Raw genomic sequence first — 57,671 nt, 5'->3', positions numbered from 1 at the left:
GATGCCAGCGACGATGGCGGGAAGCATGAGCGTGTTGCAAATAGTGCATTGTCAACACTAGGGCTGTTGACGCATCACCACGGGCTATCCCTTCGATGACTCTGCAAGTATCAGCTAACCCCCACCCTTGTCCACCTAATTCACGGGGAATAGTTATGCTAAGTAGTCCAGCTTCATGTAGTGCTGTAAAATTCTCGAAAGGAAAAGAAGCTTCTTTGTCATGTATTGCTGCACGGGTGGCAAAATCTTTAGCAAGAGCATCAACTCGCTCAAAAATAGTAGTGCTTTCCCGTTCTTTACTAGTTAGGGTATTTGCTGCTAACTGTTCTAAAGGTGTCATTTTTTTAATTCAAAATGCAAAATTCGGGCATTCAAAATTAATGTCCTAATTGCTTCATTGATGGCGGATATTTGTTGTGGTTTTGGGTTGACTTTGTACTCGTAGACAAACAGGTTTGATACTAGTATTAGTGGTATCAAATATTATGATAACATCAAGACGGAGAATTTATTCTTCAAGCGCCTTACCCCATAGATGAATCTAGGGGCTTGTGTCGCATTGGTTATCGGTCATCAGGAGCATCGAAATTTATTCGGCACACCATTTGCTATTTTTATTTTTGGGGACAAGAGAAATCTTGTCCTTTATTTTTAGGAAGGTTTTTGTAGTCAAAATCACATTTTTTTCAGCGCCATCACTAATTTTTCATATCCTCTTGTATTTTTTCTTAATCTGTGCAAATCTGATATTTATATAATACGGTAAGTTGATAGACTTAATGTAATATATAGATATTTTAAGAGGAGTGTTTCTAATCCAGAACTTACGCAACTGGCACTTGGGGTAGGGTGCGTCAGATGTGGAAAATCCTTGATTGTGTATGAAATTATTAGGACTGACGCAGCCTAGAGTTAGTTTGATTATGACATTTATGTAAGTCCTAGAATCTTGTCCGTCATAAATTGTTAAATCAGATATCAGTGCTGACGGCCTATGGTGGGGGATTTAAACCCCCCACCAACACTTTCCACCAATTGTTGTGGTGTTTCACCAACGTATTTAAGTACGGGCGGGTTTAACGAACATATTTGTTTTTACCATGAATTACTCAATGAACCCGCCCCTACAACTGTTGACTGTTAAAAAATGTCTAGTAATAACATAATTTAATCGACGATTAGACGATAGAGATGCTCAGTTTGTTAGTCAGCCAATCATATGCCTACATGAGTAGACTTACTCAAGGCGTAAAAGTGAAAGTTATTGGTAATTACTACTAGTAGTTTAAATATAGAAAAGCCATCAAATGCGAAAGCTAAAGAAAAGAGAATTTTTGTTTAAGAAAGCAGGATAAATCCTTATTTGACAGGATACTGAAAAGTTAAATATATATATTGCATAAGTAGCCAGATCAATACATTTTTAAGAGGAAAGAATCCTATAAAAGCTCATACATTTGTAGTACAGGAGATGGCAATTATGTTTTTTGGATACATTGAAAGAGAACTATTATGGATAGAAAATGCTGCAAGTTGGCAGAATACACAATTACCAGAAAATTTACATTTACACAACGATAAAGGACAAAGGAAAGCAGATATTTGGGAATGCCATTGTGAAGAGATACAGGAAGCAGTTAAGAAACAAAGTGAGAAAAAGCTGAAATAGAAAGCTTTGTTATTTGCTAATTGTAAATTGCGTAATTGGTATTAGGGCGCATCATAATGAACTCCCAAGAGCAAACAGCTCTGACTACTGGCAACCAAAGCTTGAGTAAGCGTAGTACAGTTTTAATGTTAGCGATCGCTAATGTTGACTACAACCAACCACTACTGGGAAACATCGGACGTAGCTTAGAAATTCCCGTCAAACAAGTAGGATTTATTCCTTTTTTGACTCAAATTGGCTATGCAACAAGCTTACTTTTGCTAGTTCCTTTAGACGATAGAATGGAACGCCGCAATTTAATTACTACCATGCTAGGTTTGCTGTCATGGGCTTTAGTTGCCGAAGCTGTATCTCCCAATTTGATTTGGTTATCTATAGCTAGCTTGGCTTTAGGTGTTTGTAGCATTGTGGCGCATTTATTGCTGCCCTTAGTTGCATACATGACAGCCTCAGCCGAAAGGGGGAAAGTGATTGGCACATTAGTTAGTGGCATGATTTTGATTGTGCTATTAGCGAGGACTGTCAGTGGTGCAATTGGCGAACATTTTGGTTGGCGGTGGATGCGATCGCCGCAGGTTTGATGTTAATCTTAGCTTTAATAGTTAGAATACCAATGACACACTTATTTGAACCATTGAGGATTCGTGAAGTAACTTTTCGCAACCGCATCGCCGTGTCACCGATGTGTCAATATTCTAGTACCAATGGCTTGGCCAATGATTGGCACTTGGTTCATTTAGCTTCTCGTGCTGTGGGTGGGGCGGGTTTAGTCATCACAGAGGCGGCGGCTGTGGAACCGCGCGGGCGTATTAGTCCCCAAGATTTGGGAATTTGGTCAGATGCACATATAGAAGCTTTGGCGAAAACTGTGGGCTTGATTCATAACTTTGGTGCAGTAGCGGGTATTCAATTAGCCCATGCAGGGAGAAAAGCTAGCACCGCCAAACCTAGTAAGGGGGGAAAAGTTTTAGATGAGTCTCAGGAAGGTTGGCGACCTGTAGTTTCCAGTAGTGCGATCGCCTTTGGTAAAGAAAGCCCAGTACCCGAAGCACTGAGTATCGAAGGTATCCAGCAAGTTGTGCAAGCCTTCGTAGAAGCCGCCAAGCGATCGCTACAAGCTGGTTTCAAAGTTGTAGAAATTCACGCAGCCCACGGTTACTTATTACATCAGTTTCTCTCACCCCTAGTTAACCAACGTCAAGATGATTACGGCGGTAGCTTGGAAAACCGTACCCGCATCCTACGAGAAGTCGTTGAGGGAGTGCGTGAAGTTTGGCCTGAGTCTTATCCCTTATTTGTGCGCCTCTCTGCTACCGACTGGATAGATAAAGGATGGGATATTGAACAAAGTATTGCCATCAGCGACAAACTCAAATCATTAGGCGTAGATTTAATAGACTGTTCCTCTGGTGGGGCGATACCGGGTATTAATATCCCTGTGAAACCAGGATATCAAACGCAGTTTGCTGAACGCATTCGTCAAGAAGCTAATATTGCTACAGGTGCAGTAGGTTTAATTACCACCCCGGAACAGGCTGACCAAATTATTCGTAATGGCGTAGCTGATATAGTTCTGTTAGGGCGCGAACTCCTCCGCAATCCTTACTGGCCTCATTTGGCAGCTAAACAATTAGGACATGAGAAACACTGGCCAGTTCAGTATGATAGGGCTTGGTTGTAATTGGTAATTGGTAATTGGTAATTGGTAATTGGTAATTGGTAATTGGTAATTGTAAGTCATGAGTGCTGATTCAGGATACTCAGCACTCATGACTCAGCACTCAGGACTTATGAATATGCTTCCATTGGTAGACAAGAACAGACAAAATTCCTGTCCCCAAAAGCGGCATCAATTCTGCCGACAGTCGGCCAGAATTTATACTCCCTTGTCCAAGGTGCGGGGTAGGCGGCTTGTTCACGGGAATAAGGATGATGCCATTCGGCGCTAAGAAGGCTTTCCACGGTGTGCGGTGCGTTTTTCAAGGCATTATCTTGAATATCTACCTTACCTGCTTCAATTTCGGCAATTTCTTGACGAATAGCAATTAAGGCATCACAGAAACGGTCTAATTCGACCTGAGATTCGCTTTCTGTGGGTTCTACCATGATTGTACCCGCTACAGGCCAGGAGACAGTCGGGGCATGGAAACCGTAGTCCATGAGACGCTTGGCGACATCATCGATTTCGATGTTGGCGGATTTTTTGAGCGATCGCAAATCTAAAATACATTCATGGGCAACCAAACCATTCTGCCCTTTGTACAACACCGGATAGTAAGACTCTAATTTCTTAGCGATGTAATTAGCATTGAGAATTGCCACTTTGGTAGCTTGGGTTAACCCATCCGCCCCCATCATGGCAATATACATCCAAGAAATCACCAAAATACTAGCACTTCCCCAAGGCGCAGCTGCGATCGCCCCAAGATTTTGGGAATCTTCCCCAGTCACGCCAGTTCGCTCAACGGAGGGAACCTCCGCACGCGACTGGCTCCCCAACACCGGATGTCCAGGTAAAAATGGTACAAGATGGGAAGCCACACCAATTGGCCCCATACCAGGGCCACCGCCACCGTGAGGAATACAGAAAGTTTTGTGCAAATTCAAATGACAAACATCCGCGCCAATATCCCCTGGACGGCAAATACCCACTTGGGCATTCATATTTGCCCCATCCATGTAAACTTGACCGCCGTGGCTGTGAATAACCGCACAAATTTCTTGAATTGCTTCCTCAAACACACCGTGAGTTGAAGGATAAGTCACCATCAACGCCCCAAGTTCATGGCTGTGTTTTTCCGCCTTAGCTTTGAGGTCATCAACATCAATATTACCTTCACTATCACAGGCAACAGCCACAACCTTCATCCCACACATTACTGCACTCGCTGGGTTTGTCCCATGTGCAGAAGTGGGAATTAAACACACATTGCGGTGTGCTTCTCCCCGGCTTTCATGATATTGACGAATTACCAACAGCCCCGCATATTCCCCTTGAGAACCAGCATTAGGTTGTAGCGAAATCCCAGCAAAGCCAGTAATTTCCGCCAGCCAAGCCTCAAGTTGCTGGAACAGAATTTGATAACCCCGCGTTTGGGTAGGTGGTGCAAAAGGATGTATTCTGCCAAATTCTTCCCAACTTACCGGAATCATTTCCGATGTAGCGTTTAACTTCATCGTACAGGAACCCAAAGGAATCATCGATGTAGTTAAAGACAAATCCTTAGTTTCCAGCTTGTGCAGATAGCGCAGTAACTCCGTTTCCGAGTGATAACGGTTGAAGACCGGATGCGTCAGATAACTGCTTTGACGACTAAAGCGTTCATCTTTTAAAGATGATTGCTGAATTATCCAGTCAACCTCTTGTACATTTAAAACAAATGGCAACTCATCCGTTCCCGCAAATATCCGGCATATATCCTTAACATCTTCGACTGTTGTAGTTTCGTCTAAGGATATTCCCACCGTCGATGTATCAACAATCCTCAGATTAATTCGGTAAGCTTCAGCCGCTTCTAGAATTTCTGGGAGGGGTTTTTCCCCCAACTGCACCTGCAATGTATCAAAGAAAGATTGGGAAGTAATTGTATAACCTAGTCGCTGCAACCACTCTCCTAAAACCAGAGTCAAGTGATGTATCCTCTCAGCAATTTGCTTGAGTCCCTCCGGCCCGTGATATACAGCGTACATACTCGCCATCACCGCCAGCAATACCTGGGCTGTACAAATATTACTCGTAGCTTTTTCGCGGCGAATATGTTGTTCACGGGTTTGCAAAGCTAGACGCAGTGCTGTTTTCCCGTTGACATCCTTGGATACGCCGACAATACGCCCTGGAACTTGCCGCTTGTATTCTTCCTTGGTAGCAAAGTATGCCGCATGAGGCCCACCAAAGCCCAAGGGAATACCGAAGCGTTGAGTACTCCCCACGGCAATATCAGCACCAAATTCACCGGGAGGGGTGAGTAAAGTTAAGCTTAAGGGGTCTGCGGCTACTGTTACCAATGCGCCTTGGGCGTGGGCTTTTTCGATGAAAGCCCGGTAGTCGTAGACTGTGCCATCAGTGGCGGGGTATTGTAAGACAGCACCAAAAATTGGTTGAGCAAAATCAAACTTCTGATGATCCCCGATAATAATTTCAATCCCCAAGGGTTTAGCCCTGGTTTGTAAAACGTCAATCGTTTGGGGATGACAAGCATGAGAGACAAAATAAGCATTTGCCTTATTTTTGCTGACCCCGTAACTCATACTCATAGCTTCGGCGGCGGCTGTCGCTTCATCAAGTAGGGAAGCATTAGCAATTTCCAACCCCGTTAAGTCGATAATCATGGTTTGGAAATTTAGCAGCGCTTCTAGCCGCCCTTGGGCAATTTCTGGCTGATAGGGAGTATAGGCTGTGTACCACCCTGGATTTTCCAAAATATTACGCCCAATCACTGCTGGGGTGATGGTATCGTAATATCCCATACCAATGTATGAGCGAAATACCTGATTTTTCGAGGCAATTTGTTTTAACTTTGCCAATGCTGCATACTCAGTTTGCGCCTCTGGTAACTGTAGCTTTTTATCCAGCCGAATTACTGACGGTACTGTTTTATTAATCAGGTCATCTAGACTTGAAAATCCCAATACATCAAGCATTTGTTGAACATCTGCCGATGACGGGCCTATATGTCTTTGTATAAAAGTATTTAAAACTTGTTTCCCTTGGTCTAGCTGTTGGCGTTGGTTTTCATGAACACGACCTTCATCGCTAGACTGAGGAATAGGGGCATACGATACCACTAAATTAAACTCCAGAAGTAACTATTTCATATTCTGCAACAAATCCCCAGAGAACGTAGGGATAATTTGTCAAGTTTCAATAAACAAGGCAGTTATCAGTTATCAGTTATCAGTTATCAGTTGACAGGTGACAGGTGACAGGTGACAGGTGACAGGTGACAGGTGACAGGTGACAGGTGACAGGTGACAGGTGACAAAGCAAAGACTTCTTCCTTTCCCCCTTCCCCCTTCCCCCTTCCCCAGTCCCCAGTCCCCAGTCCCCTACTACTCGCCTTCTACCTCAGCACGATATTCATCTGCCGTTAAAGCGTCGTTTACTTCATCAGGGTCATTGACACGTAGTTTTAAGAACCATCCTTCACCGTAAGGATCATCGGCTACTGCTTCGGGAGATTCAATCAAAGCCTCATTCCGTTCTATGACTGTGCCGGTTACTGGTGCATTCAAATCTTCCACAGCTTTGACTGACTCAATTGAACCAAAAGTATCTCCTTTAGTCAGTAAGTCACCAATTTCTGGCAGTTCTAAAAACACTACATCACCCAACTGATCAACAGCAAATTCTGTAATGCCAATAGTGGCAATTTCACCATCTAGCCTCACATACTCATGAGTATCCAAATATCGCAAATCTTGAGGGTATTCAAACGACGACATCTCTTTTCCTCTTTAATCTCAAACAATTAGCGTCCCAAAGGTAATTACAGCAGGGAACAGGTGATAGGGGACTCTTGACAGGGTGGAAATTCTACTTCTATATAAGTTTTTACAGAAAATTTGTACTTTATTCACCTGCAATCTGCTGTAAGACCATATTGAAATAATCACCATACCGTGATTGAGTATCTTACAACACATTTAATAGGTCAACAGTTAACAGTCAACTATTCCCTATATAGCAGTTGCTACATAGGTTAGGGCATGGAAGATCATCAAATTTTGATAGCCAGCAGCTTCAGCACTTCCTGTCCCCTATCACCTGTTACTTGAACGATAAAAGGGACGTTTAACTACAACTGCTGGGTATGCTTTACCCCGTATTTCTACTTCTAGCTGCTGACCAACTTTCGCTAGTTTGGCTCCGACGTAGGCTAAAGCCACGGGATAACCAAGTGTGGGAGATAAAGTCCCACTTGTAACTTCGCCTACTACTTTACCCTCTGACAGGACTTGGTAGCCGTGGCGGGCAATGTTCCTTCCTTGGGTTTGCAAACCTATGAGTCGGCGCTTTACTCCTGTGGCTTTTTGTTGTTCTAAAACTGACCGCCCGATAAAATCACCTTTGGTATCTAAATGAACTAGCCACCCTAAACCAGCTTCTAGGGGGGTGGTTGTATCGTCGATGTCTTGTCCGTAAAGTGCCATCGCTGCTTCTAGCCTTAAGGTGTCTCTCGCACCTAAGCCGCAAGGAATGACACCAGCATCGTATAAATTACGCCACAATTCTACGCCCACTTCTGGGTCTACTAGAACTTCAAACCCATCTTCCCCGGTATAACCTGTGCGGGCGATAAAAGCAGGTTTATCTAGTATTGTTGTCTCTAGATGACCAAAGGCTTTAATTGGTTGTAAGTCTTCTTTGACCAAGGGTTGGAGATAGTCTATAGCTTTTGGCCCTTGGAGGGCAATTAAAACTTTTGTTGCGGAAAGGTCTTGGAATTGCACCTGATTTTGGTCTAGGTGTTGCAATATCCATGCTTTGTCTTTATTGGTGGTAGCTGCGTTAACGATAATAAACGCCTGTTGTGTGCCTGTGCTGTCTTCGCCTTGATAGTAGATGATAATATCGTCAATGATTCCCCCTTGCGGATTTAACAACACTGTGTATTGGGCTTGACCTGGTTGCAACCGACTCAAGTCTGAAGGTACTAAAGCCTGTAGTTGAGAAATGAGGTTTTTACCTTGGAGGGTAAATTTGCCCATGTGAGAAATGTCAAACATCCCCGCAGCAGTTCTCACGGCTTCGTGTTCACGGGTAATACCGCTAAATTGTACCGGCATTTCCCAGCCACCAAAGCTGGTTAAGCGTGCTTTGAGTTCTACACCCAGTTGATACAAAGGGGTTCTTGCTAAGATTTCGGCAGTGTCTTGTTGATTAGCCACAGATAGTTTTGCTTATGCGATCGCATTTCAACATCTAATATCCTACGTAAACCACCTACGCTCCCGCAAGCGGTGAGCGTAGGCTTTTAAGTAGCCCTGAACTATCTGTACTGAGTTCACAACACAAACAGTTCGAGCCTCCAGGCTGGTTTACCCTTGTGGGTTCGCCACTTCCTTTAACGGGGGAAACCCCCGCAACGGAGTGGCTCACAAAAACAGCCCCAATAGTAGCAATGTTTTTTGCTCCATTAAAATCAGCGTCGCCACTCCAACAACAAGCCTCATTAATACATTTGAAACGCTTGTCAGAACGCATTCCAATATGTAGGCATTGATGGCAAGTAAGACTAGTCCAAGCTGGAGGAACAGCAATTATTTCTACTCCAAATTGGACACCTTTGTATTCCAAGAAAGAACGCAATTGGAAAAAAGACCAAGAGTTAGAACGTCTACGTTCTGTCTTATTTCTTGGCTTTTGATTGGTTCTTTCACGAATACCCGTTAAATCTTCAATTGCCACTGCTGCATTATTTTTTAATGCGGACTGAATTATAGACTTGCTGATGTTATGGTTTAGCCATTGTTGAAATCTTCTCTCCTTGCCTGACAGCCGTTTCAAAATCTGCCTTGCCCTACGACGAGTAGACCTTGTGCCTTTCGTGGCAGTATGCTGGAGAGATGCTCTCACTCTAGAAAACTTGTCTCTAACATCATTGATTTTCTTTCCATCCCACTTATCCCCATTGCTAGTTACAGCAATGTCACGACGACCAAAATCAACACCAATTACTTTATTAGATTTGATTGGTGTTGGGGAATCGTCTTTAATTTGAATGTGGATATAGTAGTTACCATCACGATGTTTACATAACTGTGCTGATGTCGGTTTTCTACCTTTTAATTTACCTCTTTGATAATTACCAGCATCAATCTTGATGTGTTCCCTACCGTTCATTAAAGTCAAACTAACAGTCCAGTCTTTCTCTCTAAATGAGAAAATCCTGGCATCATAATCAGCCGATGTTGGCGCTATAGTTTTAACTGGTTTGTCTTTAAGTTTTGCAGTTTTGCGATTAGCGCCAACTCTGGCGCAAGCACGAACAGCTAAATTTGCACTCAATCCAAACAAAGCACGAAGCTCGTGATAGACCATGTTTTGAATAGTGGTCTTACTGGTTATCTGAGGTTTAACTTTCTTGTTAGCGTAATTACACGCATTACTCCAAGCCTTCAGTACCAGTTCGATTTCTTCTGCTTGTTTTTTAGAGGGGTTGAGTTTGCAAACTAGCGTCAATACTTGTTCCATGACGCGCGACCTAATCACGGGTGACTATAATACACCAAAACAGTCGTGTTGTATCAAAGATTTATTTGTTAAAAACTCAACTCCCTCCACTCTTTCAAAAACCTGCGGTTGTTATTATTTGGGAGGCGTTACCCTTCGGGAAGCAAGCTACGTTTTTAACCCGCAATTCCTCTCACCGCTTCTCTTCCCTTCGGGACGCTACGCGAACGAGTAAGCGGGAGCCTCCTTGCGGGAATAGGTGATGGTTTCCATTTATAGGGAGTGGGGAGTGGGGAAGGAAAAAATTTCTTAGGGGACTGGAGACTGAGGACAGGTGACAGGTGACAGGTGACAGGTGACAGTGAGAGGGAATAATTTCTTACTCTCTAGTTACTACTCATTACTCAAAGTGATGTTTAATAATGGAGTAATGTTGAGATTTATTAAGAAAGCGTTATGAATTATTGGCGAGTAGTAGCTAGTCTCGTTTTGGCTGTGGTTTTATTTCTGTTCCCTGGGTCGGCGCAAGCTGCGAGTTCTTCCAGTATCACCCGTTCGGCTGGGGATGCAGTGCAAGCAAAGGATTTTGCTGGTAAAAGTTTAGTTGGTGAGGAATTTACCAACGTGGATTTAGAAAATGCCAACTTCAGCGATGCTGATTTACGCGGTGGCGTGTTTAACGGTACTGTGTTGGAAGGAGTAAACTGGCATGGTGTAGATTTTAGTAACGGCATAGCTTATCTGGCAAGATTTAAAAATGCTGATTTAAGTGATGCTGTTTTCACCGATGCTATGATGCTGCGTTCTACTTTTGATAATGTAGATGTTACTGGTGCGGATTTCACTAATGCAGTTTTGGACGGAGTACAGGTGAAAAAACTCTGTGCCAAAGCTAGTGGAGTCAATTCCAAAACTGGGGTTGATACCCGTGAGTCTTTGGGTTGTAAGTAACTAGGTTCAAGGGAATGTCAACAATTTCTGATTCCCTTATTACAATTCATTAATATAGCAGGGGACAGGTGACAGGTGACAGGTGATAGGCTGAAAAGCCTCTTGGCATAAAGATTTTATGATTCATCCTTGTCTTAACCTATGCTTCGACTGCTATACATTTCAAAATAGCGCCATAAAAAGTAGCGCTGGCTACTTTTTGTCTGAATTTATTAGAAAATTCAAGCCTGCATATCAGCACATTCAATCACCAAGGGGTTGCTGAAACCTTCACATTTTGTTACAAAGTTACAAAGAACTTCTAGAGACCCACAAGCAAATGTTCGGCGGACTTACTGGTTTCCAAGATCCTAAAGGCACTGATTGGGGCGAAAGAATGCTCAATACAGTAGCCAGCCAAACGATTCGCCACTTGTTTACCCAAAGCGAGTCAGTAGAAGTCTTTGTGCGTTGCTTTCCCTCCAGCAAGCTGTTGCAAGGTAGTATTGACAGCTTCAAAATGAGTGGACGAGGCTTAGTTATTCGCAGAGATTTTGTCGTAGAGGAGATGTCTTTTGAGACTGATGCGGTATCTATAGACTTTAGTGCTGTTTTAAGTGGTAAATTAAATCTCAAACAACCAACCCAGGCGATCGCTCAAGTAATATTATCTGAAGCTGGGATCAACAAAGCGTTTAAAGCTGAACTGGTGCGGAAGCGTCTAGTTAACTTAACTGTACCTGCCTTAACTGAGTTATCTGCTGGGAAACCAGTCTCTTTTACCGACGTAGAAGTACAACTTCTGCCCCAAAATAGCCTGAAAATTAATGCTCAGGCAGATTTAGGTACTGGTGAACTCATACCCATAACCATGACTCTAACTGTGGCTATAGAAAAGCGCCGCCGCATTTCTTTTAAAAATCCCGTAGTTGAACTTGACTCAATTCCCGAAACGCAACGAGAAATATCAAATACCCTCAGCCTAGCACTGGCAGAAATTTTAGATAATATGGTCGATTTAGACCGTTTTGACCTTGACGGCGTAAAAATGCGCCTCAATCGTTTAGATACTGAAGGAGACAAGTTAATTTTCAGTGGCTACGCAGAAATCGAAAGAATTCCGCGTAGTCCTTAAGCGTGGCTGGATGTGTCAGTTAACTGATAACTGATAACTGTTAACTGACCTGACTTTTCACGGGATCTAAAAGACCCCTCTCCAAACCTCTCCCCTACAAGGAGAGAGGCTTTAATTGCTCCCCCTTCCCTTGTAGGGAAGGGGGCTGGGGGGTTAGGTCTGTCGTTAACTTTTCCACATGACGTGAAAAGTCAGGTTAACTGACTACTTCCAATCCTTATCTGCTTGTTCTAGGACATAAGCAGCTACATCCTCAATTTGTTCTGGTTTTAGACGACCTTTGAAAGCTGGCATAGCGTTTTTACCATTGGTGACTTGAGCAATAATTGCTTCTGCTGAGTACATACCGTACTTTTCCAAAGCATCTTTCTTCAGATTTTTGTTGGCTTGAACTAAATTCTTGCCACCAGCATGACAGGAAGCACAATTAGCACTAAATATTTTCGCGCCATTGACAGTATCTGCCGCCAATGCTGGTTTGCTGAAGGCAAAAGTGAAGAGTGCTATGCCTAACAGCACTAAGGAAAAAATCTTTTTCATTTCGCGTTCTCTCTGCAAATAAGGCTTTATTGGGCCAATATCTTCATCAATATTGTCAAATGAGCCGTTACCTACGTCAAAAGACAGGCTGTCAAACTTTATTTTCAGTTATCAGTGAACAGTTATCAGTTATCAGTGCCAGTAGGGTGCGTCAGCCTCAATAATTTCGTACATATTCAACGCGAGTTCGACAAGCGTTGTTTTGACCTCACCCCCAACCCCTCTCCTCGTAGGAGAGGGGTTGGGGGTGAGGTTTTCGTTTTTCCTCCCTCGCCTAAAAGGAGAGGGAGGTTGGGAGGGAGAGGTTCATCGAACTCACGTTATTCAAGGATTTTCCGCATCTGACGCACCCTACCCCAAGTGCCACTAGGGTGCGTCAGCCTCAATAATTTCGTACATATTCAAGGATTTTCCACATCTGACGCACCCTACCCCTTGATTTTCAGTTATCAGGTTATGTTAACTGATAACTGATAACTGATAACTGATAACTGATAACTGATAACTGATAACTGATAACTGATAACTGATAACTGATAACTGATAACTGATAACTGATAACTGATAACTGTTCACTGATTAAGCGCTATTTGGCTAATTGCTTCTTCCGTGACGCGGCAAATTCGCCAATCATCTAATATTGATGCTCCCATGCGACGGTAAAAGGCTTGGGCTGATTCATTCCAGTCGAGAACACTCCACTCTAATCGCCCACAACCGCGTTCGACGGCGATTTGGGCTAATTTGGTGAGGAGGGCTTTACCAATGCCTTGTCGGCGATATTCTGGCAGGACGAACAAATCTTCCAGATAAATTCCTGGCTTGGTGAGGAAGGTAGAGTAGTTATGAAAAAATAGGGCAAAACCTACAGCTTGACCTGCGGTTTCCGCTAAAATTGCTTCAACGTATTTTTGCGAACCAAATAGATGCTCTTGCAGTGCCAGAACATTACCAGTTACAGCATGAGTTAATTTTTCATACTCTGCCAATTCTTTGATTAAACCAAAAAGTGTTTCACTATCAGCAGGTTCAGCAAAACGCAAGGTCAAATTATTAGTCATTAGTCATTAGTCATTGGTCATTAGTCATTAGTCCATAGTTTATAGTCAATAGTCAATAGTCCATAGTCAATAGTCCATAGTCCATAAGACTTGTTGCAAAGCTTCCAAGTTATGAATCATGAACCGCCGATAAATGAGGCAGTGGGTTGGGGTGTGGCTTCCCCAGTCCCCAGTCCCCAGTACTTCAGATTAACCAACCCTTCAGCCGTTTAGCTATGTGAGGACGGCGCAGTTTCCGCATGGCTTTGCTTTGAATTTGTCGGACTCGTTCGCGGGATAGGTTGAACATATTACCGACTTCTTCTAAGGTGCAGGGTTCGCTGGTTGTTAAACCATAACGTAAAGAAATTACGTCTTTTTCTCTGGGGGTAAGCACATCACCTAAGACTTCCCAAATCTCCTGACGCATCATGTTTTCGTTCATTTTTGCTTCTGGAGATAGGTTATCTTCATCTTCTAATAAGTCCATCAGTTCGGTATCTTCTTCTTTACCGACTCGATGATTTAAGGATAGTGCTTGTCGGCGGAGTTGTTGGAGTTGGCGTAGTTGGGGGACGGTTATTTCCAACGCTTCTGCCATTTCCGCTTCTGTCGGGTTGCGGCTGAATTTTTGTTTGAGTTCCCGTTGGGCTTTTTTGAGTTTGTTGAGTTTTTCTACAATGTGAATTGGGAGGCGAATTGTTCTGGCATCATTGGCGATCGCTCTAGTGATTGCTTGTCTAATCCACCAGTAAGCGTATGTGGAAAACTTGTATCCTTTATCGGGATCAAACTTTTCTGTAGCCCGATTTAATCCCATTGCTCCTTCTTGAATTAAATCTAGAAAAGGTACTCCCCGATTGAGATATCGTTTGGCAATTGATACTACCAATCTCAAGTTCGAGCGAATCATTTTTCTTTTAGCTACTCGACCTTGATACAAGCGATTTTCTAATTGTTTTTCTGTTATATCTAACTCAGCCGCTATTTGCGCTTTTGTTGGCTGTTGTCCCAATTGTGATTGTAAAGCAGCTTGTAAATCTCTAAATTCTTCTAAAAATCTGACTCTTCTGGCTAATTCCACTTCTTCATCGGGTTTTAGCAGGGGATAGCGGGCCATTTCTTTGAAAAATGCCCCTACTGCGTCATCATGCTCGGTTTTATTATACCCAGAAGGCCGAGCGGCTGCCATTTGATCCCCATCGCGTTCGTCTGTTTCCAGATTTTCTACTACCGGGGCTTCTTCTTCTATGATTAGTTCTATATCGAGGCTATCAAGTGGATGCTCTTCATGTTCGACAGCATTCACTAGTATTTCCATTGTTCCCAATTCAGCAATATTCATAGTTTCCTTGAGGGATTCATGCTTTGTTTGGTACATAATTTAATGATAGATATTAACTACTGAGAGTTGGTAGTTTCCCTAACTCAAGATGTGCCTGTTTATTGGCAGAATCCAAGTTTCCGTAATTCGATTTTTAGAAATTCCGATTAATTGCTAGTATGTAGCTGCTATCTTTAACTTCTCTGGAATATTCAAATTGCACCTAAAGTTTATTTTCTCAGTTTCCCACAAATATATTGCTTATTTTTTTATTAATCATTTAATCTGTCAAACCCCCTCAACCTCTCTTTTATTTAACAATCGGAAAGAAATATAAAGAAATTCTTCCTTAAACTTTAATAATTATATACTTTTATAAAGTTTTTTAGCTTTACCCTGGGAGAGACATGAGAGCAATCATATTATTTGTTGGTCTGGACTTAATTAGTAGCTTCAGTAATTTTTCCGAATGCTAATAATTGGGCAATTTACTATTTTCAAGAAATTATTTGTATAAAAGCATCTCATAGAGACAAAGAAATGAATATCTATCGATGGGCGGAAAAAAGGCTATTCCCTATTTAGTACCTAGACAAAATATTTCATAAATTTCCAGGGAGTTAGTTTGATTTTTTATAGTTGTCTTCAAATATTTATTGCACGTATGGTCGGGTCAAATTTGTCTAGTAGATTACATAAGAGGTAACTTATCAAGTATTATAAGTAATAAAAGTAGTAGGTTTTACAATTTACATCTAAAGAAAGAAAAATTAAAATCTGGCAAGCTAAGTAAACTTAACTGGCTCGGTCTAAGGAAATAAGAAGATTTATCTTTAGAATTAAACAATTATGTATATTAATGACAACAATTCACTAGGTTTATTGGTTAGCGAAAATAAGGATTTATACCGAGCCGCTACAAATGCCAATCAGTACGTTGAAGTATTAGTAGACTTTCCGGGTAATTCAGGGTTATTTACATACCGGATACCGAACCAGTTAGAAATCAAACCAGGAGATATATTAAGTGTACCTTTCGGCTCGCAGCAATTAGGCGCGATCGCCATCAGATTATCGTCACAGCCCAATGTTGACATAGCACCAGAAAAAATCCGCGCAGTAGAGGATGTAGTCACTTCGGGGTTTTTTGCTAGCGCTTATTGGGAATTATTAAATCGAGTAGCGGCTTATTACTATACGCCATTAATTCAGGTAATAAGGGTAGCCTTACCACCGGGATTATTAGGGCGATCGCAAAGAAGAGTCCGCTTGATCAAAAGACAAAAAAATCAGTCATCTGTTCCCTTTTTAAGTCCGCCAGCACAGCAAATTCTGCAATTATTGCAAGACCAAGGGGCAGGGGATTATAGTTTTGCTTATTTGCAGCAAAAAGTTAAATCAACTTACAGAGGATTGCGGGAATTATTGCGTCATGGTTTAGTCGAAAGTTACTTGGAACCGCCCCGGACAACAAAACCAAAACTGCAAAAAGCAGTGATATTAATTGACACAATTGACCGTGACTTAACAACCAGGCAAAGAGAAATTTTAGATGTATTGCGAAGAAGTGGAGGTGAGTTATGGCACAGCGAATTGTTACAAATTTGTAGTACCAGTTCCTCCACCTTGAAGGCGATGGAACAAAAAGGCTACATTGCTATTGAAGAAAGAGAAATATTGCGTAAAGAACAGGCACAAGTATTAGATTTAGATATACCAAAGATATTAAATCTTGCCCAAAGTAATGCTTTAGCAACTATACAAAAGCTAGAGGGATTTGCTGAAGTATTGTTACATGGAGTCACAGGTTCCGGCAAAACAGAAGTATATTTACAAGCGATCGCCCCACTACTGGCACAAGGAAAATCAGCCCTAGTTCTAGTCCCAGAAATCGGACTGACACCCCAACTCACCGACCGTTTCCGCGCCCGCTTCGGCAACAATAAAATCAGCGTTTATCACAGCGCCCTCTCCGACGGCGAACGCTACGACACCTGGAGACAAATGTTGACAGGCGATCCCCAAATTGTCATCGGCACACGCAGCGCCGTTTTCGCCCCCCTACCCAACCTCGGCTTAATTATCCTCGACGAAGAACACGACAGCAGCTTCAAACAAGACTCCCCCATCCCCACCTACCACGCCCGCACCGTCGCCCAATGGCGTGCAGAACTAGAAAACTGCCCCTTGGTTCTAGGTTCCGCCACACCATCCTTAGACAGTTGGGTGAGTGTCAATAGTCAACAGTCCATAGTCAATAGTCAACAGTCAACAGTCAACAGTCAACAGTCAACAGTCCATAGTCAACAGGAATATTTAGAAAATTCTCCCCCATCTCCCCCATCTCCCTCATCTCCCCCATCTCCCTCATCTCCCCCATCTCCCCCATCTCCCCCCATTCCCCAGTCCCCAGTCCCCAGTCCCCAGTCCCTCTACTCCCCCCTCCCCGAACGCATCAACTCCCGCCCCTTACCGCCAGTGGAAATAGTAGATATGCGCCAGGAGTTACAACAGGGAAATCGTTCTATATTTAGTAGGTCGCTGCAAGAAGCTTTACAACAACTGCAACAAACAGGACAACAGGGAATTTTATTTATCCATCGCCGGGGACATAGTACCTTTGTATCTTGCCGCAGTTGTGGTTATGTAATGGAATGTCCCCACTGTGATGTGTCCCTAGCGTATCACCAAACAGAAGAAGGAGCGCCGCAATTATTGCGCTGTCACTACTGTAATTATGTGGCGGTACATCCTAAAAACTGCCCCGAATGCAGTTCACCTTACCTGAAATTCTTCGGGAGTGGGACTCAACGTGTCGCCCAAGAGTTAAGCCGACAGTTTCCAGAGTTGAAATACATCCGCTTTGATAGCGATACCACCCGTAACAAAGGCGCACACCGTACCCTACTAACTCGGTTTGCTAATGGGGAAGCGAATTTGTTGGTAGGGACGCAAATGCTGACTAAAGGTTTAGATTTACCACAGGTGACATTAGTAGGTGTGGTTGCTGCTGATGGACTGTTAAACTTATCAGATTATCGCGCCAGTGAACGGGCGTTTCAAACCTTGACTCAGGTGGCCGGGAGGGCGGGTAGAGGTGATGATCCCGGTAGGGTAATTATGCAAACCTATACTCCAGAACATCCGGTAATTGAGGCAGTCAGGTATCATGACTATGAATCTTTTGTGCAAGCAGAGTTAGAACAACGGCAAGTTCTCAATTATCCGCCTTATGGTAGGTTAATTTTGTTAAGGCTGAGTAGCTTTGATCCTATTCAAGTACAGAATACAACGAGTGCGATCGCCACAGTTTTAAGTGACAACCCAGGATTTGAAATTTTAGGCCCAGCACCAGCTAGTGTGATGCGGGTAGCCAACCGTTATCGCTGGCAGATATTGTTAAAATTTGCCCCTGACGCTTTACCACATCTACCAGACTGGGAAGAAATACGCTTACTTTGCCCCGATGGTGTCAATTTAACTATAGATGTAGACCCCTTGAATATTATGTGAGAGACTGGGGACTGGGGACTGGGGGAGATGAGGGAGATGAGGGAGAATAACAACTGTCACCTGCTACATCAGCGTTCATCTGCGTTCATCTGCGTTCAATTTTTTCCCAATCTATTGCCACGCTACCACAACCAAAAACCCAAACAACAGTATAAACCCAAGTACATATATAATCTGGGTAGTGCGATCGACCTTAGCCAAAATTTCCTGGTAAGAAAGCTGGTAATTTTGCACGAGAAAAAATGCTTGTGGACTAAATAAGAAGGGTAACAAGCGACTGAGTACCAGCCTGAGAAAAAAGTTGATTCTCCATATCTTAGTGCGGAAAGGGTCTTGACCATACTGCCAGGGAAAAGCAATTTGCACAAGCCTAATTAAAGCTTTCGTATCAGCAACCCGCAAGGACTCATATAAAGGTAGTGCCTGTGAGATATCATCATTAGTTTGAGAAAGTGCTTCATCCAGAACACAGACATCTTCTAACGCCGCATTTACCCCTTGTCCGATGTCTGGCGGAAAGCAATGGATGGTATCACCTAACAGCACTACCCCAATAGGCAAAGAATCCTGATTTTTTGACTTGCTTGTCAATAAAAATTGTAATCCAGAACAATACTGAGGTTTAGGAAAATAACCGCCTTCACTTTTAGCAAAGCGGTCTGCTTCTTCCGGCGATAATATCTTACGAGTCGTGATGCGTAAAGCCCCCACGCTTCAGCCGGGGGTAGAGCGCGAACAGGACAAATAAATTTGTCCGTAATGATTACAAAACGCAAATACGATTTATAATAATAGAGGAGGTGACAAATAAGTGTTTAATCTGACATACGAATTTAAATTAAAGCCAACCCATGCACAGGCTCAGATATTTGAAGACTGGTTAGAAATTAATCGCCGAGTCTACAACTATGCCTTAGCTGAACGCAAAGATTGGTATTTATCGCGTAGTTGTCAGATTAACGCCTGTTCACTCAAACACGAATACATCATTCCTGCTGATACGTCCCGACCCACCTACGCCAGTCAGTGCAAAGCGTTAACTGCTGCAAAGAAAGAGTTTCCTGAACTCAAGAAAGTGCAGTCTCAAGTTTTGCAGCAAACCTTAAAACGCTTAGAAGTGGCGTTTGTAGCAATGTGGGAGAGAAATCACGGCTTCCCTCGGTTCAAAAAAATGGGAAGGATGCGGTCTTTTGTCTTCCCGCAAATGCAAGGTGAAAGACTGAAACCAGGAATGGTTAACCTTCCTGTGATTGGATGGGTTAAATTACGACAATCAAGGGGAATACCTGATGGTGGCGTAGTCAAGCAAGCGCGTGTAGTGAAGCGTGCTTCTGGTTGGTACGTGATGCTAATCGTCCAATGGAATGTATCTGTGCCATCACCGATGCCACACGGGGAAGCTGTGGGGATTGATGTAGGCCTAACAAGTTTTATTGCTACCTCCAATGGGTTGACTGTCAAGCGCCCAAAGTTTTTTGTAGATGCCGAACGCAAGCTTAAATTGCTGCAACAGCGTGTCTCTAGAAAACGTAAGGGATCAAATAATTGGTATAAAGCTCAAAAGAAAGTAGCAAAACTGCATGAGTACGTCGCTAATTATCGTAAGGACTGGCACTCTAAACTGTCTCACCAAATCTGCAACGATGCCGGAATGCTATTTGTTGAAGATTTAAACTTGGTCGGGCTATCCTGTGGGATGCTAGGCAAACATTGTCTAGATGCTGGGTTTGGTCAATTTTTCAATATTTTAGAACAGACCTGCTTTAAGCGCGGTGTCTATTTTCAAAAAGTGGACAGTCGTAAAACTAGCCAGATTTGCCCTAACTGTGGTGTTGAAACGGGTAAGAAAGATTTGTCAGAACGTACTCATGCTTGTTCAAATTGCGGCTATATAACTGATAGAGATGTGGCAGCCGCGCAGGTAGTTCTTATAAAAGGACTTGCAGCCGTAGGGCATACGGTCAAGATGCTTGCTGAGGGTAAATTCGTTGGAATCCCCGTGAAGCAAGAATCCCCGAATTTCTAATTCGGGGAGTGTCAAATTTGCCGTCCGTGGTTCCTCTGGGTCTTTGACAGGTAGTATACCAAGGCGTAAATAACGCTGAGGATGACGCAATGCAGCCAGAACAATATAAGCCCTTTCACTCACAGCGTATTCTGCGCCATCGTGATCCAAGATAGGTTGCGGTGGTAAGCTTAAAACTTTATACCTCAAACCTGCACTATCACAGGGGAAAAGCTGCATCTGAAATTTGTTCAACCCGGAGGTATCCCACTCTGCTAAGGTCTGGCGAACTAAAGAACGAAGACCATCACAACCAATTAGAAGACTTGGTGCAAATCTGACAAAATTATCTTTACCGACCTCAGCAATAACATCTAATTTATCTTCTTGATTATTAGTAGTTATTTTGTTAATTTCGACACATTTAGCATTAAAAAGTACCTTGATACAGTCTTGCCAATTCTGTGCCTCCTGATACAACATCCTCACAAAAGCTTTTCTGGTTATCCAATAAGAAGTTTTTCGCTTAGGGTCTACAATCGGCAGTTTTGATGATTTTATGCTACCATTTGGAGCAATTCTGGTTAAAGAAAATTCTTGAGTGGAAACGCCTATTGTTGGAAGATTAGACGTAATTCCTAGATAGTCTGTAAACTTTTGTCCTCGACCATCTATTAAATAATTAAATGACTTGTCTGGTTCATAGTAATCTGCTGTGCTTCTTTGTTCTAGGACAGTGATATCTGTCCAACCGCGTTTAGCCAGCATTAAGGCTGTAGCTAAACCGGACGGGCCACCACCCACAATCAAAACACTCTGCTGACACTTAGACTTATCGGTTATAAATGATTGTTCTGCATTCATATTCTGCTTAAATTTGCTAGCAGTTATTATGTTTCATATATTATTCCTGAAAATTATTAAAGGTTAGATACTAGTTGCGATTATTTGATTTAATTTATTAATTTTAACACCAAAAATTCTATTCACACTTAAAATATCAAATTTATACTTGATGTTTAAATATAAGTAAGGTTAGTAATGTCTATCACAACATCTTTTTGGTGGGCGATGCCCACCCTAATACAATAGTTTTCTCTTAAGTAATATCTAAATTACGTGTAATATTATACTTAAATTTCATTTTTCAAGTGAAACTTATACATTATCAAGTAGCCAATCTTGAGGATGTGTTGTATAAACAGGAGAGTTTATAGGCAAAATATATGTGTAAAAGTAAATTTAAATATTCTTGATGGAGACTTTAAACAGTAAGTAAAAAATAGTAATGGTTTAAATAAGTAAGTTATGTAGAGTAAATAGAGTTAACCCAAAAGTTGCCAAATTGCTCACAGTCTTATCAGTAAACAGGTAATTTTTTATATCTAATATTTAGTTTCATAACACGCAATTGGAATTAGGCATGAAATAAATGGGACTAGGTTTGTTACAAATTGGCTTAACGCTGTGTATTGTCATAGCAATTACCCCGGTTTTAGGTAGATACATAGCCCTGGTGTTCTTGGGAGAAAGAACTATACTTGATCCTCTGATGAACCCGATAGAGCGGAGCATCTATGTAATATCAGGTGTCCGTCCTAAAGATGATATGACTGGTTGGCAGTATATACGCGCCATACTTTACACTAACCTGTTCATGGGAATCTTAGTATATTCATTGATACATTATCAGAGGTTATTACCCTGGAATCCCAACGGGTTCGGTGTGCCTCGCTGGGATATTATTCTGCATACAGTAGTTTCATTTGTTACGAATACTGACCAGCAACATTATGCAGGGGAGACAACCCTGAGTTATTTCTCGCAAGTAGCAGCTTTAGGATTTTTGATGTTTACTTCCGCCGCCACGGGTTTGGCTGTGGGTATTGCCTTTATTCGCGGCTTAACAGGGAAAAAACTCGGCAACTTCTATGTTGATCTCACCCGTGGGATCACGAGGATATTATTGCCCATCTCGGTCATTGGTGCGATCGCCTTAGTTTTGTTAGGTGTACCGCAAACATTAAGCCCAACCCTAACCATCACCACCCTAGAAGGCGGAACCCAATACATCGCCAGAGGCCCAGTCGCCTCGTTTGAGATGATCAAAATGTTGGGGGAAAACGGCGGTGGTTTTTTTGCGGCTAACTCCGCTCACCCTTTTGAAAATCCCAACGGTGCGACTAACTTCATCGAAACCATTGCCATGATTGCGATCCCCGCAGCCATGATATACACATACGGTGTATTTGCCAAAAATATTAAACAGGCTTGGCTCTTGTTTTGGATGGTATTTATTGTATTTGTGATTCTGGTGTGGGTAGCCGCAACTGGGGAACTACAAGGAAATCCTTTAGTCAACGGTACTTTAGGTATAGAGAAACCCAACTTAGAAGGTAAAGAAGTGCGCTTCGGCTGGGCAGAAACAGCACTTTGGGCAGTGATGACAACCGCCACCATGTGCGGCGCAGTCAACGGAATGCACGATGCTTTAATGCCTCAAGGACTATTTGCAACTTTATTTAACTTATTTTTACAAATAATTTGGGGCGGTCAAGGAACTGGGACAGCTTACCTATTCATTTACCTAATTCTCACAGTCTTCCTGACAGGGTTAATGGTGGGACGTACCCCAGAAATTTTTGGGCGCAAAATCGAAAAGCGGGAAATTGTTCTCGCCAGCTTAATCTTACTAGTTCACCCCATAGTAGTGTTAATTCCCAGTGCGATCGCCCTAGCCTATCCCTTTTCCCTCTCCGGTATTACTAACCCAGGCTTTCATGGCATTTCCCAGGTAGTTTATGAATACGCCTCAGCCAGCGCCAACAATGGTTCCGGCTTAGAAGGACTGACAGACAATAGCCTCTGGTGGAATCTCAGCACCAGCGTCAGCATTCTTGTAGGACGCTACGTTCCCATAATCGCCATGCTGCTGTTGGCTGATAGTATGTCACGTAAACAAACTGTACCCCAAACCCCAGGAACCCTCAAGACAGATTCCCTACTATTTACCACCGTCACCGCCGGCATAGTTTTGATATTGGGAGTTTTAACATTCTTCCCCGTCCTCGCACTAGGCCCCATCGCCGAAGCCTTTAAACTAGCCTCTGGTAGTTAATCAGTTATCAGTTGACAGTTATCAGTTATCAGTTATCAGTTGTTACCTTTCCCCCTTCCCCAGTCCCCAGTCCCCAGTCCCCAGTCCCCACTATGAACCCATCTGCACCTACCCCAAAAAATAAACCCCCCCGTTCTCGTACTAGCGATCGCCCTCAAGCACGCAAGAAAGTTAAAATCAAAACCAAAGGTATCTACCTGCGGGCAATTGGGGATGCTTTTGTTAAACTCAATCCCAAATCTGCCATTAGAAACCCTGTGATGTTTTTGGTGTGGGTGGGAACTCTCATCACCTTATCAGTCACAATTGAACCCAATTTATTCGGCCCCACCCAACAGAAAAATCCCCAACTTTTCAACGGTATCTTAACCGGGATTTTGTTCTTTACCGTTTGGTTTGCTAACTTTGCCGAAGCTGTAGCCGAGGGTAGAGGTAAAGCCCAAGCTGATACTTTACGCTCAACCAAATCGGAGACACTTGCCAAGCTACTCGCCCCCGATGGCACAATTACAGATGTCCCTTCCACTAGTCTTAAACAAGGGGATACTGTATATGTAGTAGCAGGCGATATCATCCCCGCCGATGGGGAAGTTATTATGGGTGTCGCCTCAGTCGATGAATCAGCGATTACGGGAGAATCTGCTCCAGTTCTCAAAGAATCAGGCTCAGATATTGCCAGTTCTGTTACTGGTGGTACGCGCATTATCTCCGATGAACTGATTGTCCGGGTAACGGCTGACCCAGGTAAAGGTTTTATTGACCGGATGATTGCCTTAGTTGAAGGTGCGGAACGGACAAAAACACCGAATGAAGTTGCTTTGACGGTGTTACTCGCTGTTTTGAGCTTGGTATTCTTGTTTGTTGTCGCTACCTTACCCGTATTCGCCTACTATGCAGATACCCCAGTCAACGTCCCGATTTTGGTAGCCCTATTAGTTGCCTTGATCCCCACCACCATCGGCGGCTTACTCAGTGCGATCGGCATTGCGGGTATGGATAGAGTCGCCCAATTTAACGTCATCGCCACCTCTGGACGGGCGGTGGAAGCTTGCGGTGATGTGAATACCTTAGTATTAGATAAAACTGGTACTATCACCTTGGGGAATCGCTTGGCGGAAGAGTTTATCCCGATTAATGGGTATTCCATCGAGCAAGTAGCTAGTGTTGCTTGGGCGGCTAGCGTGTTTGATGATACACCAGAAGGTAAATCAATTGTTCGCCTAGCGGAGAAATTAGGTATTAGATATGACCTCGACCCTAACCAAGCACAGGGCGTAGAGTTTTCCGCAAAAACCCGCATGAGTGGGACTAACTTACCGGGGGGACGGGAAGCGCGGAAGGGAGCAGTGGGAGCAATTAAGGGATTTGTGCGATCGCGCAATGGACGAGTTACCCCAGAATTAGATGCAGCCTATGAGCGAGTTTCTCAACAGGGAGGTACACCCCTAGCAGTCTGCTTAGATAACGAAATCTACGGTGTCATCTACCTCAAAGACATAGTGAAATCTGGTATTCGCGAACGCTTTGACCAATTGCGGCGTATGGGAGTACGCACCATTATGTTGACTGGTGACAACCACATCACCGCCTATGTAATTGCACAAGAAGCTGGAGTTGATGACTTTATCGCCGAAGCTACGCCAGAAGATAAAATCAGCGTCATTCAGCGAGAACAAGCCCAAGGTAAACTCGTAGCCATGACAGGGGATGGAACCAACGATGCACCAGCCTTAGCCCAAGCGAATGTCGGTGTAGCCATGAATACAGGCACTCAAGCCGCCAAAGAAGCCGCTAACATGGTTGATTTGGACTCAGATCCGACAAAACTCATCGATATCGTCAGTATTGGGAAGCAATTGCTGATTACGCGGGGTGCATTAACCACATTTTCCATTGCTAACGATATTGCTAAATACTTTGCCATTATTCCCGTCATTTTTGCATCCGCTAATTTGCAAAGTCTCAATGTGATGAATTTGACAAGTACCAATTCTGCTGTACTGTCCGCGTTGATTTATAATGCCCTAATTATTCCGGCTTTGATACCCTTGGCGTTGAAAGGTGTCCAATTTCGACCCCTCACAGCTAATCAATTACTGCAACGCAACATTTTAATTTATGGTTTAGGTGGAGTTATCGCCCCATTTATCGCCATTAAATTAATAGATGTGCTAATTACACTCGTTGGGTTGGCGTGAATTGGGTATTGGGGACTGGGGAGATGAGGGAGATGAGGGAGTGGGGGAGATGGGGGAGATGAGGGAGAATAACTTTGGACTATTGACTATTGACTGTTGACTGTTGACTGTTGACTATTGACTATTGACTATTGACTATTGACCATGAAACTTAATAAGTTTTTGACGATGAATTTTCACATTTTGCCACGGCGGTTTAAACATCATCTATTATTAGCGATCGCCATTATTTTCGCTTTACATTTTCTCATTCATCCAGCAGCTTATGCTATTACTGGCATTGCTGTAAATCAAACTGCTGCTTGGGCTTTTCGCGTCTTAGCATTAGTACTAGCATCACTTGTGATTTACTTATTTGTCGTCATTTTTCAGCCAGAACGCTTTTAACAGTGGACAGTGAACAGTTATCAATTAAATCCTTGACAAAATTAAAAATTCAACGTGTCTGGAAAAATTTATATGTCCTTGATTCGAGAAATTTTAAGAGCTATTCGTATTACTCTAGTATTTTGGTTGATAGCAGGCATCATTTATCCTCTAGCTATTTTAGTAGTTGGTCAAGGATTATTTCCCTATCAAGCTAACGGTAGCGTCATGCAAAATATAGAAGCACAACCAATTGGTTCCGCTTTAATTGGTCAAGTATTCGCCTCCGAACAATATTTTCATAGTCGTCCCAGTGCAGCAAGATATAGTCAAGGTAGAAAAGCTAGACCAACAGGTATATCTGGGGGTAGCAATTTAGCTCCTAGCAACCCAGCATTATTAAACCGTATTATTGAGGAAGCAAATCGACTGCGCGAAGAAAATATTCAACCTATTGAAGATTTAATATATAGTTCTGGTTCAGGCTTAGACCCCCATATTTCTATTCAAGCAGCAAGACAACAAATAGAGAGAGTAGCCCGCGCCCGTAATGTGCAACCCGATGAAATTCTCCGTTTAATGAATAAATACACAGACGGTAGATTTTTAGGGATTTTTGGCGAACCAGGAGTCAATGTTTTGCGATTAAATTACGCTCTTGATTTGCAGGATTTAAATAATCAGCAAAATCGATAAGATTGGGGAAAGGGGAAGGGGGAAAGGGGAAAGGGAAAAATAACAACTGTCAACTGATAACTGATAACTGATAACTGATAACTGATAACTGATAACTGTCAACTGTCAACTGTCAACTGTCAACTGTCAACTGATAACTGATAACTGTCAACTGTCAACTGTCAACTGTCAACTGTCAACTGATAACTGATAACTGATAACTGATAACTGATAACTGATAACTGATAACTGATAACTGACTAATGACTAATTACCAATTAAAACGGGGTAAGCATAAAATATTTATTGGTATGGCTCCGGGTGTAGGAAAAACTTACCGGATGCTAGAAGAAGCGCACGCACTTAAACAAGAAGGAATTGATGTTGTTATTGGGCTTTTAGAAACCCACGGACGCAAGGAAACAGCCGATAAAGCAGCAGGGTTGGAAATTGTCCCGCGTCAGGAAATTGTGAGAAGTGGGCTAACACTAACGGAAATGGATACAGACGCTATTATCAAGCGCTTACCCCAATTGGTGTTAGTTGATGAACTCGCTCATACCAACGTTCCTGGTTCGCCACGAGAAAAACGCTACGAAGATGTGGAAGTCATTTTAGCCGCAGGTATTGATGTCTATTCCACAATGAACGTGCAGCATTTGGAAAGTCTCAATGATGTGGTAGCAAGAATTACTGGTGTGGTCGTCAGAGAGCGTGTAGCTGATAGGATTTTGGAAGAAGCTGATGAAGTAGTGGTAATAGATGTTACGCCAGAAACATTACAAGAACGGTTGTTGGAAGGGAAAATTTATGCACAGCCAAAAATCCAACAATCCCTGGATAACTTTTTTCAACGCCGTAATTTAATTGCTTTGCGGGAATTGGCTTTGCGAGAAGTAGCTGATAACGTAGAAGAAGAAGCGATCGCCACCATCCCTAACGGACAATTTTGTAACATTCACGAACGGGTTTTAGTCTGTGTATCTACTTATCCCAACTCAGTCCAACTTTTGCGGCGGGGTGCAAGAATAGCTAACTACATGAATGCACCATTATATGTTTTATTTGTTGCCAATCCTGAACGCTTCCTCACCAAAGAAGAAAGTTTACACATAGATACTTGCGAGAAATTGTGTAAAGAATTTGACGGTACTTTTATTCGTGAGACTAACACTAATATAGCTCAGGCGATCGCACAAGTTGCAGAAAAATACCGCATTACACAAATAGTCATCGGCGAAAGTCACCACTCACGCTGGCGAATTCTCCTCAAAGGTTCATTAACTCAAAAATTAGTCCGCTTGCTAAAAAACATTGATATACACATCATCGCCAGCGAAAAAGCCTCATCCAAACGCTGACATCAATTCAAAAAATCAGTAAACGTTAAAGTAATTCGTTAAAAGTTTGCTTCACCATTACTATCTGCTATCTGCATTTTCCGCAGAATTGCAGCTTGAATCTTAGCATCAAAATTAGGGTCTTCTACAGTCGTAATCATCTCATGTTGACCCTCATTGAGCCTATCAAGATAAACTCTAAGAGCTATTTTATCATCACGATGTTGGAGAAAGTACCGTCTCAATTCTTCATCAGACATAGCAGCATAATCAATCTGACTCATTAAAATATCTCTCCATGTGGGTTAAATTGAAACACAACAGCTTAGAATAGTTCTTGATACCTAAGATGTTGAAACTAGTCTAACCATCTTGATTTATGGCTCGAATTAATCTGTTAGATACTCGTACTACTAGTTTCGGTGATTTGATTGGTAATGGCAAGATTTATCGAGTACCAATTTTCCAGCATGATTACTCTTGGAATGAAGTAAATTGGGAAGACCTTTGGCAAGATATTTTAGCACTCCATACTAACCCTGACTCTAGCCACTACATGGGGGCGCTTGTTCTACAAACTTCTAGCACTTCAGATAAAGAGTTTACAATTATTGATGGGCAACAACGGTTAGCTACTCTCAGTATTGTTGCTATTGCTGTGATTGATAAAATCCAAAAATTAGTAGAGAAAGAAGAGGAAAAAGAAGCTAATCACGAAAGACAAGAAATCCTCAAGCGTACATACCTTAGTGATAAAGATCCCCGCTCTCTGCGTTATTCAAGCAAGCTGATTTTAAATGAAAATAACAACGATTTTTATCAAAGCAATTTAATTAACCTGAGAAGACCACTTAATATTCGCGCTCTAGCAAAGTCCAATCAATTACTTTGGCAGGCTTTTCAGTATTTTTCTACTCATCTTGCAGAACTGCCAGAAGTTATTCACAGTGGCGAAAAATTGGCTGAATTTTTAACCAATACTGTAGCTCAAAGATTACTTTTTATTCAGATTAACGTTGAAGATGAATTGAATGCTTATACAGTTTTTGAAACTCTCAATGCTAGAGGTGTAGAACTAAGCTCAACAGATTTACTCAAGAATTACTTATTTTCGCTATTCCAGGGGCCAGACGATTTACAGGAGGCACAAAGGCAATGGAGGCGAATTATTAATACAGTGCAAATGGAAAAATTTCCTGAATTTCTTCGCTACTATCTTAGTCTCACACAAACCAGAGTAAGACGTGAAAGACTATTTAAAATAGTTCGTGAAGTGGTGAAAGATGCTCAACAAGCATTTGATTTACTCGATAAACTGGAAAATTACAGCAGTCTCTTTATTGCTCTTGGTAACTCTAATGATGAGTTTTGGCGCGATGCTTCAGAAAATAGACCATATATTCGTGAACTTGAATTATTCGGAGTAAAGCAAGCCTATCCAACTCTATTTACAGCTTATGAAAGGTTTTCGCCTCAAGACTTTACTCGCTTATTAAAACTTGTGTGTGTACTGTCGTTTCGCTATACCATTGTGAGTAGTTTAAATCCTAATGAATTAGAATTACTTTATAACAAAGTAGCAATTGCAATTACAAAAGGTGAGATAACCAATCCCAAACAAGTGTTTGATAATCTTCGCTCAGTTTATGTTTCAGACGAAAAGTTCTTCCAAGACTTCTGTTTATTCTCAATGTCTACGAAGGGACAAAAGAAGAAGTTAGCCAAATATATCTTATGTAAACTTGAGGCAGATACTTCTCATATAGATGTTAACGAAGATAGTTTTTCCATTGAACATATATTACCAGAATCACCTAGTAGCGATTGGCGGCAACAGTTCACTGATTCCCAAATAGAAGAAATGGTATATCGTCTAGGGAACTTAACCCCATTAGAACCTCATCTTAATCGGCAAGTAGGTAATGACATTTATCCAATTAAGCGAGAAGCTTATCAGCAGAGTGTGTATCAAATTACAAAAGATATATTAGCTGAAGAATGGACTCCAGATACACTGGCTGCAAGGCAAAAACGTTTAGCACAACGAGCTGTTCATATTTGGAGAGCCGACTTTTCTGTGTAACGCATCATGGCGCGTAATTTTACAGTAAAGGTACTTCCTTTACTTAATTCACTTTGCACATCTATACTGCCGTGATGGGCTTGAGTGATAGCCTGAACAATAGCTAATCCTAACCCAGAACCGCCCGTAATGCGAGAGCGATCGCTACTTACCCGATAAAACCGATCAAAAATGCGATTTAATTCCTGTTTTGGAATACCAATACCAGTATCTTGAACTTTAATTACAGCATCATGGTCATTACGGTCTAATACAACCGTTACTTTTCCACCTCTGGGTGTGTATTGAATTGCATTGACGATTAAATTAGAAACTAATCTATAAAGCTGGTCGGAATTTCCGATAATATTCACATCTTGATTAACTTGTATTGAAGATATCAACTTCACCCCGGCGGTAGTTGCCATTGCTGCAAACTCTTCAATTAAATCGCTAACTATATCATTTAAACAACAAAATTCACGCTGCAACTTTTGGTGTCTATCTAAACGAGCTAACATTAACAAATCAACAACTAAAGCCGTCATCCTCTGATTTTGACGGTGTATAGTTTGCAAAATATCCCTTGTTTCTTCTGGGTCTATTTGTGTCATTAAAAGTGCTGATTCTACCGTTGCACTTGTGGCAGCTAAAGGCGTTCGTAATTCATGCGCGGCATCTGCTGTGAACTGTTGAATTTGTCGATATGACTGATAAACTGGCTGCATAGCTAATCCTGATAACCACCAACTAGCCCCAGCAATCATCACCATTGCTATTGGCAATCCTAATCCCAAAATTAGTTTTACACTATCTAAATAATGGTTAAATTCCTCTAAACTTCGCCCTACCTGCATATATCCCCAATCTTGATAATCTTGGGTATGCAGCGATAGAGTAATTTGATGGTATTCTTTACCTTGGTTGTCCTTAAGAAATTGCCAAGTTTGTGGATTAAAAACGTTAGGTAATCCCTCTGGATGATAACCAACATTAGCAATTAATTTTCCGGAAATATCAAAAAAACGTACATAGTAGCTAGTTTTAGTCACAATGCCGAGAAGATGGCGTTTAGAATGCGGCTGTTGAATACAATTACTAGCTTCCCCTTCACAGTTACCTTGATTGGGTAATAACTGACTCACTAAAGGTTCCAAACGTCCAGGGGACTTTAATTTTAGTTCAATACTATCATGCAGTGTTCCCGCTACCGACTCGATTTCACTGTCTAAAGCCACCACATGAGCATGAAATACAGACCTATAAAAACCAAAAGCACATAGGCTTAAAATCAAACCCATGACAATAGCATAATACAGAGCTAGGCGAATGCGAGTCAGCCGAAACAGTTTATTTTGATTCATCATGAAATTTAAAACGATATCCCAGACCGTGCAAAGTCTCTATTGGATTAGCACAATCACTATTGATAAGTTTGCGACGTAACAAACGTATTTGCGCCGCTACTACATTACTACTAGATTCCGCATTAACTTCCCAAATTTGATTACGAATTTGTTCAGTAGTCAAAATTTGGTTGGGATGCTTCATCAAATATTCCAATAGTTGAAATTCTTTATTAGTTAATGTAATCCGTTGTTGTTCACCTGTTGTATTTTGTTTGATAACTGTACTGTTACCATAATCTAGAGTTAAATTACCAACAGTTAATTGTTGGGGTTGGAATAGGGGAGAGCGACGTTGTAAAGCCCGCAATCTTGCTAACAATTCTACCATGCCAAAAGGTTTGACTAAGTAGTCATCTGCACCAGCATCTAAACCAGTAACTTTATCCTCCATGCTATCTTTAGCAGTTAATATTAAAATAGGAAGAGGGTTTGCTTTATAACGTAGTCTTTTACATAATTCTAAACCAGTAATTCCCGGAAGCATCCAATCGAGAATCGCCACTGTATATTGCGCCGAACTATTTTCTAAGTAAGCCCAAGCGTCATTACCATCTACAACCCAATCAACTAAGTATTTATGTTGATTTAAAGTACGCTTAATAGCAGCACCTAAATCTGGTTCATCTTCGACAAGTAGTACCCTCATATCTAATTAAATAATTAAAGTTTTGCTAATTTGTGATATAAGCAGACCGTGCAATAGGGATATCCCTATTAATAGGTTGACAGAATTTGATGAAATTAGGATGAAATCCGGCAGGATTGTGACTAACTTATACCAATTTTATATGAGGTAGCACATAAGATAAAATCCAATAATTTATCTGCGTTTATCTGCGTGCATCTGCGTTCAACTATTCTCAACATATTATTCTATGCAGGTTCATATTAATTGAGTATTACATCTTGCACTAATCTCTTATTACTAAGATAACAACTGAGAAAGCTGATTATTTCCTGGGCTGGGCAGTGCCTACTATCCTCTGAATGAACAGGTGCAAGATAAAGGCAAAATCAGCAATAGTAATTATTTATTATTACTGTTGATAAAAAATCAAGCCTAAGTCGAAATTTCATCCTAATTTCATATTTATACTGCAAGATAAAAATATGTTCAAATGTGCAAAATCATACAAATGTAATAGTTTGTACTAATTATTGATTTATCGTAATTCCGAGGGTTAAAGACCCCTACGTCTGTACGTAGCAAATTTTCAGTTGGGGTTTAAATCCCCAACTGTTCGCGTAGCGTGCCGTAGGCAAAATGTCTTTAATGCGCGAATGCGTGAATGCGTGAATTTTGAATTGTTAATTGGATAATTAATATGAAGCAGCTAACAAAACCTTCCTTATTGGAGAACGGTTTCAACTCTCAGTGGAATAATCAGAGTAAATGGAAAGATACTAATGCTGATGTTACCCAAGCATTAGGTAATGTACCAATTGTAAAACTGCAAAACATTTCTCCTGTATGCTCTATCTCAGATTGCTTAGTGAAATTAGAAAGTTGCAATCCCGGTGGGTCAATTAAAGAGAAAAATGCAGTTTACCTCATTACGCGAGCAGAGGAGGAAGGGCTGCTTGTACCGGGTGGTACAATTATCGAATCAAGCTCAGGCAATTTTGGCGTAGGGCTGGCGATGGTGGGAGCAGTCCGAGGATATCGAGTGATGATTGTTGTCGATGCCAAAACTCCACCACCGTTTAGAAGAATGCTGAAAGCTTATGGTGCTGAACTGGTGGATGTACCACTGCATGAGGCAGACGAATCAGGCTCAATGCAAAAGGCTAGAATGAAACGAGCGCGTGAGTTGGCTGCAACTATTCCTGATGCTTGGTATCCGTGTCAACACTTGAATCCTCTCAATTCTGAGGCACATTCCTACTATACTGCGCGTGAGATTGAAGCTCATTTTGCTGGCAATCTTGATGCTGTGGTGGTTGGTGTTAGCACTGCCGGACAGATAATGGGAATAGCTCGTTATCTGCGATCGCGATTTCCCAAAACACGCATTGTTGGCGTTGATGTGGTGGGTTCCGTGATTATGGGAACGCCAGCAAAACCATATAAGATGACGGGGATCGGGTTATCTTTCTTTCCACCAAATTTGGATTTGTCGCTGCTCGATCGCGCTTATGTAGTCCCAGAAGATTTAGCTTACTCTGTGTGTCACACCCTTGCACGTCGTGAAGGCTTACTTCTGGGTGCATCAACAGGAGCAATTGTCGCTGGTGGTTTACATTTAGCGCGTGAACTAGGTGCGGGTGCGCGGATTTTGATGATCAATCCCGACCGAGGTGATAGATACCTTGAAACAATATATGATGCCGATTGGCTTGAGCGTCATGGGTTTATCCTCAAACAAGGAGAAAATCTTGATGATGCGATCGCTTCACTAAATCCCGTATATTTCCAGTAGTGCTAAGTATCATGAACAGCTCACCCCAGTCTAAACCAGCAGGTAACTATACAACTTCAGGGCGATCGCTATTAGCACTACTTACCCAGTTTATTCCCCTTTCCCTGTCTGATGTAGCCATGACTCTCGGAGATCCGCTTCAGACATCTGCACTCAGTCGCCTACCCTTTCCTCAAGAGACATTAGCCGGAGTTGGCGTAGTTAAAGGAGTTGCGGTATTTCTAGAAAGCCCCATCATCATGATTCTTCATGCTTCAACCGCACTAGGTGGACAAGCCAAATCTAGACGCGCACTGTGGCAGTTTACAGTCATAGTAGGACTAGCTCTTAGTGGTATCTTTCTTTTACTCACTTGGGAACCTGTATATAACTGGCTACTGCTTGATGTATTCGGCGTTACCTCATCAATAGCCGCCAGGGGGAGAACTACTTTTTTGTTAATGTTCCTGTGGCCTTTCGTCATTGCTTGGCGGCGATTCTTTCAAGGCTTGCTCATCCGCGCTCAAAAGAGTATAGCTGTAGGTTGGGCAAGTGCGGCGCGATTGACTTGGGTAATTGTGGCGCTGACCGTGGGAGTAAGTTGGCGCTTAGATGGAGCCTTTTTAGCAGGTATTACCATGATGGGAGCCATACTGATTGAGGCAGTATTGGTAACATGGTTTTGTATGCGTCTTGGTGCGATCGCAATTCTCAACCAGCAAGCAAATTCTGAAACTAAGAAACTACCCCAAACCTTTGGCAAAGTCACCGTTTACTATCTCCCTTTAGCCTCAACCATGCTTGTAGTGTGGGGTGCAAGAGCCATACTCTTAAGTCTCATTGCTCGTTCATTCGATGGTAGTTTAGCACTCGCTGTCTGGCCTGCGGCCTGGGGGCTACTGCTGTCAATTGCTAACGGTACACGCATGATTCAACAAGTGGTAATTTCTGCTTATGAAGAAACTCCCAAGCGAACACTGATGACTTTTGTCATGATTGTTGGCTTGAGTTTTACTGTAATACCATTTTTTCTGGGGTTTACAGACCAAGGATTATTTTTACTACGTCAGTTTTTAGGAAATAACCCCTCTCTTGTCCAAGCATCTCGCCCAATTATCCAAATCCTCTCATGTTTACCCTTGCTCTTAGCTGTGCAGAACACCTTTCAAGGATTACTTATTCACAAGGGTAAGAACTGGTTCATTAACTTAGCAACCATTGCTGCAGCTACTTCTACTTTATTGGTATGTGGAAGTCTAATTTTTACTGGACATAGCGGCGCTACTTCCGCAGCTTATGGAATGCTGGCGGGTGTGATGAGCGAAATTATAGTGCTTTTGTTCGCACTGAAAAGAAAATAAGGGTGGTGACGCTGAAAAGAATATCAAGTCTGAATCACCCTGCAACAAATTCTGGTGAAAAAACTGATCTGGTTGGGGAAGAAACTAGGATAATGAAGCATAATTATCCTTTATAGCTTTGAGCAAGCAGCATCACCCCAGATGGTGAATCCTCAAAGCTGGTGATTCAACTTAAGTGAATGACTATGAGTACAGTAAATATTGCGCCGGCTACACGTGTGGGAGTATTGGGTTTCGGTGGACTCGGACAAGCAGCCGCCAAGGTACTTGCAGGTAAACGGGAAATGACTCTAGTAGCAGTGGCAGACCAAAAAGGTTATGCTTATGCTACTGAAGGTTTAAATTTTAAAGATTGCATCGCTACCTATCAGTCTCAAGGTTCGGTGGGTTATTTAGAACCAATTGGTAATTTAACCAACAACAGTATTCAGGATTTAATCGACAGCGCCCAACCTGTAGACGGCTATTTTCTCGCTTTACCCAACCTACCCAACGATTTTATCCCTTCTGTAGCCAGGCAGTTTATTAAATCTGGTTGGCGCGGTGTGCTGGTAGATGCGATTAAGCGCACCAGTGCAGTAGAACAGCTAATTGCTATGAGAGAAGAACTGCAAGCGGCTGGTATTACCTACATGACAGGATGCGGTGCAACACCCGGACTGTTAACCGCCGCCGCCGCCTTAGCCGCCCAAAGCTACGCCGAAATTCATCAAGTAGAGATTACCTTTGGTGTAGGTATTGCTAATTGGGAAGCTTACCGCGCCACTGTGAGGGAAGATATTGGACATATGCCCGGTTATACAGTAGAAGCCGCCAGGGCGATGAGTGACGCAGAAGTAGAAGCACTACTAGATAAAACTAACGGTGTGTTGACCTTAGAGAATATGGAACACGCCGATGATGTCATGTTAGAGTTAGCAGGGATAGTAGAGCGCGATCGCGTGACTGTTGGTGGTGTAGTTGATACCCGTAATCCCAAAAAGCCCCTCAGCACCAACGTCAAAGTCACAGGACGCACCTTTGAAGGTAAGATTTCCACCCATACCTTTACATTAGGCGATGAAACCAGCATGGCAGCCAATGTATGCGGCCCTGCCTTTGGTTATCTCAAAGCTGGCACACAGTTGCATCAACGCGGCATTTACGGCATATTTACTGCGGCAGAGATTATGCCTCAGTTTGTCAAGTAAGGGTGTAGGGGTTAGAGAAGAGAAATAAAAAATACTAATCTCTAATATCTCATCCCTAATGCCTATCAACACTAGTGCTTGACACACATAATTATCTTAAAGCCTCTCTCCTTGTAGGGGAGAGGTTTGGAGAGGGGTTTTGCACATCCGTCGAACTCACGTTAATTTATTGGTAAAATAGTCGAGGAAAATTTTGGCAGCAAAAGTAAAGTCTTTTCTACTGTAGTAATTCCTATTCCTTTAATTGCTAAAAATTTAGATAAACTGCATACAGCTTCATCTTGCATTACCTGCCTAACTTTTTTAATATATGCTTCCCCTAAGCCAGTTATTTCTAAAATCTCTTCGTTTGAAAGTGAAAGAAAAACAGTTTTTAAATCGTTAAATATATCATCTGGTGCATGAGAATAATATATATATATTTCTATAGGTAATTCACATTGACCTAAATACTTATTCATAACTTCCAAAGCTTGATTTTGGGGTATTCCTCCATTTTGCGCCCCAAGTAGTGGGAAAGCGATAGAAGTTATCTTCTTTTCTGCGTAAGTATCAACAAACTTTTGCAATCCCAATTCTAGATATTCCAACTTTGATGGTTGCTTCCAATGCCGTTTAGTAGGGAAATTTAGAACCCAATGTGGAGCAGATTTATATAACCACAGCTTGCCAATTTCCAGTAAATTCTGCTGGCAGATTTTTACATAATCTGCATACATATCTGGATATCTCAAGCGGAACTCTAAAGCAATACCTGCACCCATTACTCCTACACAGTTGACGGTGTTTACCAATGTTTGGCAATTTGAAGTAAATAAATTGCCATTAATAATTTTGAGGCTCATTAGTATAAATTAACCATTCCTGACCATTTTCTTGAAATTTAACACTCATCCGAGTATTAGGTTTATATTGTAATTGAAGATGACGAGATGAACTAACATTAATAGATTGTCCAAGTGAAAGTTTAGAAATGTCACTAAAGGGCGAAATAATTTCTCTGTTAAATGGAGCCTCTTCTATAAATTTTAACAACAGTTCGCCATTAATAGTTCCATGTTTATCATAGTTGTCAATTTGAATATCAATAAAATTCCCCTTGTCGTTAATGGTGACATAAGGATTATTGTGATAAAACAAACTTCCTTCACCAACTATTTCTCGTTCTTTAAATACTCGACTAGCATATTTTGAATCTGTCCCGATCAGCTTGAGTAAAGTGTCTTTATCCTGGGTAGTACGGCAAATAATGCTGATATCTTCTAAACTCAACTTATTAATATCCAGGTAACTATGAACGATAAATTCTTGTTGAGATGCTCTCAAATAACTTTCTGTCCCAACTGCTGTAGAGTAGACATGATCAAAATCAAAATACTGCTCTAAGAAATTTGTACTGTTACCATAATAAGAGCCTGAAGCGGCAAGATTACCATTACTTACACCGCATTTACTACCATGAGTTTCCAGCACTCGCTTGAGATTGAAGCGAAAGAAAATTGGTACAGGACAAAGAGCATGAATATTCCCTTTTCGTTTACCCAAACCTTCATTATGCCACTGAGTTGGAGTTTGTGGACGGCAATAAAAACGGGCAAAGTTTTTGACATCATCTCTAGTACGGTCAATCACGTTTATAGCGGCTGAATTGAAAAAATTATCACAAAGATTTCTGGCTAATAGTTTCTCATCTGTAAGAATTGAAACAGCATTTTCAACATGGGTCAAATGATAAATGTAACCTTTCCAATCAGAATTTTGATGGTTTAAACCTGTTTGCAATTTAAGTGCAAATTCCTCTATTTCTGCGGCTGACCTTTCTAAAGAGAAATCATCTCTTGTACAATTAGTAGAAATATCTAAGAAAGGATTGTAATTATCTATCTCCGGCTCATATTGTGGTATCTCATCTATTATCGGTTTTAAATTTTCTCCTCTTTCAATGACAATCATTACCATAAGCTCAAGTATGTCTATGATACGTTTATCCTTGGCAAACCAATAACGATGACGATTTTCATATAATGTATTTGCGATTTCTTCTCGCTTCTCTCCCTGCAAGAGATAGATATATACTGCTTTACGTTGCTGTTCAGTTCTTGCTTGTATTATCCATTGAATAATTTCTTCTTTGGAAATACTGTCTCTGCGGGAACGGCAAGCATAGAATAAACTTAAAGCATTATCCTGATAATCAGGATGCAGAATACGGGTATCTGGAGCAAAATCAACTAACAATTTTTCTTCAACAGCGTTATGATTAATGATTAATAGTTGCTGGCAAGGTAAATAACTACCAGCTTTAGACATAAAGTGGAACGTCTCTAAGAAACTTTGAACTTCATTGAGTTCATCATCTGCGGTAAAGTTATTGAGAAAATTTTTATTAATCAGATTACCAATATATTTAGCTGGAGAGACTTCCACTCTTGGGTAACTATTTTCTATCTCATTCCTCAAGACATGAACTAACCGTAAATCATTTACAAAATAACGTTCTTTATCAAAATCACCTAATAGTTTCTTAACTTCTTGCCACTTCTCATCAGCAATGAGATTATTTTGATAATGTTGCTGAAAACCTGGCCAGTTGGCAACTTGCAAAAAGGTGTTTTGTTGTAAAAGCTTCCCTGTTACCTTATAATTAACATTATTGACTGATATGAGTTGACGGTAGCGACCATACAAACCACTGGGTAAAGCTGCACAGTGAGTAATCAGATAACCCATAGTGCGATCGCCTGCCAACATGTTGCGGATAATATCAATACCTTCACTGGGATCTTTTCGCTGCCAACTAACAGCTAACTCTTCCCATAAAAAATTCCAAAACTCATATTCATCAACATTGGTAAAACCAAAAGTTTCCGCCAAAGCCTCCCAGTTATCCTCACTAGCGAGAAAAAGTCTATGCAGAACTTCGCCTAAATCTTCGCCTATACGTTGCGCTAACTCCCGGTTATCAACTGAAGACTTAACTAAACTTTCTCGACCTGTGGTAATGTCAAAGTCAGCGTTTAATACAAAACCTAGAAATAGCTGTTCTCTCGTAGGCGCTGTTACCCAAAAGGTAGGGATTTTTGCAGGTAAAGCATTATCAAGACAACCGTCTTTTTCCAAGACACCTAAAACTAAACTAGCCTTTGTATTCACACCAGCTTTTAAGCATATTAGAATTGAATCTTGACTATTTGTAGTTTGATATTTACCTATTTCTACACCCGCAACATTAAGAACATTCGATGGCTGCCAACGTAGAGAAATTTCTTGATGATGGTGATTAATAAATTTACAGGTTTTGATAGCTTTAGAGAAAACCAACAGAATATTAGCTACAGCTTGGAAATCTTCAAGTACATCTTGCCAAGATACATCATCATCTAAATTCAATTCTATAATTGTTGCATCTGATAAGCTGACGTAGCGTTTAAAATCTCCTCGCAATTCACTAGCCTTTTGTGCATTTAATCTTGATGGAATCAAACCACCTTCAACGCTAAAACCTAAATTTTTACTGAGTATATAGGGTTTATTAGTAGCAAGATAGACACTCTTAAAACCTAAACCAAATTTTCCTGTTACCCCTTCTCCTTTATCAGAAATATTAAAAGTTAACATCTTTTCTAAATCACGATCAAATCCCTTATCCTTATATTGCTTTTCTGGATGATCTGGATGTTGAAAACAGCCAATTGCTCTACCTGCATGGATGAATTGAATTTTATTATCATCAAACTTGATAATAAATTGCTTTCTGCTCTCATTCAGTCTTTGTTCTGGTGACATAAAATGCCATTCAATGACAGCATCATCGGCATTTTGAAATAACTCAAAAGGAATACTCTGACATCTATAGCCGTGTAAATTTATCTTCGCGCGTACAGCTTCTAATAACTGCTCTCTTACCTGTTCACTTTCCGAAGAATTATCTTCTAATAAGTTCCCTAATTCAGAGATAAGATTCTCAATTTCTTGATCAATATTCTCTACAGAATGATGTTGCTGCTTGAGTTCTGCTCTCTGATGACGAAGGTTATCCCAGTTCGTTAAGATATTTTTAACCTGACTAATACGTTCATGTGCGCCTAACATTCTCATTACATAAGGCGCACCTTCTAATAAAAAGTTTTTGGCAACTTGAACATCTAGTTGATCAGACTTTAATAAATCTTCCCAAATATTCTCTATTGATAAAGGAGTTACTTCATAAATTTCTTCCAGTAATACCTTCGTTGAATTCTTTAAAATATTTACTAATTGTGATGGGAGAAAGTTTTGAGGTTGAAGAGGTAATAGCTCAAGTTCTGTAACATCAGGTGTAAGTCTATTAACAAAAAGATGAGGAGGATTTTTACTGTTGACAAGACTTGCTTGAAAAGTAAAACCCATTATAGATTCTACCTCTCTGGTACTCTCACCAGCCTGACCTACATAAATACGAAAGGTACGATGTGTTATCGATGTGTTCTCAAATAATCTTTGATGCAAAATGCCTAAATCTCGCCTACCTAAATAGAGATGAGCAAGGCTTTTAATACTTTCTTCTCCACCTAACAAAGTTAATAATGCACCAATTGGTTCTGTTGGACAATGTTGTTCCCAAGCTCGAAAGTAATTTTGTAAGACATCAGAGTTTTTTTCATCTCCTACTGTTACAGAAGTTTTTAGAGTTCTTGATAAATCCTTTTTCTCCAAACCCCTTAAATGAGATTGCAGAATTTTTGTTTGCTCATCGTCGAGAAGATAAGCAGCATCAATATTTTCTTGATTTCCCCATGTCAAGTTACTGGGAGTTTGCCACTGTCCGCGACGATTAAGTAATCGAATTTGCCCTATAATTTGTGGAAAACTATCATATTCAACTGCTAACATTAAATAATGATTAAAAACCTTAATTGTATCTGCTTCAGGTTCATTATTGAGACTGACAAGATTTTGCAAAATTTTAATTAATTTTTCTTCTCCAATTTCATTTAATAAATTTGGTAGTAAATATTTTTTAAATTTTTCAGGGCTGATTTTTTGGGCAAATTCCCAAGCAGGTAGGAAACTAACATCAATATTACTAAATACCTGCAAAGCCTCATCTAAAGGAAATTCATCTTCTGCACAATCTCCCAATTGATAATCATCTGCTGTTTGTAAAAGAGAGCCAACTTTTGAAAAGACTTTATCTTGAGTTAAAAATAATTCTTGAGTTAACCATTGCCAACAATTGTTATAATTACGAATCTGTTGATTTAATTGTGAAGATGCTATATAAGAGCTAGAAACTTTCAATAATAACTCTTCAATTTCAATTTCTAGGCTTGGATAATGTAGAACATTCTCAGGCTTAACAGCATTTCCATCTCTATCTATAAGCCAAGCTGTGACTTTTAAACTATCATAATTCTTTTCAATCATTCTTTGATTTGAATTACTGAATAAACTGCTCAAAGCATCAAGAATAATATGAAAGTATAGATGCGGTTGAGACTGAGTGAGAACAAAATCAATTACATCATTTTCTTTCCACTTAGAAAATAGCCTTTTGACTATTTTCAAACCATTATGATTTTGGACATCTAATGGTAAAAGTGACAACTCTGCATAATCACCGTTACTAATTTCCACTAAAGTAGATAAATGTTTACTAATTTCTTTGGGTAAAATCTCGATTACTTGTTGAGGAGCAATTAATTTATCATTGCAAATAAGCCATCTTTCTGCTGTAATGAGATTTTCTAATTTTGAGTTTTGAGAAATATCTATATCTTGTAATGCGTCTAATACTACTGATGAAAAACCACACCAATAATCTAATGTTTTTTGCGGGTAAGTGAAAATTTTCTCAAGTAAACTTTCTGTGTTCCAGAAGGTAAATAATCTTTTAACAATACTATAGGCTGGATGACTCGATATACTTGTAGGTAGAAAAGTTTCACTATATTTGCTCTTATCTAAAATAGAGATTATCTGTTGATGTTTATGTAAATTTGTTGGTAATTTGATGACATCTCTTGGTTTTATAACTTTATTATTGACATCCACTAACCAATGAAGATTTTTTAGTTCACTTTCCCATTGCTCTTTTTCGGATGTAGACAGTTGTTGCAGAGCATCCAAAATTAGATCACAATATCTTTCAGGATTGGCAAATTTGATAATTGTCTCTATTGCTACATTCGGAGTCCAAACAGGAATCCAAGTCTGATCAATTTCTGCTTTGTTTTGACGAATGAGTACAATATATTCTTGAAGACGTTCATCAAGAGGAAAATCTACATTTTCTAAATACATTTTACCAGCTTCAATAGAAACTAGCTCTCCATTAACTGTTTCATGGAGTTGTAGAGATTTCCATAACTCTTGATTACTAGGTCTTTGCCTAATATAGCGCAATAACTCATATCTTTCAGATGGTTCTAGTAAATTACCATCTACACAGTCTGCGCCTAATTCACGAATTAAATCTATCACTTCTTCAGTCTGTAATGATTTAATTCCTAATAGTTGGTGTTTAGCTGAAGGAACATATTCAGCAATTTGTCGATTAATTAATCGCCAATCTTCACCTCGTAATTGTAAAACTTGCTCTCCAACTTTTTGCCATACTGTACTATCTTGGGAAGTGATATATAAAGGAGTTGTAGTATCTTCGTATTTTTCTTTATTACCATGCAGCAAATAACGTAATTGATTAGACATGATTAATTAACTCCTTTAATAAATTGCTTCTTTCGTGAGAATTGGCTAAGTCTGGTTTTGTGGCTAAAAGCTGTAAGCAAGTTTGGGGTTCCAATTTAGGAATAGCTTTTAAAGCACTAGTTTTTCCTAAAATCCTAGAAATCTTTGGTTCTATAAAAATCAGGTTACATTCAGTTAATGCTGATTTTACAGCCGTAGCAATAGGTGTTTCGTAATCCCTTCTATCACCTTGGAATAAGCAATATTTGTGCTTATATTGTTGTAAACTCAAATATGAGTAAATATAAGCTTTATTCTGCTGATGATTATGCCCGACAAATAAGGCAAGATTGGAGACAAGCTTTAAAATATCTTCTAATGAATTAGTCTGCTCAAGAATTTGCTCAATAATTGCTTTAGCTACCTGATGCGTAGTTCCTGCGGTTAATAACTGACTAAGACAAGTTAAGATAGATACCATTTGCTGATTACTCAAAAAACCACTACTGCTAGAGGAATTTGCCTCAAATAATTCGTAAACTAATAGTGGTTGTTTAATATCTAACTCATACAAAGCGTTGAAAACTATCTGTATATGTTGTATATTGCTGCTAAGTTGTTTAAGTTTTAACCTTTTTTCAGGATGGATTAATTCAACTATTTTTTTGATAGCTGCATGGAATTGCTCTTGTTGCAGCTTGTCTATACCAATGACTATAAATGCTTCTCGGACTAGATTTATTAGGCAGGTTTGAATTGGCGATCGCCCAATAATTGTTCTGTTTTGAATCAGCAAACTTATTAAGTAATTAACATTTTTAGATTCAGCAAAGAGTAATTGTAAATCTAAGGATGTCAACAAATCAATAATCTCTTGCTCACTCCAATTTACCGAGGTTTCATTTGATAAGAGGTTTGGCTGTTGCTGATGAATTAAATAATAGCTATTTGCAAAATTGCTCAATATAGGAAATACTTTCCAATTGGGGGGTATACTAGGTAGCGATCGCACATCTACATTAACTGGAATTAGTTCCCAAGCACTGCGAGTAGGTTTAATCCTAAATACCCATTGATAGTCACTACAAATACTCTGTTTATATACCTTACTTTTGAAAAAATGTGAACGCATAATTGCGTCAGCAAGGTTAGATATATCTAAAGTAGATAAACGATGAATTTTGACAAAATTATCAAGGGAAGGAAGGAAAAGCTTTAAAGTCCCTTTACTCGCCAGCAAATAATTCCACTGCGCTATCATTTCATCTTCATTCGTGGGAGTTTTTTGTTCAAACCCTCCAGTCCGAATTTTTTGCAATCCCTCAATATATTTTCTACCAGAATCAAGAAAGAAATAACCATGTAGAAAAATTGTATAATCTTCCTCCCCCTGACAATCAACTACTTCATAAGCTTCTTGTTCTGCTCCTTCTGTACTATCATCACTAGCTAAAGGTAAAAACACCGACCATTGTAATATTAATCTAGCCTTATTTTTATTAGCTAAGGATTGCTTGGTAAAAACAACAGCGCAGTGAGGGATTGATTTATCAGGAATACTTTCTGAGTTCCCAGATTCATTAATTGAGACTCTTTTTGTCCAATAAGATGACTGTTGTAAATCATCCCAAAAAGTAGCTGATACACTTGCTGGATTTTGACCTAGTAATAATGAAAAATCATTAGCTGGTAAAATTCGTTCTTTACCTGCAAATCTAATTCCTGTTGTATCTGTACTAATGATAATTTTCCCTTGCAAATCATGTTCATCTTCTTCGATTATTTGACTTGCTGTAGGATAAATGCAACGTTGACAAGGATTCTCATTATCTAAACCAACAGAAAATTGTTGCTGAAGAGAACCATTAGCATCTTCGAGCCAATATCTAACATTTCTAATATGCCGTAACAATGGTAATAATTGCCCAATCCTCAGTTTCATATCTTGAGGTAGATTGGATTCCACTGATTTTGCATCATCATAATAGTTAGCCAAAATACAACGTTCATCTGCCATCTTTTGGCGCAGTGGAACCCATAAAACAAAGTAATTGGCTTGAGGTTGGATTAAATTCTGTTCAATTAAATAATTTTCTACAACATGACGGTCATTATCAGAAAGTTCTCCCCATTCTGGGCGTTTAGCGTCAATACCATCTTTATCAGCCCAAGGACTAATAAATTCACCACAACCTTCAGGAACATCCTGAGAACTAGCAATATAAAAGAAAGCTTCACAAAAATGGAAAATACTCTTTTGTCCCAGCCCAAATTTACCGATTTTACCTTTATCTTTGGCATTAGCATCTATGCCAAAACAACATATAGCTTCTTTGTCAGATTGACTAAATGTCCCATCATTCAGGAAAAATAGAGCAGGTATCTTTAACAGAGGATGTTCAACTTTATCTCTCAATCCTTTATTTATGCCAAACTCTAAAGTTGTGGCTCGTCCATCATTGGCATTTTGAATTATTTCCTTAATAATAGGAAATCCTTGCTTATACCTTTCTTTCAATAAGCTTTTGATATTATTGACAATTGTTCCCGGTGGAATTTGATAACCTGCCATAGTTGATACTCTTGCTGTAATTATTCATAAATGTAGAGACGTTGCATCCAACGTCTCTACATATTTGGCGCAATCTCATATAGAATTGAGAATTGGGATAAACCTAACCCATAGCCTCTAAACTCTCTTCATCTTCTAAACAAGAAGATGCTTGAATTACAAATGGTAATTCTGCACCTATCAAACCGCGTTGAATGCGTTCCGGCGTTTCATTAAAAATCACAAACAAGGGATATACAGTATCAGCCCCTTCGCTTAAAATGTGACTGTGACGCAAAGGCATTAACCATTCATAATCCTGATCAAGTAAGACTTGAGTTTGTCGCCAGCGTCCTAATAATTCAGAAAAGTCCTCATGGGGACGGTGAATAAATAAGAGAATTTCCGGCCCCGTTTTGATTTTCCATTCGGGGTCACACATTAAAATAGCCACATCACAAGGTAAACAAGTCGCCTGTGTGGTTGCAGCTACAGTATCACGCAAACGAACAATTGGCAGAGGAATAATAATTGTACTTTCATCAGGACGACGCAAACTAGGAATCATTTCTAGATATGGTCGATACTGTTTTAAGAGTGCGATCGCCGCCTCATGATTACTATACTCTGCCAAGCTAGCTTCATAGTCAGATTTTTGCACAGGCATAGAAAAATCAAAATTAAGTAATCATATCAAATTCCGCTAATTCGGTAATGGGTAATAGCTAATTGGTAATGGTAGAAAAAATTACCAATTACCAATTACCAATTACCAACCCCACAAGATGACAAGTATTTAAACGGACATAATATCATTTGTGATTTAGCCCAATTTTTCAAATACCTTAAACAGTGGTAAATACATTGCTAACAAAATCGTCCCCACCATACCCCCTAGTACCAAAATCATAATTGGTTCTAAAACGCTGGTTAATGCTTTTACCGCCTGCTCAACTTCATCCTCATAGAAATCAGCAATTTTCATCAGCATTCCATCAAGTTCCCCAGTTTCTTCACCGATACTAATCATTTGAATTGCCATTGGTGGGAAAACTTGCTCTTTTTGCAAGGCAATACTAATCATACCCCCTTGTTGAATTTCCGCTCTGGCTGCATCTATAGCATTAGCAACCACCTGATTTCCTGATGTATCTCGCACAATTTCCAAAGATGTAAGAATGGGTACACCAGAACGAGTTAAAGAACCGAAAGTGCGGCTAAAACGAGCAACTGAGGTTTTTTGAATTAAGTCACCAAACAACGGCATTTTCAAGGAAAGACGGTCAATAGTTTCTTTCCCAACACGAGTTTTATAGTATTGTGTAAAAGCAAATCTTGCTCCTGCAATACCACCAACCAATAATATTGAAGCCGGACTTCTTAAAAGATTACTACAATCCATTAAGAATTGAGTTAGAGCAGGTAATTCAGTCCCCAATTCTACGAAAATCTTCGCAAAAATAGGGATTAGAAAAACTGTCATCCCCACAAAAATAGAAGTTGCCAAAAAACCTACAACTACTGGATAAGCCATAGCGGATTTAATTTGGTTTTGTAATCGCGCCATATCTTCTAATAATTTGGCTAAACGATTCAATACCTCATCCAAAACACCGCCAACTTCCCCAGCCTGAATCATACTCACATATAAGCCATCAAAGCAGTCAGGATGCTTACGCATAGCATCAGAAAGATTAACACCACTTTGAACATCGTTGCTGATATCAATCAGCGCTTGTTTCATCTTCTTATTAGTACACTGATCACCCAGTACACCTAATCCTCTGACAATGGCGACTCCCGCATTTACCAAAGTGGCGAGTTGTCGAGAAAATACCGCTTTCTCTTTTACTGTCACCTTGACAAAAGAATTTTGAAATTTCTCAAAATCAAAACCAATCGACTGTTTCAGGTCTTGAACTACAAGTCCTTGATCCCTTAAATTAGTACGGGCTTGTGCTATAGATTCAGCAACAACTTTCTGACTTCTAGTTTTTCCCTGTGTATCCCGAACACGAGCAATAAATGTTGGCATATGTCAATAGTCAATAGTCATTAGTCATTAGTCAACAGTCAATAGTCAACAGTCATTAGTCATTAAATCTTTGGACTATGGACTATTGACTATGGACTTTTATCTAGTGTGCTTTGACGGCTCCTGGTTTCGCTCCTGCTGCGGGTGGTGGCGCAGCAGCACCGATGAGGCGTTGAATTTCGTCTGGTTTGGAGGTTTTAGACATTGCGGCTTCAAAGGAGATAATTCCCGCTTTGTAATAATCAGCTAAAACCTTCTCTAAAGTTTGCATTCCTAACTTACCGCCAGTTTGAATTGCTGAGTAAATTTGCGAGGTTTTACCTTCACGAATTAAGTTAGAAATAGCCGGAGTAACAATCATAATTTCCTGTGCCATGATGCGACCATATTCACCCGGCTTGGGGTTTTTCTTTGGCACTAGAGTTTGGCTAAATACTGCGACTAAAGAGTTAGATAATTGCACCCGCACTTGGGTTTGTCTTTCATGGGGGAATACGTCAATAATCCGGTCAACAGTTTGAGAGGCAGAACTTGTGTGTAAAGTTCCAAATACTAAGTGTCCGGTTTCTGCTGCGGAAATCGCCAAAGAAATGGTTTCCAAATCACGCATTTCCCCTACCAGAATAATATCTGGGTCTTCCCGTAATGCGGCTTTCAAAGCATTGGCAAAACTTTTTGTATCTTCACCCAATTGACGTTGGTGAACTAAGCTTTTAATTGGTTCGTAAACAAATTCAATCGGGTCTTCTACGGTGAGAATATGCTCTGCTTTCGTGCGGTTAATTAAATCAATCATGGCCGCGAGAGTGGTGGTTTTACCAGAACCTGTAGGCCCTGTTACTAGAATTAAACCTCTAGGCTTGTCGCACATTTCCCGTACTACATCTGGTAAACCTAACTTTTCAAAGTTGGGAATTTTAGAACTGAGCGCTCGTAAACAAGCTGCATAAGCACCACGCTCTTTATACACATTCACTCGGAAACGAGCTAAACCCTTGACACCGTAGGAACAATCTAATTCCCAAGTCTGTTCTAAGGTTTTGCGTTGGCTGTTATTGAGCATACTAAATATCAGCCTTTGACACTGGTCGGCGGTTAGTACCTCATCGCCGATAGGTGTGAGTTTCCCACTAATGCGGAAATAGGGAGGTAAACCTGCGGATAGGTGCATATCCGAGCCACCCATTTCAATCAGCTGCTCCATCAAATCTTCAATCATAAATTCCATAGGGTCGCTTCGCTCCAAATTCAAAATTCCTCTTGGAAAGTTTGCTCAACGGGGGGAACCCCCGCACGCAACTTTCCGCAAAATTCAAAAATACTAAATGCAAATTACCGCTTGCTGGACTAGTCTTGAAAACGCGGTGTCATACAGTAGGGACAATCTAGCCATTCTGGTTGTAATTGGGCGGTGCAAGTGCGACAGGTCAGACCGCTCTTGCGTTTAGCTTTTAACTCAGCTTCTAAACCTGTGTCGGTGAATGTTACCCGTTCTACTTCTTCTAAGGTGGTGGAACCTTGGCGCACTAGTTCTAAGCTATAAGCCAGTAGGGTTTTCATCCCTTCTTCGATCGCCACTTCTTTGATCCGTTCTGTGGGTGCTTCTTCGTTGATTAAAGTTTGCAGATTTTCCGTAACCCGCATGACTTCATACACACCGCAACGTCCTTTGTAGCCGACACCGTTACAACTTGGACAAAGCTGATTTTTGGCTTTGGCATCAGCGATCGCTTCCGAGGGTACGGTGTTAGCCTTATAGAAGGTGACAGACACTTCACCAGCAGCAGACATCCCATAACGGGTAAGTTCTTCAGGTGTGGGAATGTAAGGAATACGACAATCAGAACAGACACGCCGCACTAGACGTTGCGCCAATACCCCAATTAAGGAACTGGAAACCATGAATGGTTCAATCCCCATTTCCCCCAAACGAGCGATCGCGCCAGGAGCATCATTAGTATGTAATGTAGTCAATACCAAGTGACCCGTTAAAGCCGCTTCAATCGCTGTTTTCGCCGTTTCCTTATCCCGCGTCTCCCCCACCAGTAGCACATCCGGGTCTTGTCGTAAAAATGCCCGTAACGCCGTGGCAAAATCCAACCCCTTCTCCCGAATTACCTGCACCTGGGTAATTCCCGGCAAACTATATTCAATCGGGTCTTCTACAGTACTGATATTAATCCCTGGTGAGTTCTTCTCCGCCAGCGCCGAATACAGCGAAGTCGTCTTACCTGAACCAGTCGGCCCCGTTACCAAAATCAAGCCGAAAGGCTTACTGACCATATCCTTGACAATTCCCAAAGTTTCTGGGTCAGTAATCAACTTATTCAACCCCAACTGAGTAGCAGAGTTGTCCAAAATCCGCAGACAAACCTTTTCCCCGTAGCGACTGGGTAAGGTATTTACCCGGAAGTCTACCTTACGTCCCTCAAACATCCGGCGGATACGTCCGTCTTGGGGTAAACGTCGTTCAGCAATATCTAAATTAGAGATAATTTTAAATCTCGCTGTCACCGCCGGAATAATTTTCTTCGGTAGAGGGGGAAAAGCTTCCCGCAATACACCATCCTTGCGGAAGCGAATGCGGAGATTTTCTTCTTGTGGTTCAACGTGGATATCAGAAACCTTATCGTGCAGAGCCTTAGCCAAAATTCTATTAACCAGGTTAATAACTGGCGCATCTTCTGCACCCTTCATAGCTGCACCTAAATCAGCCTCCATCTCATCAGGTGCATCTTCAATATCCAGATTGCCGAGATTTTCTAAATCTTGATTAATATCTGTAGACTTTTCTTGTTCCAGGTGTTTTTGCCGCACAGCCAAATCATCCAAATATTGGTTAATTAGCTGTTGGTAATCCTCCTGGGTAATTACCATACGCTGTAATGACAAACCTTGAGGGCGCAAGATGCGGTTTAAGTCATCTGACGCTTCCAGATTATCTGGAGAAACCATCGCCACTAACACATAAGGCGGGTTGTGTTCATCATTCCTAGATAGCGGTACTAAACGGTGACGACGGCAAACATCTACGGGGATGAGACTATCAATCAGATTCCCCACCATCGTATTTCCCACACTGTTGACCTCTGGATCGAGAGATTCAACACCGTAGAGGATTTTTAGTTCAAATAATTGCTGTTTCTTATATTGTCTCTGGAACTCAGGTGATAGCTGTCGTCCGGTAATTGACTCCAAAACATCTGTCAAGGGTCTACCAGACTTGCGACTTTCAATCAGCGCTTGTCTCATCTGTTCGGTATTAACATAGCCAGATTGGACTAATTTAGTACCGAAAGGTGAAAACTCTGTTCTTGTAGTTAGAGCCGTGCTACGCCGTTGTGGTGACGAGTAAGTCATAGGTGAGCAATGAGTAGGAAAACCTCTGCTTAGAGTATTCCCAGCCAGAGACATAAAGTTTTCATTAACAGTATGAAGAATTGGGGAGCCTCGTTCGGAATACCGCCCTTAGACGATTGACCCTAATCTGTTTACCATTTGTAAAAATAAAATGACGATCAGATCATTTGCCAGAGAAAATCCGGCAAAAATCAGTCTCAGTGTACAGCCATCAACTACCAAGGTTGTGCATTGTGGTGAAATACTCCCCTAAATCACATTTGGGATGAGTAGACTTGGACAATGATCGACGAAAATAAACAGGTAAACAATACAAGCCAGCAATTGGGTGAATCAACAGAGGTAAAGCAAGCAATTATGAGTGAATCCCCAGCCGAAATTAACAATAACGAATTGAAGAGCGAAACAGAACAAGTAACAGCCCCAACTAATGTAGGGGGGGATACAGTTACAGAAGATAATGGCTTCGCAACAACACAGACACAGGGAACTGATACAGCCGCTTTGGCTGAATTGTCAGGGCAAATTGATTCCCTCAAAGCACAGTTAGAAGAGCGCAGTACGCTATATATGCGGATGGCGGCAGATTTTGAAAATTACCGCAAACGCACCCAAAAAGAAAAAGAAGAGTTAGACCTACAGGTAAAAAGAAACACAATTTTAGAATTGTTGCCTGTGGTCGATAATTTTGAACGGGCGCGATCGCATCTCAAACCACAAACCGATGGCGAAATGACCATTCACAAAAGTTATCAAGGAGTTTACAAACAACTAGTAGATTCACTGAAGCGGTTGGGCGTTTCGCCAATGCGTCCTGAAGGACAAGAATTCGATCCTAATCTTCACGAAGCAGTAATGCGCGAACCTACGGATGAACATCCAGAAGGAACAGTGTTAGAAGAGTTAGTGCGCGGATATTACTTGGGCGATCGCGTGCTACGCCATTCTATGGTCAAGGTGGCTGCTCCAAAGGAAGATGCACCACCAGCACCGGAAAATCAGTCGAGTCCAGCCGACAGTTAACCTGTATCAGCTCGCCTCACTGACCAATAGTGCTGAGGTCATAGTAGAGGCGAGCATTGTTAGGGATTGGGGACTGGGGATTAGGGATTAGGCAATAGTTAAATAAAACTTCTGCCTCCTGCCTCCTGCCTCCTGCCTAAGTTTATACCCAAAAAAAGTAAGTCTAGGCTACTAAAGCACTCAGTAAATATATTTACGTATGGGAAAAGTTATTGGGATCGACTTAGGCACAACAAATAGTTGTGTTGCGGTTTTGGAAGGTGGTCAACCGATAGTGATTGCTAATACCGAAGGTGGACGCACTACACCGAGTATTGTGGGATTTGGTAAAAGTGGCGATCGCTTAATCGGTCAGTTGGCAAAACGACAAGCTGTAACCAATGCGGAGAATACTATTTTTAGTATTAAGCGGTTTATCGGTAGGCGTTGGGATGATACGCAAACAGAACGCGATCGCGTACCTTATAGCTGTGTCAAAGGTCGAGACGAAACTGTAGACGTGCAGATTCGTGGACGCAATTTCACGCCCCAAGAAATATCCGCTATGGTCTTACAAAAGCTCAAACAAGATGCGGAAAACTTTTTGGGTGAAGCAGTCACACAAGCAGTAATTACCGTACCTGCGTATTTTACTGATGCCCAAAGACAAGCCACCAAAGACGCGGGTACAATTGCCGGGCTGGAGGTCTTACGAATTATTAATGAACCCACGGCTGCGGCTTTAGCCTTTGGTTTGGAGAAACAAGACCAAGAACAGCTCATCTTAGTTTTTGACTTAGGCGGCGGAACCTTCGATGTTTCCATCCTTCAGTTGGGAGACGGAGTATTTGAAGTCAAAGCTACTGGAGGTAATAATCAACTAGGCGGCGACGACTTTGATGGCTGTGTCGTCAATTGGATGATTGAACGCTTCCTGCAACAAGAAAAAGTTGACCTAGCCCAAGATAAAATGGCGCTGCAACGCCTGCGAGAAGCAGCCGAAAAAGCCAAAATCGAACTCTCCAGCATGGCAAGTACCTCAATTAACTTGCCTTTTATTACAGCTGATGACAGTGGGCCGAAGCATTTAGAAATGGAACTCAACCGTTCTAAATTTGAAGAGTTGGTAGGGCATTTAATTGAAGCCACCATCGAACCGATGATTCAAGCTCTCAAGGATGCCGACCTGAAACCACAAAATATAGATAAGATTATTTTGGTCGGTGGTTCTACCCGCATTCCCGCAGTGCAGAATGCCTTAATCAAGTTTTTCAATGGGAAAACTCCAGACCGTTCGATTAACCCTGATGAAGCAGTAGCATTGGGTGCAGCTATTCAAGCCGGGGTGTTAGGTGGAGAAGTTGACAATCTACTGCTATTGGATGTCACACCCTTATCCTTGGGAATTGAAACCTTGGGAGAAGTATTCACCAAAATCATCGAACGAAACACCACAATTCCCACTAGCAAATCTCAAGTATTTTCCACTGCTGTTGATGGACAAACTTCAGTAGAAATTCACGTCCTCCAAGGTGAGCGGGCAATGGCTAGGGATAATAAGAGCCTGGGTAAATTTCTCTTAACAGGCATCCCTCCTGCGCCCCGTGGAGTACCGCAAATCGAAGTTTCCTTTGAAATTGATGTCAACGGGATTCTCAAAGTTGCAGCCCAAGATAAAGGCACAGGTAGAGAACAAAGTATTCGCATTACCAATACAGGTGGATTAACCAACAATGAAGTAGAACGGATGCGCCAAGAAGCAGAAGTGTATGCCGAAGAAGATAAAAAACGCCGAGAACTGGTGGAACTCAAAAATCAAGCAGATAATTTGTTGATAATTTATGAATCTACCTTAAAAGATAATGGCGAATTTATTGGCGAACAAATGAAAGTTCTAGCCAGCGAGAAAGCGACATTAGTTCAAAGTTTAATGACCAACCCCGCCATTTCCCTCAAAGAGTTTCAACAATGTTTGGATGATTTCCAACAAACTCTATTTTCCATCGGTGCTGATGTGTACAATCGAGCTAGCAGCCAAAATGATGATGTCACAGAAGCGATCGCCGATATTGGTCATATTTCCCTAGCCTCAGATACCCCGCCTGCACCTAGCGGAACTCTCATACCGCAGTTTAACTTTGATTTTGATGACGAAAGCACAGCACAGGCTGATTATGAAGCGATAGATTAGGGATTGGGTATTGGGTATTGGGGACTGGGTATTGGGGACTGGGGACTGGGGACTGGGAAATAGATAATATATTGACTGTTTAATACCCCATCCTTAGTCCCCTTTAAATTTTGGATTGTTTAATGTCAAGTCCAAAATATCCCATTCCCAAAGATAAAAGCTTCCCCTTTCCCCTTTCCCCTTTCCCCTTTCCCCAGTCCCCAATCCCCAACATGGAGGGTTTTCCACACCTAATGGTGCGGCTAGCCCCTCTAGTTCATGAGGGAGGTTTCCTCGTAGTACGTAGCACAATTGTAAAAGAGACAGCCAACTTGGAAGCAAGAGCCTAAAGTTATACTTTTTCTGCTCCTAGTTTTGGTAACTTTTTCCAGTTTTACGAGGAAAGTACCCATTACTTTACTAGTTGGTGAATTTTGTTAAAGGTAAAAGGTAAAATCAGTTATTAACATAATTTAACTTTGCCTTCTATCTAGCCCTGGCAAGATGCTCTGATGGTGTCTACTGCCTATATTTCCTCCTTCCTCCTAACTTTTACCTTTGCTATATGGCCCGCGACTATTATGAGATTCTAGGCGTTGCTCGTGACGCTGACAAAGAAGAAATCAAACAAGCCTACCGCCGTCTAGCCCGGAAATATCACCCTGATGTGAATAAAGAACCGGGAGCCGAAGATCGCTTTAAGGAAATTAACCGTGCTTATGAAGTCCTTTCTGAGCCGGAAACCCGTGCGCGTTACGATCGCTTCGGCCCTGAAGGTGTTTCTGGGGCTGGTGTTGGCTTTCAAGATATGAGTGATATGGGCGGTTTTGCCGATATCTTTGAAAGCATTTTCAGTGGGTTTGCTGGTGGTATGGGTGGCCCTACGCAGCAAAGCAGACGCGGCGGGCCAGCGCGTGGCGATGATTTACGCCTAGACTTGAAGTTAGACTTTCGGGAAGCGGTATTTGGTGGGGAAAAAGAGATTCGCATTTCCCATCTGGAAACCTGTGAAACCTGTACAGGTACGGGTGCAAAACCAGGAACTCGCCCCCGTACTTGTTCGACTTGTAGCGGTTCAGGCCAAGTCCGCCGTGTCACAAGAACACCTTTTGGTAGTTTCACTCAAGTCTCAACTTGTCCTACCTGTAATGGCACAGGCAAGGTAATTGAAGACAAATGTGGTACTTGTGATGGTAAGGGGACAAACCAAGTTACCAAAAAACTGAAAATTACCATTCCCGCCGGTGTGGATAATGGTACACGCTTACGTATTGGTCAAGAAGGCGATGCTGGTCAACGTGGCGGCCCTCCAGGCGATTTATACGTGTACTTGTTCGTCAATGAGGACGAGGAATTTCAACGGGATGGCATTAATGTTCTTTCGGAGATTAAAGTTAGTTACTTACAAGCAATTTTAGGTTGCCGATTGGAAGTAAATACTGTGGATGGGCCTGTGGAATTGATTATTCCCGCCGGCACACAACCAAATACCGTGATGAAGTTGGAAAATCGGGGCGTACCACGTTTAGGTAATCCCGTGAGTCGCGGCGATCATCTGTTAACGGTGTTAATTGATATTCCTACCAAAGTGACCCCAGAGGAGAGAGAATTGCTAGAAAAGCTAGCTAAAATTAAGGGAGACCGCACTGGTAAAGGTGGTCTAGAAGGTTTTTTGGGAAATTTGTTTAAGTAATGACGCTCTCTCCTATATCAACTCCTGATGCTCAACTTGACTTACGTGGCACTCCTTGCCCGATTAATTTTGTGCGGACAAAACTCCGGTTGGAGAAAATGCCGCCTGGAGGGTTACTGGAAGTGTGGTTAGACCCAGGAGAGCCAATTGAGCAAGTACCTGATAGCCTGACAATGGCAGGTTATCAGGTAGAACAAATTACAGATTGCAGTGGCTATTTTTCTCTATTAATCCGCCGTCCCGTAACTGCCTAATGAAAGTTTTACCCATTGGACAGTTATTGGGTACGGTGTTAGCCGTGCAAGCAAATTTCTACAAAGTACAGCTAGATTCTGAAGCAGAGGCGCAGGGGAGTGGGGGAGCAGGGGAGAAAGAAAAATTAGATTCTTCTCTGCCCCTCTGCCCCTCCGCCCCTCTGCCCCTCTGCCTATTATGTACCCGTCGGACTCGGTTGAAGAAAATCGGGCAACAGGTGATGGTGGGCGATCGCGTGGTGATAGAGGAGCCAGATTGGTCTGGAGAACGGGGGGCGATCGCAGAGGTTTTATCGCGGCAAACTCAGTTAGACAGACCGCCAATCGCCAATGCGAACCAAATCCTGCTCGTTTTTGCAGTGGCTGACCCTCCCCTAGAACCTTATCAACTCAGTAGATTTTTAGTTAAGGCAGAAACTACTGGACTAGATGTGGTTTTATGCTTAAATAAGAGCGATTTAGTTAGTCCAGAACAACAGCAACAAATTAGCGATCGCTTGTCTAGTTGGGGTTATCAACCAGTATTTATCAGCGTCCAAAATCAAATCAATCTTGACCAAGTAGCCAAATATCTCAGCAACAAAATTACTGTAGTTGCCGGGCCTTCTGGTGTGGGAAAATCTAGCTTAATTAATGCACTGATTCCCGACATTAACCTGCGCGTGGGTGAAGTTTCCGGTAAACTGGCTCGTGGTCGTCATACCACCCGCCATGTAGAATTATTTAAATTACCCAGTGGTGGCTTATTGGCAGATACACCAGGGTTTAACCAACCTGATGTGGATTGTAGTCCAGAAGAATTAATATATTATTTCCCCGAAGCTAGAGAACGTTTAGCGGTGGCTAGCTGTCGCTTTAACGACTGTTTGCACCGAGATGAGCCAGAATGTGCAGTGCGCGGAGATTGGGAACGCTACGAACATTATCTAGAATTTTTAGGAGATGCGATCGCTAGGCAAACCCAACTTAACCAACAAGCCGATCCTGAATCTACCTTAAAAGTCAAAACCAAAGGCAAAGGTCAAAGTCAATACGAACCCAAACTAGAAAGTAAAAAATATCGTCGCACCTCCCGCCGCACTCAAGTACAGGCGCTACAAGATTTGTATCAAGAAGAAGAGGAGTAGGGATGGGAGAGATGGGGGAGTAGGGGGAGATGAGGGAGATGAGGGAGATGAGGGAGATGAGAAGAATAACTGTGGACTGTTGACTAATGACTAATGACTAATGACTAATGACTAAATTTTATGTCTCAACCCCTTGCCACTACCCCTAGTTCTCCAGATGTCACTGAGGATATAATTTTTCCACCAGGCGATATCTACAGCGACGAACCACCCTTGGAATCTGATTTACACCGCGAACAAATAGAATTACTTATAAAAGTTAGCTTGAAAACCCCTGAGAAACAGCAACGCAGTTGCGTTTTTCGTGCTAAGAGCGGGGATGAAAAGCAATTGGCAGGTTTTAAAGAGCCAGTGAGTTAATCT

The 57,671-nt window shown here is 41.3% G+C and carries 40 protein-coding genes and 3 pseudogenes (1 of these 43 running past the window's edge); 23 read left to right on the top strand and 20 right to left on the bottom strand.

Going from position 1 to position 57,671, the window contains the following annotated elements:
- Positions 1-340: the 5' end (the start) of an acyl-CoA dehydrogenase family protein gene (locus tag H6G83_RS26645; RefSeq protein WP_190477648.1), read on the bottom strand. The gene continues 857 nt to the left of window position 1, outside the view; 340 of the gene's 1,197 nt are visible here — the first part of the coding sequence; its start codon is at positions 338-340; its stop codon lies beyond the left edge, outside the window.
- A 1,140-nt stretch (positions 341-1,480) separates the two neighbouring features.
- Here H6G83_RS26645 and H6G83_RS26640 point away from each other — a divergent pair.
- Genes H6G83_RS26640 through namA form a run of 3 tightly spaced genes read left to right on the top strand, consistent with a single transcriptional unit; the run spans position 1,481 to position 3,350 of the window.
- Entirely contained in the window at positions 1,481-1,669 is a 189-nt protein-coding gene (locus H6G83_RS26640; protein WP_190477646.1) for a hypothetical protein, read from the top strand.
- A gap of 56 nt (positions 1,670-1,725) precedes the next feature.
- Positions 1,726-2,250, top strand: coding sequence for an MFS transporter (locus H6G83_RS26635; protein WP_190477644.1), 525 nt, complete (start codon positions 1,726-1,728; stop codon positions 2,248-2,250).
- A 32-nt stretch (positions 2,251-2,282) separates the two neighbouring features.
- A complete protein-coding gene (gene namA, locus H6G83_RS26630) occupies positions 2,283-3,350 on the top strand; it encodes an NADPH dehydrogenase NamA (RefSeq protein ID WP_190477641.1) in 1,068 nt (355 codons plus the stop codon).
- A 107-nt stretch (positions 3,351-3,457) separates the two neighbouring features.
- On the opposite strand, the gene gcvP is transcribed toward namA, so the two are convergent.
- From gcvP to H6G83_RS26610, 4 genes are all read right to left on the bottom strand, one after another.
- Positions 3,458-6,454, bottom strand: a complete 2,997-nt coding sequence (gcvP, locus tag H6G83_RS26625) for an aminomethyl-transferring glycine dehydrogenase (protein ID WP_190477640.1) — start codon at positions 6,452-6,454, stop codon at positions 3,458-3,460.
- A 264-nt stretch (positions 6,455-6,718) separates the two neighbouring features.
- Entirely contained in the window at positions 6,719-7,111 is a 393-nt protein-coding gene (gene gcvH / locus H6G83_RS26620; RefSeq protein WP_190477638.1) for a glycine cleavage system protein GcvH, read from the bottom strand.
- Positions 7,112-7,429: 318 nt separating this feature from the next.
- Positions 7,430-8,557 carry a glycine cleavage system aminomethyltransferase GcvT gene (gene gcvT, locus H6G83_RS26615; RefSeq protein ID WP_190477636.1) on the bottom strand — a complete coding sequence of 376 codons (1,128 nt, stop codon included), beginning with the start codon at positions 8,555-8,557 and terminating at the stop codon, positions 7,430-7,432.
- A 55-nt stretch (positions 8,558-8,612) separates the two neighbouring features.
- A complete protein-coding gene (locus H6G83_RS26610; protein WP_190477633.1) occupies positions 8,613-9,863 on the bottom strand; it encodes an RNA-guided endonuclease InsQ/TnpB family protein in 1,251 nt (416 codons plus the stop codon).
- Between the two features lie 435 nt (positions 9,864-10,298).
- On the opposite strand from H6G83_RS26610, the gene H6G83_RS26605 reads away from it, so the two are divergent.
- Entirely contained in the window at positions 10,299-10,793 is a 495-nt protein-coding gene (locus H6G83_RS26605; protein WP_190477631.1) for a pentapeptide repeat-containing protein, read from the top strand.
- A 319-nt stretch (positions 10,794-11,112) separates the two neighbouring features.
- Positions 11,113-11,907 (top strand): LmeA family phospholipid-binding protein, encoded by a 795-nt coding sequence (locus H6G83_RS26600; protein WP_190477629.1) that lies wholly within the window; start codon positions 11,113-11,115, stop codon positions 11,905-11,907.
- Between the two features lie 204 nt (positions 11,908-12,111).
- Here H6G83_RS26600 and petJ read toward each other — a convergent pair whose 3' ends face one another.
- From petJ to H6G83_RS26585, 3 genes are all read right to left on the bottom strand, one after another.
- A complete protein-coding gene (gene petJ / locus H6G83_RS26595) occupies positions 12,112-12,447 on the bottom strand; it encodes a cytochrome c6 PetJ (protein ID WP_190477627.1) in 336 nt (111 codons plus the stop codon).
- A gap of 572 nt (positions 12,448-13,019) precedes the next feature.
- Positions 13,020-13,508, bottom strand: a complete 489-nt coding sequence (locus H6G83_RS26590; protein WP_190477625.1) for a GNAT family N-acetyltransferase — start codon at positions 13,506-13,508, stop codon at positions 13,020-13,022.
- A 184-nt stretch (positions 13,509-13,692) separates the two neighbouring features.
- Complete coding sequence (locus tag H6G83_RS26585; RefSeq protein WP_190477623.1) at positions 13,693-14,868, bottom strand: RpoD/SigA family RNA polymerase sigma factor; 1,176 nt, start codon at positions 14,866-14,868, stop codon at positions 13,693-13,695.
- Positions 14,869-15,660: 792 nt separating this feature from the next.
- Here H6G83_RS26585 and priA point away from each other — a divergent pair.
- The gene (priA, locus tag H6G83_RS26580; protein WP_190477621.1) at positions 15,661-18,324 is read left to right on the top strand and encodes a primosomal protein N'; all 2,664 of its coding nucleotides are present in this window, start codon (positions 15,661-15,663) and stop codon (positions 18,322-18,324) included.
- A 111-nt stretch (positions 18,325-18,435) separates the two neighbouring features.
- Here the strand turns inward: priA and H6G83_RS26575 are convergent.
- Positions 18,436-19,023 (bottom strand): annotated as a pseudogene (locus H6G83_RS26575) (FAD-dependent oxidoreductase); the annotation flags it as partial.
- 112 nt (positions 19,024-19,135) lie between these two features.
- On the opposite strand from H6G83_RS26575, the gene H6G83_RS26570 reads away from it, so the two are divergent.
- Entirely contained in the window at positions 19,136-20,350 is a 1,215-nt protein-coding gene (locus tag H6G83_RS26570) for an RNA-guided endonuclease InsQ/TnpB family protein (protein WP_190477617.1), read from the top strand.
- Between the two features lie 264 nt (positions 20,351-20,614).
- On the opposite strand, the pseudogene H6G83_RS35555 reads toward H6G83_RS26570, so the two are convergent.
- Positions 20,615-21,193 (bottom strand): annotated as a pseudogene (locus tag H6G83_RS35555) (FAD-dependent oxidoreductase); the annotation flags it as partial.
- Positions 21,194-21,761: 568 nt separating this feature from the next.
- Here H6G83_RS35555 and kdpA point away from each other — a divergent pair.
- From kdpA to H6G83_RS26545, 5 genes are all read left to right on the top strand, one after another.
- Positions 21,762-23,447, top strand: coding sequence for a potassium-transporting ATPase subunit KdpA (kdpA, locus tag H6G83_RS26565; RefSeq protein WP_190477614.1), 1,686 nt, complete (start codon positions 21,762-21,764; stop codon positions 23,445-23,447).
- Between the two features lie 92 nt (positions 23,448-23,539).
- Positions 23,540-25,645: a potassium-transporting ATPase subunit KdpB gene (gene kdpB, locus H6G83_RS26560; protein ID WP_190477612.1), complete on the top strand. Its 2,106-nt coding sequence runs from the start codon at positions 23,540-23,542 to the stop codon at positions 25,643-25,645.
- A 144-nt stretch (positions 25,646-25,789) separates the two neighbouring features.
- Positions 25,790-26,032, top strand: a complete 243-nt coding sequence (locus H6G83_RS26555; RefSeq protein WP_390822868.1) for a potassium-transporting ATPase subunit F — start codon at positions 25,790-25,792, stop codon at positions 26,030-26,032.
- A gap of 72 nt (positions 26,033-26,104) precedes the next feature.
- On the top strand, positions 26,105-26,707 hold the full coding sequence (gene kdpC, locus H6G83_RS26550) for a K(+)-transporting ATPase subunit C (RefSeq protein ID WP_190477608.1): 603 nt from the start codon (positions 26,105-26,107) through the stop codon (positions 26,705-26,707).
- A 242-nt stretch (positions 26,708-26,949) separates the two neighbouring features.
- The gene (locus H6G83_RS26545) at positions 26,950-28,047 is read left to right on the top strand and encodes a universal stress protein (protein WP_190477606.1); all 1,098 of its coding nucleotides are present in this window, start codon (positions 26,950-26,952) and stop codon (positions 28,045-28,047) included.
- Between the two features lie 38 nt (positions 28,048-28,085).
- Here the strand turns inward: H6G83_RS26545 and H6G83_RS26540 are convergent, their stop codons facing one another.
- Positions 28,086-28,310 carry a DUF6887 family protein gene (locus H6G83_RS26540; RefSeq protein WP_190477604.1) on the bottom strand — a complete coding sequence of 75 codons (225 nt, stop codon included), beginning with the start codon at positions 28,308-28,310 and terminating at the stop codon, positions 28,086-28,088.
- Between the two features lie 95 nt (positions 28,311-28,405).
- On the opposite strand from H6G83_RS26540, the gene H6G83_RS26535 reads away from it, so the two are divergent.
- Positions 28,406-30,109: a DUF262 domain-containing protein gene (locus H6G83_RS26535; protein WP_190477602.1), complete on the top strand. Its 1,704-nt coding sequence runs from the start codon at positions 28,406-28,408 to the stop codon at positions 30,107-30,109.
- On the opposite strand, the gene rppB is transcribed toward H6G83_RS26535, so the two are convergent.
- A complete protein-coding gene (gene rppB / locus H6G83_RS26530) occupies positions 30,079-31,452 on the bottom strand; it encodes a two-component system sensor histidine kinase RppB (RefSeq protein WP_190477600.1) in 1,374 nt (457 codons plus the stop codon). The two genes, H6G83_RS26535 and rppB, sit on opposite strands and share 31 nt — an antisense overlap.
- The gene (gene rppA / locus H6G83_RS26525; RefSeq protein WP_190477597.1) at positions 31,439-32,143 is read right to left on the bottom strand and encodes a two-component system response regulator RppA; all 705 of its coding nucleotides are present in this window, start codon (positions 32,141-32,143) and stop codon (positions 31,439-31,441) included. The genes rppB and rppA overlap by 14 nt, the downstream gene beginning before the upstream one ends.
- A 679-nt stretch (positions 32,144-32,822) precedes the next feature.
- Between rppA and H6G83_RS26520 the strand changes: the two genes are divergently transcribed.
- The 3 genes from H6G83_RS26520 (at position 32,823) to bioU (ending at position 36,447) form a co-directional block, all read left to right on the top strand.
- Entirely contained in the window at positions 32,823-33,917 is a 1,095-nt protein-coding gene (locus H6G83_RS26520) for a cysteine synthase family protein (RefSeq protein ID WP_190477595.1), read from the top strand.
- Between the two features lie 11 nt (positions 33,918-33,928).
- A complete protein-coding gene (locus tag H6G83_RS26515; protein WP_190477593.1) occupies positions 33,929-35,257 on the top strand; it encodes a hypothetical protein in 1,329 nt (442 codons plus the stop codon).
- 185 nt (positions 35,258-35,442) lie between these two features.
- Positions 35,443-36,447, top strand: a complete 1,005-nt coding sequence (bioU, locus tag H6G83_RS26510) for a (S)-8-amino-7-oxononanoate synthase BioU (RefSeq protein WP_190477591.1) — start codon at positions 35,443-35,445, stop codon at positions 36,445-36,447.
- Positions 36,448-36,608: 161 nt separating this feature from the next.
- Here the strand turns inward: bioU and H6G83_RS26505 are convergent, their stop codons facing one another.
- The 7 genes from H6G83_RS26505 to H6G83_RS26475 all read right to left on the bottom strand — a co-directional run bounded on the left by H6G83_RS26505 (position 36,609) and on the right by H6G83_RS26475 (position 51,062).
- On the bottom strand, positions 36,609-37,292 hold the full coding sequence (locus H6G83_RS26505; RefSeq protein ID WP_190477589.1) for a macro domain-containing protein: 684 nt from the start codon (positions 37,290-37,292) through the stop codon (positions 36,609-36,611).
- Complete coding sequence (locus H6G83_RS26500; RefSeq protein WP_190477586.1) at positions 37,273-43,137, bottom strand: DarT ssDNA thymidine ADP-ribosyltransferase family protein; 5,865 nt, start codon at positions 43,135-43,137, stop codon at positions 37,273-37,275. Before H6G83_RS26500 ends, H6G83_RS26505 begins: the two co-directional genes overlap by 20 nt.
- A complete protein-coding gene (locus H6G83_RS26495; RefSeq protein ID WP_190477584.1) occupies positions 43,130-45,688 on the bottom strand; it encodes a sacsin N-terminal ATP-binding-like domain-containing protein in 2,559 nt (852 codons plus the stop codon). The genes H6G83_RS26500 and H6G83_RS26495 overlap by 8 nt, the downstream gene beginning before the upstream one ends.
- A gap of 103 nt (positions 45,689-45,791) precedes the next feature.
- A complete protein-coding gene (locus tag H6G83_RS26490) occupies positions 45,792-46,334 on the bottom strand; it encodes a hypothetical protein (protein ID WP_190477583.1) in 543 nt (180 codons plus the stop codon).
- A 156-nt stretch (positions 46,335-46,490) separates the two neighbouring features.
- Positions 46,491-47,702, bottom strand: a complete 1,212-nt coding sequence (locus tag H6G83_RS26485) for a type II secretion system F family protein (protein ID WP_190477580.1) — start codon at positions 47,700-47,702, stop codon at positions 46,491-46,493.
- 103 nt (positions 47,703-47,805) lie between these two features.
- The gene (locus H6G83_RS26480; RefSeq protein WP_190477578.1) at positions 47,806-48,930 is read right to left on the bottom strand and encodes a type IV pilus twitching motility protein PilT; all 1,125 of its coding nucleotides are present in this window, start codon (positions 48,928-48,930) and stop codon (positions 47,806-47,808) included.
- Between the two features lie 119 nt (positions 48,931-49,049).
- Positions 49,050-51,062: a GspE/PulE family protein gene (locus tag H6G83_RS26475; RefSeq protein WP_190477576.1), complete on the bottom strand. Its 2,013-nt coding sequence runs from the start codon at positions 51,060-51,062 to the stop codon at positions 49,050-49,052.
- A gap of 282 nt (positions 51,063-51,344) precedes the next feature.
- Here H6G83_RS26475 and grpE point away from each other — a divergent pair, with 282 nt between their 5' ends.
- From grpE to H6G83_RS26440, 7 genes and pseudogenes are all read left to right on the top strand, one after another.
- The gene (gene grpE, locus H6G83_RS26470) at positions 51,345-52,085 is read left to right on the top strand and encodes a nucleotide exchange factor GrpE (protein ID WP_190477574.1); all 741 of its coding nucleotides are present in this window, start codon (positions 51,345-51,347) and stop codon (positions 52,083-52,085) included.
- A 199-nt stretch (positions 52,086-52,284) separates the two neighbouring features.
- Complete coding sequence (dnaK, locus tag H6G83_RS26465) at positions 52,285-54,255, top strand: molecular chaperone DnaK (protein WP_190477572.1); 1,971 nt, start codon at positions 52,285-52,287, stop codon at positions 54,253-54,255.
- A gap of 122 nt (positions 54,256-54,377) precedes the next feature.
- A complete protein-coding gene (locus H6G83_RS26460) occupies positions 54,378-54,584 on the top strand; it encodes a hypothetical protein (protein ID WP_190477570.1) in 207 nt (68 codons plus the stop codon).
- Between the two features lie 215 nt (positions 54,585-54,799).
- Positions 54,800-55,927, top strand: coding sequence for a molecular chaperone DnaJ (gene dnaJ, locus H6G83_RS26455; RefSeq protein WP_190477568.1), 1,128 nt, complete (start codon positions 54,800-54,802; stop codon positions 55,925-55,927).
- A complete protein-coding gene (locus tag H6G83_RS26450) occupies positions 55,927-56,181 on the top strand; it encodes a sulfurtransferase TusA family protein (protein ID WP_190477566.1) in 255 nt (84 codons plus the stop codon). Before dnaJ ends, H6G83_RS26450 begins: the two co-directional genes overlap by 1 nt.
- Positions 56,181-57,308 carry a small ribosomal subunit biogenesis GTPase RsgA gene (gene rsgA / locus H6G83_RS26445; protein ID WP_190477564.1) on the top strand — a complete coding sequence of 376 codons (1,128 nt, stop codon included), beginning with the start codon at positions 56,181-56,183 and terminating at the stop codon, positions 57,306-57,308. The genes H6G83_RS26450 and rsgA overlap by 1 nt, the downstream gene beginning before the upstream one ends.
- Positions 57,309-57,428: 120 nt before the next feature.
- Positions 57,429-57,569: pseudogene (locus H6G83_RS26440) on the top strand (Uma2 family endonuclease); the annotation flags it as partial.
- Positions 57,570-57,671: the final 102 nt, after the last annotated feature.

Source organism: Anabaena azotica FACHB-119 (assembly GCF_014697625.1).
GTDB classification, from domain to species: Bacteria; Cyanobacteriota; Cyanobacteriia; order Cyanobacteriales; family Nostocaceae; genus Trichormus; species Trichormus azoticus_A.
This window is presented reverse-complemented; position numbering and strand designations above follow the sequence as displayed.

Coding starts and splice junctions, on each gene's coding strand:
- H6G83_RS26640 (WP_190477646.1), top strand. CDS start 1,481: ATGTTTTTTGGATACATTGAAAGAGAACTATTATGGATAGAAAATGCT.
- H6G83_RS26635 (WP_190477644.1), top strand. CDS start 1,726: ATGAACTCCCAAGAGCAAACAGCTCTGACTACTGGCAACCAAAGCTTG.
- namA (WP_190477641.1), top strand. CDS start 2,283: ATGACACACTTATTTGAACCATTGAGGATTCGTGAAGTAACTTTTCGC.
- gcvH (WP_190477638.1), bottom strand. CDS start 7,111: ATGTCGTCGTTTGAATACCCTCAAGATTTGCGATATTTGGATACTCAT.
- H6G83_RS26610 (WP_190477633.1), bottom strand. CDS start 9,863: ATGGAACAAGTATTGACGCTAGTTTGCAAACTCAACCCCTCTAAAAAA.
- H6G83_RS26605 (WP_190477631.1), top strand. CDS start 10,299: ATGAATTATTGGCGAGTAGTAGCTAGTCTCGTTTTGGCTGTGGTTTTA.
- H6G83_RS26600 (WP_190477629.1), top strand. CDS start 11,113: ATGTTCGGCGGACTTACTGGTTTCCAAGATCCTAAAGGCACTGATTGG.
- petJ (WP_190477627.1), bottom strand. CDS start 12,447: ATGAAAAAGATTTTTTCCTTAGTGCTGTTAGGCATAGCACTCTTCACT.
- H6G83_RS26590 (WP_190477625.1), bottom strand. CDS start 13,508: ATGACTAATAATTTGACCTTGCGTTTTGCTGAACCTGCTGATAGTGAA.
- H6G83_RS26585 (WP_190477623.1), bottom strand. CDS start 14,868: ATGTACCAAACAAAGCATGAATCCCTCAAGGAAACTATGAATATTGCT.
- priA (WP_190477621.1), top strand. CDS start 15,661: ATGTATATTAATGACAACAATTCACTAGGTTTATTGGTTAGCGAAAAT.
- kdpA (WP_190477614.1), top strand. CDS start 21,762: ATGGGACTAGGTTTGTTACAAATTGGCTTAACGCTGTGTATTGTCATA.
- kdpB (WP_190477612.1), top strand. CDS start 23,540: ATGAACCCATCTGCACCTACCCCAAAAAATAAACCCCCCCGTTCTCGT.
- H6G83_RS26555 (WP_390822868.1), top strand. CDS start 25,790: ATGAAACTTAATAAGTTTTTGACGATGAATTTTCACATTTTGCCACGG.
- kdpC (WP_190477608.1), top strand. CDS start 26,105: ATGTCCTTGATTCGAGAAATTTTAAGAGCTATTCGTATTACTCTAGTA.
- H6G83_RS26545 (WP_190477606.1), top strand. CDS start 26,950: ATGACTAATTACCAATTAAAACGGGGTAAGCATAAAATATTTATTGGT.
- H6G83_RS26540 (WP_190477604.1), bottom strand. CDS start 28,310: ATGAGTCAGATTGATTATGCTGCTATGTCTGATGAAGAATTGAGACGG.
- H6G83_RS26535 (WP_190477602.1), top strand. CDS start 28,406: ATGGCTCGAATTAATCTGTTAGATACTCGTACTACTAGTTTCGGTGAT.
- rppB (WP_190477600.1), bottom strand. CDS start 31,452: ATGAATCAAAATAAACTGTTTCGGCTGACTCGCATTCGCCTAGCTCTG.
- rppA (WP_190477597.1), bottom strand. CDS start 32,143: ATGAGGGTACTACTTGTCGAAGATGAACCAGATTTAGGTGCTGCTATT.
- H6G83_RS26520 (WP_190477595.1), top strand. CDS start 32,823: ATGAAGCAGCTAACAAAACCTTCCTTATTGGAGAACGGTTTCAACTCT.
- H6G83_RS26515 (WP_190477593.1), top strand. CDS start 33,929: ATGAACAGCTCACCCCAGTCTAAACCAGCAGGTAACTATACAACTTCA.
- bioU (WP_190477591.1), top strand. CDS start 35,443: ATGAGTACAGTAAATATTGCGCCGGCTACACGTGTGGGAGTATTGGGT.
- H6G83_RS26505 (WP_190477589.1), bottom strand. CDS start 37,292: ATGAGCCTCAAAATTATTAATGGCAATTTATTTACTTCAAATTGCCAA.
- H6G83_RS26500 (WP_190477586.1), bottom strand. CDS start 43,137: ATGTCTAATCAATTACGTTATTTGCTGCATGGTAATAAAGAAAAATAC.
- H6G83_RS26495 (WP_190477584.1), bottom strand. CDS start 45,688: ATGGCAGGTTATCAAATTCCACCGGGAACAATTGTCAATAATATCAAA.
- H6G83_RS26490 (WP_190477583.1), bottom strand. CDS start 46,334: ATGCCTGTGCAAAAATCTGACTATGAAGCTAGCTTGGCAGAGTATAGT.
- H6G83_RS26485 (WP_190477580.1), bottom strand. CDS start 47,702: ATGCCAACATTTATTGCTCGTGTTCGGGATACACAGGGAAAAACTAGA.
- H6G83_RS26480 (WP_190477578.1), bottom strand. CDS start 48,930: ATGGAATTTATGATTGAAGATTTGATGGAGCAGCTGATTGAAATGGGT.
- H6G83_RS26475 (WP_190477576.1), bottom strand. CDS start 51,062: ATGACTTACTCGTCACCACAACGGCGTAGCACGGCTCTAACTACAAGA.
- grpE (WP_190477574.1), top strand. CDS start 51,345: ATGATCGACGAAAATAAACAGGTAAACAATACAAGCCAGCAATTGGGT.
- dnaK (WP_190477572.1), top strand. CDS start 52,285: ATGGGAAAAGTTATTGGGATCGACTTAGGCACAACAAATAGTTGTGTT.
- H6G83_RS26460 (WP_190477570.1), top strand. CDS start 54,378: ATGTCAAGTCCAAAATATCCCATTCCCAAAGATAAAAGCTTCCCCTTT.
- dnaJ (WP_190477568.1), top strand. CDS start 54,800: ATGGCCCGCGACTATTATGAGATTCTAGGCGTTGCTCGTGACGCTGAC.
- H6G83_RS26450 (WP_190477566.1), top strand. CDS start 55,927: ATGACGCTCTCTCCTATATCAACTCCTGATGCTCAACTTGACTTACGT.
- rsgA (WP_190477564.1), top strand. CDS start 56,181: ATGAAAGTTTTACCCATTGGACAGTTATTGGGTACGGTGTTAGCCGTG.